Genomic DNA, 55,320 nt, shown 5'->3' with positions numbered 1-55,320 from the left:
CTGGTGGGGTCTCGGTTCCCGCGACACGATGGATGGCTGGAATTGTTCGTTCCGCGATCTTCGGGGCAGGTGGATACGTCCGGGATTCGGGAATCTCCGGACCGTACCGGACGTCTGTCCGGGTAGGTGGCACAGGTGGCACAGGTGGGATGGGTAGGCATGGCGGGACGGGCGACGGACGACGCCGGCCGCGGGTTGGGGAGTGAGCGGACCGTGAACGGATACGAGGACGAATACGGGGACGGATACCAGGACGGGGACGCGTCGGTGGGCGGCGGGGACACGCGTCCCGGGGGCCCGGCGGACGGCGTTTCGGCGGTGGGCATGCGGCGCGGGCTGTGGGTGGAGGAGCCCGCCCGGCGGCGGCGGATGCCGGATCCGGTGCGGGCGTCCGCGGTGCGGGCGGTGCTGATCGTGGCGGTGACGCTGACCCTGGCCACGATCTCCTTCTACCTGACGCTGGCCGGCTCCTGGCTGGCCCTCCCGATGGCGCTCTGCGCGGTCGCGGGGACGATCGTGGCCACGTGGGGCGTGCTGGACGTGTTGATCACCCGGCAGGCGTGGATCCAGCGCCACGGGGTCCTGTCGGTACCGAGCAGCACGGCGCGGCGCACGTGGCGGGGTGGCGGGGACGCGGTCCCGGGCGCGCATGCCGGCGCCCGGGGCCGGACACCCCGCGAGGACGGCCCCCTGGCGGCGCCCGCGCGACGGTAGCGCCCCGGGACCGCGGGCGCGGGGGCCGCGGGGCGGGCCGGATGCGGGGCGTGGCAGGTGCGGGGCCGTGGCGCGGGCGCGGGGCGCGGGCGCGGGCACAGGGCGCGGATGCAGGTGCAGGCCCGGGCTCAGGGTGCGGATGCGGAACGCGGATGCTCAAGCGCGGACGCAGGGTGCGGATGCGGGGCGCGGATGCAAGGCCCGGATACAGAGCCCGGGCGCGGGGCGCGGGTGCGGGCGCGGGTGCGGGCCCGGGTGCGGGCCCGGGTGCGGGCCCGGGTGCGGGCCCGGGTGCGGGCCCGGGTGCGGGCCCGGGTGCGGGCCCGGGTGCGGGCGCAAGGCGCCGGCGCAAGGCGCGGGTGCAGGGCCCAGGCGTGGGGCCGCGGGTGCACGGGGCGAGTGCGGTGCAGGCCCAGGGCCACGGCGCAGAACACGGATGCGGGCCCCGGGCGCAGAACGCGGACGCAGGGCGCTGCCCGGGGCCCGGGCGCGGGGCGCGGTCCAGGGCCCGGGGGTGGGCGCGGGTGTGCAGGGGTGGGTGCAGGGCGGGGCGGGGGGTTCCTGGGCTTCGCCCCGTCCCTGCGGCGTGGCCGGGAGACCGGGGACGCGGTCCTGCGGCCTCGGCCGGTGTCACGACGGCGAGCGGCGGAACATCCTGGTCGCCGTGATCTCGCCGTGGATCGGCTCCGGCTCCGGGGACTGCTGGGGCAGGCCCGGGCGCAGGTGTTCCTCCACGCTGATGTACTTCAGGCCCGCCCTCAGGTCGGCGTCGTTGCGCAGCCGGATGACGAGGGGGAACTCCGCGAGGGCCGTGGTGTCGAACAGGCCCGTGGTGTAGAGGAGCTGGACGCCGAGGGCGTCGGAGACCGCCCGCTGGAGCTCCAGCAGGTACGTGGCGTTGGCGCGGCCGATCGGGTTGTCGAGGAACAGCGTGCCCGCGTGGCGGTGCTTGTCGCGGCCCCGGTCGTTGCTGCGCAGCGCCGCCATCGTGCAGTACAGGGCGATGGCGGCGGTGAGCAGCTGCCCGCCGGAGAAGACGTCGCCCATCTGGCCGACCGGGACGCGTTCGGCGCGCAGGACCGCGTCCGGCTTGAGGATCTCCACCGCGATGCCCTTGGGTTCGAGGGCGGCCTGGACGCCCCGCAGCAGCAGGGACATGCCGTCGCGGCGGCCTTCGCCGAAGGAGGCGGTGCTGTTCTTCTTCACCGCCGAGCGGGTCGCCTCGTCGATCACCTCGCCCAGGCGTTCCGTGAGGGTGGCCTGGTCCGGTTCCTCGAAGCGGATGCGGAGGAATTCCTGGCCCGACCACTCCCCGAGGCCCTCGGGGAGCTGGGACAGGCGCTGGGCGGAGCGGAGGGTGGCCAGGGCCGACTCCACCAGACCGCGCAGGCGGTCGACGATGCTGTCGCGGTTGCGTTCCAGCTGGGCGAGTTCGTCGGTGAGGACGCGCAGTCGCGGCGCGAAGGCCGCCGCCCAGGCCGCGGCGTGCTCCGGCAGCGCGGAGGCGGGCAGTTCGCGGATCTGCTGCCGCGCGGGGGTGCGTACCTGCTCGTAGCGGGTGGCGTTGGCGTGCCGTACGAGGATGTCGCTCGCCTCGCGCACCGCGGCCTCGGCGGCCGAGAGGTCGGCCGCGCAGCCCCGCAGGGAGCGGCGGGCCTCGGTGGCCGACTGGCGGGCCTCCTCCAGGGTGCCGGGGTACGGGGCCGGCTCCTGCTCGTCCTCCTGGTGTGCGTGGTCGCGCAGCAGGTCCCGCAGGAGGGCGGCGGTCTCGTCGAAGCCCCCGGCGCCGTCCTCGGCGGTGCGGTGGGCGCGCAGCAGGTCCGCGTGGGCGGCCCGGGCGGCCTCCACGGCCGCGCTGTGGGCGGCGTGCTGGGCGGTGGCCGTACGCAGCAGGGCGACGGCCTGTTCGACGTCCTCGGGGACGAGCTCGTCGGGGAGCTCGGTGTGCGCCTCTCCGTCGGCGGGGGCGTGCCGTTCGGCCTCGCCGCGCAGCCGGCCGAGCTGCTCGCTGGCGGCGGACGCCCGGGACTCCAGCATCTGTACGAGGGCCTCGGCGCGGGCCGCCGCCGCCTGCCGGGACGGGCCGTCGGCGCCGTCGGTGCCTTCGAGGAGCTGGGCGGCGCGGGTGCGGACCTTGTTGGTGAGGCGGTCGAGCTCGGCGAGGGCGGCGCTCTCGTCGCTCTCGGCGCGGGCCTGTTCGGCCCGCAGGTCGGCGCCGACGCCCACCTTCTCGTAGAGCTGCGAGGCGGCGCGGTAGGCCTCGCGGAGGTCGGGCAGGGGGGCCTTGCGGCTTCCGTCGTCCTCGGGGAGGGGGTCGGGGGCGCCGGCGATCTCGGCGCGTTCCGCCCGCAGGGCGCGGGCGGTGCGGCGGGCGTCGTCGGCGGCGCGCTGGGCGGCGCGGCGGTCCTCGTCGGCGGCGCGGGCGCGGTCCAGGCAGACCTCGGCGCGGGCCTCGGACTCGGCGGATTCGTCGGCGAGTTCGCGGAGCCGGCTCTGCCAGCCGGCGCGCTCGCGCAGACGGAACGCGAGGCCCGCGAGGGCGTCGGCGGCGCGCCGGGCGCGCTGGGCGGTGTCCTGGCGCTCGTCGCGGACGCGGGCGGCGTCGGCGGCGGCCTCGTCGGCCTCCGCTCGTACGGTACGGGCCTCCGCGAGCTCGGCGTCGGCCTCCTCGGCGAACGTCCGGGCGGCCTCGGCCTGCTGCGCGAGCTCGGCGAGCCGGCCGGGCGGGCAGCCGGTGCGCCAGGAGGCGAGGCGGGCGGCGAGTTCGCGGTCCCCGCCCAGGCGGGCGGCCAGGTCTCGGATCTCGGTGTCACGGGCGGTGGCGCGGGTGCGCAGCGCCTGGCGTTCCTCGTCGGCGGCGTTTTCGTCGTGCATGGCCGGGTTCGGCGGCACGAGGAAGACGGCCGTGTCGGTGTCCCCGGCCGGCGGGACGGGTGCCAGCAGCGCGGCGGCGGTGCCGACGGCGACGGTGGAGCGGGGCAGCAGGGCGGCGGCGGAGAGGACCTCGCGGGCGCGGCTGTGGGTGTCGGGATCGGTGATGACGACGCCGTCGACGAGCTCGGGGCGGGCCGCGAGGACGGCGGCGTGGTCGGCCGGGTCCACGGACTGGGCGAGGTAGCGCCAGCCGGGGAGCGCGGGGATGCCGTGCTCGCCGAGGTACTCGACGGTGGCGAGGACGTCGGGGCCGGGCGGCAGCAGGCCCCCGTCGCCGAGCGCGCCGAGGATGCGGGCGTCGTCCGCGGCGGCGGTGCGCAGCTCGAACAGGTGGCGTTCGGCGGAGGCGACCGCGTCGGTCAGGAGGCGGTGGAGGTCCTCGGCGTTGCGGTCGAGGTCCTCGGCGGTGAGCCGTCCGGCGGTGGCGGGACCGGTCCGGGCCGCGTCGTGGCCCTGGCCGTGGTCCGCGCCGTCGGCCGGGGCCGCCTGGCTTCCGGGCGCGGGGCTGCCGGGGGCCGGGTCGGCGGCTTCCGGGAGGCCGAGGAGCGCGGCCAGCCGGGGGGATTCGGCGAGGGAGGCCGCGGCGCGCCGTTCGGCGGCGTGGGCGGCCTCGGCAGCGTCGGCGGCGTCCGCCGCGCGGGCGGCGGTGAGTTCGGCGCGGGATTCGGCGGCGGCGGCCTCGCGGGCGGCTTCGCCGGCGGCCCGGGCGGCCTCGCGCGACTCGTCCCAGGCGGCCACGGCGGTCTTCTCGGCGTCGGCCGCGGCGAGGGCGGCGCGGGCCGGGTCGGCGTCGGGGGCGGAGTCGTCGAGCCAGCCGGCGCGGACGGCCTCGGCGGTCTCCTGCTCGACCTCGCCGAGCCGCGAGCGGAGGTGTTCGGCCTCGCTGCGGGCGCGCTGGGCCGCGGTGGCGGCGGCGGTGGCGTCCCGGTGGGCGGCCTCGCCGACGGCCTGGAGCTCGGCGGAACGCTCCTCCTCCTCGTTCGCGGCCTGTTCGCCCTGTTCGGCGGCGGTGTGCAGGGCCCGTACGAGCTCGGCGGCGGCGGTCGCCCGGGCGGCCAGCGCCGGAGCCGCGTCCCGCTCGGCCTCCAGGATCGCGGCGGCGACGCGGGCGGAGCGGTCGGCGGCGGCGCGGTGGCGGAGCACGCTCTCGGCGGCCTGCCACGCGGAGTGCAGCGTACGGGCTTCGAGGAGTTCGCGGCGCTGTGCGGCGGCGGCCTTGTCGGCGACGGTGAGGGCCAGCGAGGCGTGCCGGTAGGCGAGTTCGGCGGAGACGGCGGCGCTGCGGGCGCGGGCGGACTCGGCGGCGGTGACCTCGTGTGCGGCCCCGGTGACCCGCTGGGCGAGTTCGGCGGCGCGGCCGCGTTCCTCGGCGGCGCGGGCGGAGAGCCGCCGCGCGAGGGTGCGCGTACGGCGTTCGGCGCCGGCGTGGACGTCGCGCAGCCGGGTGCGGGTGGCGGCGGCCTCGACGATGCGGTTGAGGAGGTCCACCGAGCCCGCGGTGAAGTCCCGTTCGGCCATCAGCTCGGCGCGGCGGCCGAGCTTGTTGCCGAAGCCGTGGACGAGGTCGGCGAGGCCGTCGGTGTCGCGGGTGTCGGTGACGGCCCGCAGCAGCAGGTCGGTGAAGTCGGAGTCCTTCTTGACCGCGAAGAGGCCGGCTGCCTCGCCCTCGTCGGCGTTCATCTCGCGCTGGTAGCGGAAGAGTTCGGGGTCGAGGCCGAGCTCGGTGAGGTGCTCGTTCCAGCGGTCGTGGATCTCCTCCCAGGAGACCTCCAGGTGCGGGTACGCCTTGCCGGCCTCGGTGAGGGCGTCGCGGAAGCCCTTCATGGTGCGGCGGCGGCCCTGGGCGCCGGAGGCGCCTTCGACGGGCGGGCGTACGGCGGTGGCCTCGGCGACGGGCAGGTTGTCGAGGCTGAGGCCGGGTCCGGGGCGGAAGGAGTACCAGGCCTCGGCGAACTTGCGGGGGTCGTTGGAGACCTGACGGCCGCGCCATTCGCTGACCTTGCCGACGACGACGCATTCGCCGGTCTGGGTGTGCTGCCATTCCAGGGCGACGTGGCCGCAGTCATCGGCGAGCAGGAACTTGCGCAGCACGCCGGAGCTGGCGCCGCCGAGGGTGTTGCGGTGGCCGGGGAGCATCACCGAGAAGATCAGCTTGAGCAGGACCGACTTGCCGCCGCCGTTCTCCAGGAACAGCACGCCGGCGGGCGCGGGGCGGCGCGGCGGGCCGGTGGGCTCGTCCTCGAAGAACTCCGCCTGCGTCGGCGCCGGGTGGGGCACCGGCTCGCCGACTCCGCGCAGGTCGAGCACGGTGTCGGCGTAGCGCGCGCCGGCGGGCCCGATGGAGTAGAGGCGGATCCGGGACAGCTCGTACATGGCGGCGGACTCTCGTTGGTTCTCGGTGGGTCTCAGTACGTACGTACGGGGCGGGTGGCTCAGGCGTGGAACGGCAGGCCGGCGTCGGCCGCCAGGTCCAGGTCGTCGCCCTCGGGCGGCGGCAGGAGGGTGGCGGAGCCGTCGCTGACGGGGACCAGGCCGAGTTCCAGGAGCTCGGCCATGGCCGCGCTGCCCGCCATGTCGCGGACCTGGAGCTGGTAGCGGGGGGTGGTGCGGTAGGTGCCGCCCGCCTCGTCGCCGGTGCGCTGGAGGAAGCCGGAGTCGGTGAGGAAGGCGGCGGCCTTGCCGACGATGCCGGTGGTGGAGCCGGCGAGGCGGCGGGCGTCCTTGGTTGCGCCGGTCGCGCTGCGGCGGGCGTAGACGCGCCAGGCGGCCTCCAGGCCGGGGGCGTCGGAGGCCGGGTCGGTGTTCTCGCCGAGTTCCTCGGCGCGCTCTTCGAGGCGGCGGCAGGTCTGCCGGACGAAGGAGTCGACGCCGTTGACGGTGATGCGGCCGATGTAGGCGTCGTCGGCGAGGTCCTCGGGGCGCGGGAAGGCGAGGGCGGCGACGGCGAGGTGGGCGAGGCCGTGCAGGAAGCGGTCGGCGGAGTCGGCGGCGGTGCGGCGGGCGTAGTCGCCCATGCGGACGGCGAAGACGGAGTCCTCGCCGGCGGCGACCGCCATGCCGGCGCGGGTGGACACCTCCAGGACGACGAGGCCGAGGCCGGTGGCGACGGCGTCGGCGAGGCGGCCGAAGGCGGTGTCCTCGCGGTAGCGGCGCAGCAGTTCGGCGTACTCGGCGTCGCGGGCGGGCAGCAGCTTGGGCTGCAGCCCGAAGGCGACGAGGCGCGCCGCGTCGGCGGCGTCGGCCGGGGTCACCGTCCCGGTGGGGGCGGGCGTGGGCGCGACGGGAGCCGACGGCGCGTCGGGCTCGCTCCACGCGGTGTGTTCGGCGTGGTGGTCGCTCACTGGTACGTCTCCTCGGCGGTGCAGGTGGTGATGGCGGAGCGGGTGCTGTCGGCGGTGCGGGGGCCGGCCGTACGGGTCGCGCCCGCGGCGACGGACCGGGGTACGGGCACGGATCCGGAGGACGGTGCGGTACGGCTCTGCCGGGGCGGGGCGCCGCGGCGGGCGGGCGCCCCGCCGGCCCGCACCACGACCGGCCGTGCGGCGACCGGCCGTGCAGCCACCGGCCGTACAGCGACCCGCCGTGCAGCCACCGGCCCTGCGGCGACCGGCGCCGCACCGGTCCCCCGCGGCTTCGGGAGGTGTGGCCCCGCAGGGCCGGCGGTCACGCCGTACCCGACCGGGCCGGGATCCCGCGCCGCCCTCCGGGAGGTGGGCGTCACGCCGCCTCCGTGCGGTCGGCGGCCATGCCGGCGGCGTCCAGGAGGGCCGTGCCCACGATGAGGTCGGCACCGCCGAATTCCGGGTCGTCGAGCTGGGTGCCGTCGTCGACGGCGAAGAGCAGCCGCTCCTCGCCCTGGCGGTACGCCGTGCCGACGGCGGGGCTGGCCGCGTGGACGGCCAGCAGGGCCACCAGGTACGGCAGGTCCGGGTCGCTGCGGCGGGCCTCCGCCAGCAGGCCGGACAGCCGGCGCGGCGCGTCGTGCGGGAGGTCCAGGAGCCGCGTCGCGGCGGCGAGCTGCTCCTCGCTGAAGCGGCTGTCGTCCGGGGTGGCGATCAGGTCGGGTTCGGGCATCTCCACGCCGAGGTGCTCCCGCTCGACGGGCGGGGTCAGCAGGATGTCGACGAGGTCGGCGACCCGCACCGAGACGGGGGTGCGCAGGCCGGCCCCCGAGGCGAAGAAGGCGTCGGTGACCCGGCGGGCCCCGGCCACCGGCAGCGGCAGGATCGGGGCGACGAGCTGCCCGTACAGGTCGATGCCTGAGCGCGGCGCGGGCGCGGCGAAGGCCTGGCGGTCCTGCTCGGCGCGGAAGAGCGGGCCGGCGTCGAGCAGCCGGGACTGGAGCTGTGTGTGGCGGCGGATGCAGTCCTTGACGATGTCGACGAGCTCGGCGGCGCGCCGCTTGTTGTCGGGCTCCTCCGCCTCGTCGCGGGCCTTGCGGATGTTAGTGAGGATCGCGTTCTCGTGCCGGTAGCGGTCGGCGACGTGGTCGAGGGCCTCTTCGATCATGTCGGGCACGGACTGGAGCCAGTCCACGGCCCGCACGTTGCGCCGGGTCGCGTCCAGCGTGCGGCGCAGCGTCTCCGCGTACTGCACGGTCCGGTAGCGGGCCTGCTCGGCGGCGAGTTGGGCGTCGGCCAGCCGGCCGCGGCTGATCAGCACCTCCAGCTTCACCTCGGCGGCGATCTGCGCGCTGGTGACATCGGTGTCGAGGGCGCCGACGAGCACGTTGACCGCCTCGTCCGTCGTGCGCAGGTAGACGGCGCCGCCGTGGCCGGGGACCTCTTCGATCAGTTTGAAGTCGTAGTCGCGGCGCACGTAGACGCCGTCCGCGCCGAAGGTGCCGTAGATCGCGCGGAAACCGCGGTCGACGCTGCCGACGTTGATCAGGTTCTCCAGCACCCAGCGGGCCACCCGCTCGTGCTCGGCCGCCGGGCGCGCCGGGGCCTGGGCGGCGACGCGCGGCAGCAGGCGGGCCACTATCTGCTCGTGGTCGGCGCCCGTGTCGAAGTCCATGTTCAGCGTGACCAGGTCGATCGCGGAGAGCGCCACCTCGGCCATGGCGTAGACCCCGTACTCGCCGGCCAGATTGGCCTTGCGCACGTCGAGGTCGTGGAGCGGGGCGGTGCAGGCGAGGGCGCGCAGCCGCCGGGCCAGGCCCTCGTCGGCGGCCGGGCCCGGCGCCGGGGACGGAAGGGTCTTCGCCAGGGCGGGAAAAGTCACGGACAAAGACTAGGCGCTGACCCTGACAACATCCCAAACGCGGGGGTTCGGCCGGATCGTTCTGATCGTTCCGGTCGTTCCGGTCGTTCGGATCGCCCGGGGTCGCCCGCCGCGCCGCCTGTTCTACCCTCGGCGCATGGCTTCCATGATCGCACCCACTGCCGTGATCGACCTCAACGCCGATCTCGGCGAGGGTTTCGGGCGCTGGACGCTCACCGACGACGAGGCCCTGGTGTCCGTCGTGACGAGCGCCAACGTCGCCTGCGGCTTCCACGCCGGGGACCCGTCCATCATGCGCCGGGTCTGCGAGCTGGCCGCGGCCCGGGGCGTACGGATCGGCGCCCAGGTCTCCTACCGCGACCTGGCGGGCTTCGGCAGGCGCTCCATGGACGTGCCGCCCGGCGAGCTCGCCGACAAGGTGGCCTACCAGATCGGGGCGCTGGAGGTGTTCGCGCGGGCGGCCGGCTCCAGGGTGTCGTACGTGAAACCGCACGGTGCGCTCTACAACCGCACCGTGTACGACGCCGACCAGGCGGCCGCCGTCGTCGCCGGGGTCCGGATGGCGGCCGGAGCCGGCGCCACCGGGGGCCTGCCGGTGCTGGGGCTGCCCGGGTCGCTGCTGCTCGCCGCCGCCGAGGAGGCCGGGCTGGCGCCCGTGGCCGAGGCCTTCGCCGACCGCGCCTACACGCCCGCGGGGACGCTGGTGCCGCGCGGTGAGCCGGGAGCGGTGCTGCACGACCCGGACGCGGTCGTGGAGCGGGCCGTGGGGATGGCGGCCGAGGGGAGGGTACGGGCGGCCGACGGCTCCCCGCTGGCCGTGGCGGCGCGCTCGCTGTGCCTGCACGGGGACACCCCGGGGGCCGCGGGCCTGGCCCGCCGGGTCCGCGAGGCGCTGGGCGCGGCCGGGGTGCGGGTGGAGGCCTTCGCGTGAGGAGCCTGGTGGTGGGCGGCGGGGCACTGCTGATCGAGCTGGACTCGGCGGCGGAGGTCGCCGCGCTCCACGCCGAGCTGCTGCGCCGCAGGGAGGCGGGCGAGCTGGGGCCCGTACGGGACGTGGTGCCCGCCGCGCGGACCGTACTGCTGGACGGCGTACGGGACCCGGCCGCGCTCGGCGCCCGGATCGAGCGGTGGGAGGTGCCACCGCTCGCGCCCTCGCAGGGCCCGCTGGTCACCGTGGCGGTGCGGTACGACGGGCCCGACCTGGCGGAGCTGGCCGGGCTGTGGGGGGTGGCGCCCGGGGAGGTGCCGGGCATCGTCGGCGCCACCGAGTTCCGGGTGGCCTTCTGCGGGTTCGCCCCGGGCTTCGGCTATCTGACGGGCCTGCCGGAACGATTCCGCCTGCCCCGGCGCGCCACGCCCCGGCCGTCGGTGCCCGCGGGCTCGCTGGCGCTGGCCGGGGAGTACGCGGGGGTGTACCCGCGCTCCTCCCCCGGCGGCTGGCAGCTGATCGGCTCCACGGAGGCGGTGCTGTGGGATCCGGAGCGGGAGCCGGCGGCCCTGTTCACGCCGGGGGTGCGGGTGCGGTTCACGGAGGCGGACGCATGAGCGGGCTGCTGGTGGTCCGCCCGGGGGCGCTGACCACGGTCCAGGACCGGGGCCGCCCGGGCCACGCCCACCTGGGCGTCCCCCGGTCCGGCGCGCTGGACACGGCCGCGCACGCACTGGCCAACCGGCTGTTGGGCAACGCCCCGGACGCGGCCGCGCTGGAGACCACCCTGGACGGGGTCGTCCTGCGGGCGCTCTCCCCGGTGACGGTGGCGGTCACGGGGGCGCCCTGTTCCGTACGGGTCTCCGGACGCCCGGTCGCCTGGGGGGCGCCGGTGCGGCTGGAGCCGGGGGCGGAGCTGGAGGTGGGCCGGGCCGAATCCGGGCTGCGCAGTTACGTGGCGGTGCGGGGCGGGCTGGCCGTCGCACCGGTCCTCGGCAGCCGTTCGACGGACCTGCTGTCGGGTCTGGGCCCGCCCGTCCTGTCGGCGGGGGCCGTACTGCCGGTGGGCGCGACGGGCCCGTTGCCGGCGGCCGGCGCGGACGCCTGCGGGCTGCCGGGGGCCCCTTCGGAGCTGCTGCTGCCGCTGCGGCTCGGCCCGCGGGCCGACTGGTTCACCGAGGCCTCGGTCGCGGGGCTGTGGCGGGCGGTGTTCCGCGTGTCGGCGATGTCCAACCGCATCGGGCTGCGCACGGAGGCCGGCTCCCCCCTGGTCCGGGCGCGGGCCGGGGAGCAGGCTAGCGAGGGGATGGTGCTCGGTGCGGTGCAGGTCCCGCCGGACGGCCTGCCGGTGGTGTTCCTGGCCGACCACCCGGTGACGGGCGGCTACCCGGTGGTGGGGGTGGTCCCGCCGGGCCGCGCCCTGGACGCGGCGGCGCAGGCCCGGCCGGGATCGCCCGTCAGGTTCGTCCGGTCCCGGTGAAACGTTTGCGGGGGCTTCGGCCAAGTACTGGGTGAGGGGGCCGTCCGGGTCCCCGGCTCTGGGGAGGAAACCGGGTGCGCAGCCCACGACACGAGACCGGACCGCCGGATCTCACCACGCCCGAGGGGTTCGGGGCGTTCTACGAGGAACACGTCGACGCCGTCCTCGGCTTCGTCACCCGCCGGGTCTCCGACGCCCACCTGGCGGCCGACCTGACCGCGGACATCTTCCTTGCCGCGATGGGCTCGGCCCGCGGCTACCGGCAGCACCGGGGGGTGCCGGTGGCCTGGCTGTTCGGGATCGCGCGCAACGTCCTGGCGGGCCACGCCCGTGGGCGGGAGCGCGAGAGCGGGGCGCTGGCCCGGCTCAGCGGGCGGCGGCTGCTCGACGACGAGGACGTGGCCGCGCTGGAGGCGCGGATCGACGCCCAGCGGGCGTTCAGGGCCCTGGCCGAGCGTCACGCGGCCCTCTCCGAGCCGCTGCGCGCCGCGCTCGACCTGGTGGTGCTCGACGAGCTCACCCCGGCCGAGGCCGCCCAGGCGCTCGGCGTCACCCAGGCGACGGTCCGCGTCCGCCTGCACCGGGCGCGCCGGGCACTGCGCGCGCCGGCTCCCGTGAACGAGCCCGAGCTGGAGGCGGTCCGATGAGCAGGCCCCACGCGTTCGAGGAGCGCCTGAAGGCGGCGCTGCTGGCCCGGCTGCCGGAGGTCGTGCAGACCCCCGCCCCCAGCCGTGCCCGCGTCCACGCCCGCCGGTACGGCATCCCGCTGGCGGTGGGCGCCGCGACGGCGGCGGTCATCGCGGTCATGACCCTGCCGGGCAGCACCCGCAACGGCGGCCTGCCGGCCGGCGGTCCCACGGGTTCGCCGAGCCCGTCGGCCACCGGGGCGCCGGAGATCAGGAAGGACCCGGACGGCTCGCTGCGGTTCAGGCTGCCGGAGAACGGCCAGGTCCCGGCGCTCGTCGAGGCACTGAAGAAGCTGGGGGTCCCGGCGGTGCTGGTGCCGAAGCGGCCCCGGTCGCAGTGCTCCGACCTCGGTGGGGGTTACCGCGGACCGCAGGCCGACCCCGAGGCGGAGATCATGCAGCGCAGCGATGACGGCTTCACCATGAAGGTCAACGCGAAAACGGTGCCGCCGGGCTATTCGCTCACGTTCACCTGGGCGGAGTACTACCCGCTGGGCGAGCGGGGAATCGGCTTCGGCGTGATCGAAAGCTCCAAGACACCCTCCTGCTCGGTCGACCACTCCGAGGGTCTGGAGGAGCTGCTGAAGTCGGGCGCTCCAACGGGGGAGCCCGCCGGCACGATACGGATCCCCGTGCCCACGGCGCAGGAACTGCCCGACGTGGTGCGCCGCCTTCAGGCGCAGGGGGTCGCCGTCGCGGTCACGGAAAAGAAGCCCCGGACGCAGTGCCCGCATGTGGGTGGCGGGTACCGCGGTCCGCAGGCCGACCGCGAGGCCGAGTTGCTCGACCCGAAGGACAGGGGGACGTTGAAAATCAACGCGAGGACGGTCCCGCCGGGGTACACCCTCGTGTTCTCGAAGCCGGCGACGTCCGAGAACCGGGTCGGAGCCGGCGTGCAGGAGACCGCCAAGGTCACGCCCTGCCAGATCGATTTCTCGCTGGAAGCCCCCCTGCCCCCGCCGCCGGAGGGTACTTCGCCCCGCTAGCCCGGCCTCCCCGCCCCGGCCCCTCAGGGCCGGGGCGGACGCGTGTCCGCAGGGTTCGGCCCGGGTGCTACACGGCGGACTCGGGGGTGATGCGGCTGCGGACGGCGTCCTGTACCTCCGCCTCCTCCGCCGGGTCCGCCGCCAGGCGGCGCAGGCGGGGGGCGACCCGGGCGTCGGCCGTCTCGGCGTGGAGGGCGGCCACCTCGCGGGTGGTCTCCTCGCAGTCCCACAGGCATTCGACGGCGAAGCCCGCTGCGAAGGTGGGGTCCGTGCTGGCCAGGGCCTGGGCGGCGCGGCCCCGCAGGTGGGAGGAGGCCGTCTCGCGGTAGATGTGGCGCAGTACGGGGGCCGCGCAGCCGATCCTCAGCCGGCCGGCGCCGTCCACCAGGGCGAAGAGCCGCTGGGTGTCGGGGCCCGAGCCCCGGACGGTGGAGCGCAGCGCGCCCAGGACGAGTCCGGCGTCCTCGGCGTCGCCACGGGCGGCCAGGACGGCCCCCGCAGCCGCTCCGAGGGCGTCGGGGCGGTGGACCCAGCGCCGGGCCCGTTCGACGGCCGCGGGGCCGCACATGCGCTCGTAGGCGGCCACGGCCGGCTCGTCCGCGGCGGCTTCGATGAGGTCCAGTACGGCCGGGTTCTCCGGCTCGGCGAGGACCAGGTGGTGCAGGGCGGTGGCGCGGGCGGCCTCGCCCTGGTGGCCGGCGGCGGCCGCGAAGACGGCGGGCCGGTCCTCGGGCTGGGCCACGGCGGCCAGGCAGCGGGCTGCCGGCACGTGCAGCGGCGTGCCGCGGCGCAGGCCGTCGGCGGCCCAGTCGAAGACCGCCTGGACACCCCAGCCGGGCCGGGGGCCGCTGGGGGTCATCTGGCGCTGCCAGCGGTCGAAGGAGCCCTGCTGGCGCGCGGCGCGCAAGCGGTCCCCGTACAGCGGCGACTCCTCCCACAGGCACCAGGGCCGGGGCTCGTAGGCGTCGCGGACGGCGGCGGCCAGCCGCGCCTCGCCCTCCGCCGTGGCGGGGAAGCGGGCGAGGACGGACGCCCCGAGGGAGCGCAGTCCTTCGTCGTCGTCGCGCAGGGCGAGCTCGTCGAGGGCCCAGGCCCAGTTCGCCCCGGAGGCGGCGTAGCGGCGCAGCAGCATGAGCGCGTCGTCACGGCCGTACGAGGCCAGGTGCCCGAGCACGGACAGGGCGAGGCCCGTCCTGTGGTCCTCGTCGTCGACGAGGTCGTCGGCGCTGAAGAGGTGGCCCTCGATCTCGGCGAGGGGGCCGTCGAGATCCAGGTAGAGCCTGGCGTAGTACAGGGAGCGGTTCTCGACCTGCCAGTCCTGTCGCGGATCGCGGAGCACGCATTGGTTGAGGGCCGCGAGGGCCTCGGCCCTGGGGGCCGCGAGTGCGTGCAGCGTGCCGTCGCCGCGGCCGCGCTGGAGGAGCCCGAGCAGGGTACCGCTCGGCGCTATGACTGGTTCGAACATGGGAATGGCCTCAAATCAAGCTGGGGACGCAACCGGGAATCGTGATTCACAGAGCCGCGTAACAGCATGTGAGGGCGTTCGCCGTCTTGTTCCGCTCGATGTAGACCATTGCCTTCTCACTCTCGTAGGTGCTTCGTGACCGTGGCGGCCGGACTCGGCCGGGACACCCTTCGCGTCATGCCGTCCTGCCCGTCCCCCGTGCTCGCGAATCGAATCCGACGCCATGATGACCCAGCCGGTTTGTGCGCCGCGACCACATTTACGGCTGCCGTGATCAACCTGTGAGGTCTTCACCGGCCGGCGGGCGGCAAAAAGCGGACTACTCGGCTCCGAAGAGTTCCAGCAGGTCGGCCTTGGCGAACATGCGCGCCGTGTCCACGGCGGAGGGGGTTCCGGCGTTCGGGTCGGCCCCGCCGGCGAGCAGGGCGCGGATGACCGGCTCCTCGCCCTTGAAGACGGCGCCGGCGAGCGGGGTCTGGCCGCGGTCGTTGGCCCGGTCCGCCTCGGCTCCGCGGGCCAGCAGGGCCGTGACGGTCCCGGCGTGGCCGTGGTAGGCGGCGAGCATGACGAGGGTGTCTCCGCGGTCGTTGGTGAGGTTCGCGGGGACCCCCGCTTCGAGGTAGGCGGTGAGCTGCGCGGTCTCGCCCTGGCGGGCGAGGTCGAAGATCTTGGTGGCCAGTTCGATGACGTCCTCGTCGGGGGCGTCGGGGGAGGTGCCTCCGGTGTGCTCGCTCATCGTGCGTACCGCCTTCCACTCGCTGCTGGCATGAAGCATCCCCGGGCCGTGCGGGCAGGGGTGCGCACGGCACTGCGTCCGTACGGGTGAATCGTCAGGGTAGCGCCCGGACCTGCACATGTACGGCTCGGGCCGAGGCAATGATCACCCTCGGCCCCTTTCGTCCCGGGCACGCCAGCCGGGATGAGCCGGTCAAGTGAAAAAGCGGTTGATTCACCCGTATGCACCTTTTGTCGCATTGATACTTCCTGTGAGCCTGGGACAACTGATGGTGACTGTCCCCACCCACCAGGAGAACCTCTCATGGTCTTGTCCATCTCGGGCGTCGTCCTGCTAGGCATCATCGCGTTCCTGTTCTTCAAGAAGGACGGGCTGAAGCTGACGCACGCGTTCGTCTGCTCCCTCTTCGGCTTCTTCCTCGCCGGTTCCGCCATCGCTCCGAGCATCACGGCGTCCACGGCGAGCCTCGCGAGCCTGCTCGGCGGGATCAAGCTCTAGCCCGGCCACCGCACCGCGACACCAGCAGCACCCGAAACACACGTCACATCACAACTCCAGGAGACGCCCGTGGCCCGGCGCCCACTTCCCCGCATCCTCAAGGGCGGCACCGCGTCGCTGGCCCGGGGCCGCGACTTCGCTCGCACGGCCGCGGACAGCGCCACGGACGTCCTCCATCCGCTCCTCACCATCGGACGCGGCCTGCGCGTCCTGGCCTCGGCCGGGCGGCGCAAATGGTCCGAGACCCCCAAGGACAAGCGTGGTCCCGCGCTGTTCCTGGGAGCCGCCTGCGTCCTCGTGGTCGCGCTCGTCCCCTACGGCCCGCTCCTCGCCCTGGTCACACTCATGGCGGCCGCGGCCTGGCAGGGACGCGACCGCAATCCGGTGAAGACCGGGCCCAGCGAGGCCGAGACCGAACGGCTCGGCTCCCTCTACGAAGCCCTCGTGCCGTACTTCTCCATCCCGGAGGACCCCAGTCCGCTCTTCGCCCACGGCGGGGAGTGGGACAAGGCCTTCAGCGGCTACGAGTTCGACGAGGCGGGCCGCGTCACCCGGCTCCACATCCGCTACCCGGCCTACTTCACCGATGGCGAGGCCGCGTCGCGGGCCCGGATCGAGGCACTGCTGCACGCCAAGTCCGGGCGCGGACGGGAGTATCTCTTCGACTGGGACGAGGAGGGCAACCAGCTCGACCTGCGTGTGCTGGCGGCGCTGCCGACGGGCATCGCCGCCCAGCCCTTCGTCACCTCCCCCGGGGAGACCGTGCTCGGCTTCACCGACCCCGGCAGTGTCCAGCGCACCCTGCCCGTCCTGGAGGGGGACGAGCCGAGGGACGTACCGCCGGTGATCTGGCGGACCGGCCCCCGCTCCACCGAGCCCCACCTGCTGGCCGTCGGCCAGCCCGGCAGCGGCACCACCACGCTGCTGCGCTCCGTCGCCCTGCAGGCCCTGCGGCACGGCGGCGACGTACTGGTCATCGACGGCGGCGGCAGCGGCGAGTACGCCTGCCTCTCCGGCCGCGACGGCGTCCTCGCCGTGGAGTCCGGGCCCACCGGGGCGCTGGCCACCCTGGAGTGGGCCGCCCAGGAGACCGAGCGGCGGCTGGTGGCCACCCACCGGGCCCGCGAGGCCGGCCGCCCCGCGCCCGAGGACACCCGGCGCCCCCTGTGGATCCTGCTCGACCAGCCCAGCGTGCCGGCCCACCTCGCCACTGCCGAAGGGCTCCCCGACCCGCTCGCCCGGCTCCAGGTGCCGCTGCGGCACGGCCGGGCCGCGCACGTCACGGTGGCGGTGGCCGAGCAGTTCGACCACCTGGAGCTGCTGAACGACGCCGTCTGGCAGCACACCCGGGCCCGGATCGTGCTCGGTCCCGCCGCGATCCAGCAGATCGCCGACGTGCTGGGCCTGCCGCCGCACACCACGCCGCCCGCACAGGTGCCGCCGGGCCGCGGGTACGCCCGGCTCGGCACCGGCCCCGTCCACCGGCTCCAGGTGCCCTCCACCCCGGACCCGTACGACGACGCCACGCACCCCGCGTACAGCCAGGCGGTGCTGGCGCTCCTGCCCGAACGCCGCCCGGAGCCGGGCCCCGACCGGGCCCGGATCACGCTGACGAAGCCGGTCCAGGCGGCACAGCCGCCCGCGCAGGGCTCGGCCGTCGACACCGCGGAGCTCCCGGAAGTGGCGGCCGAGGCACCCTGACGCCCCGCGGCACCGGCCGGGCTACGCCACGAACGTGCGCGGCGGTTCCGCACTGCCGCCGGCCGCGCCCGTACCGACCAGGCGGGCCGCCGCGGCCAGCCGCCCGGCGGCCTCCTCGGCCACCGGCCCGCCGACCGTGAACGGCAGCCGTACGTAGCCCTCGAAAGCCCCGTCCACACCGAACCGGGGGCCCGAGGGGACCCGTACGCCGACCCGCTCCCCCACCTCGGCCAGCCGGGAGCCGGACAGCCCGCCCGCGCGGGCCCACAGGGTCAGCCCGCCCCTCGGGATCTCGAACTCCCAGTCCGGCAGCTCCCGGCGGACCGCCGCCACCAGGGCGTCACGGTTCTCGCGGGCCTGCTCGCGGCGGATGCCGACGGCCTCCTGCCAGCCGCCGGTCCGCATCAGCCAGTTCACCGCGAGCTGTTCCAGCACCGGAGTGCCCAGGTCGGCGTAGGCGCGGGCGGCGACCAGGCTGCGGATGACGTCGGGGGCCGCGCGGACCCAGCCGATCCGCATGCCCGCCCAGAAGGCCTTGCTCGCCGAACCCACCGTGACCACCGTGGAGCCGGCCGGGTCGAAGGAGCAGACCGGGCGGGGCATCTCCAGGCCCCGCTCCAGCTTGAGCTCCACCATCGTCTCGTCCGCGACCAGGACGGTGCCGGCCGCCCGGGCCGCCTCCACCATGGCCCGGCGCTGCTCCTCGGAGGCCAGGGCGCCGGTCGGATTGTGGAAGTCGGCGACGACGTACGCGAGGCGGGGGGCCGAGTCGCGCAGCACCTGGCGCCAGACGTCCATGTCCCAGCCGGACAGCCCCTCGGCCATGGCCACGGGCACGAGGCGGGCCCCGGCGGCGCGCATCAGCTGGAGGATGTTCGCGTAGGAAGGGGACTCGACGGCGATCCGCTCGCCGCGCCCGGCGAAGAGGCTGCAGATGGCGTCGATGGCGCCCATCGCGCCGGTGGTGACCATGATCTGCTCGGGCATGGTGGGGATGCCCTGCTCGCTGTAGCGGTCGGCGAGCATCCTGCGCAGCGCGGGCAGGCCCGCCGGGTAGTCCCCGTGCGTGTGCGCGTACGGGGGGAGTTCCTCCAGGGCGCCCTGCACGGCCCTGGTGAGCCACGGCTCCGGGGCCGGGAGGGCAGCGCAGCCGAGGTCGATCATGGAGCCGAGGGACTCGGGCGGCAGCGGCTCCAGCCCGCGGGCGGGCAGCGGGTTCCCGGCGGGGACGGAGGTCCAGCTGCCGGCGCCGCGGCGGGACTCCAGGAACCCCTCCCCGCGCAGGGCCTCGTACGCGGCGGCGACGGTGGTGCGGCTGAGCGAGAGGGAGCCGGCCAGCTCCCGCTCGGCGGGCAGCCGGGCGGCGACCGGAACGCGGCCCTCCAGGACGAGCAGGCGGATCCCGTCGGCGAGGGTGCGGTACGCGGGCAGTCTGCGGGCGCCCGGTACGGCGGGCCGCTCCTGCTGCGAGGTGATGAGGCGCGCGAGCTGTGCGGCGCCGACCGCCGAGGTCCATTCGGCCATGCGTCCGGTCCACCTTCGTCGGATTGGCCCCGGCAGGGTCCAGCTGTGGCCGGGATTGGATTGGGAACTGCGGACCCAGCCTGCCACGTACCAGTCCACCCGCACCAGGGGAGGGTACGCCGCAAGCCGGTCTTCGGCCGCCCGGCCGCTTCCGGTCGCCGCGGCGCGGCCCGCGCGGGGGATACTGCGCGCGTGACGCACGTACGCCTTCGCCATCCGTATCTGGACCACCCGGCTCCGATCCCCTTCGCCCACCGGGGAGGTGCCGCGGACGGGCTGGAGAACACCACCGCCGCCTTCCGCCGGGCCGCCGACGCGGGCTACCGGTACTTCGAGACCGATGTGCACGCCAGCGCCGACGGGAAACTCGTCGCCTTCCACGACTCCACGCTGGACCGGGTCACCGACGGGACGGGCCGGATCGCCGAGCTGTCCTGGAAGCGGATCAGCGAGGCCCGGGTGGGCGGCACCGAGCCCCTCGTCCTCTTCGAGGACCTGCTGGAGGAGTTCCCGGACGCCCGCTGGAACATCGACATCAAGGCCGAGTCGGCCCTGCACCCGCTGGTCAACCTGATCGCGCGGAGGGGCGTCTGGGACCGGGTGTGCGTGGGCTCCTTCTCCGAGAGCCGGGTGGCCCGGGCCCAGAAGATCGCGGGACCCCGGCTGGCGACCTCCTACGGCGTGCGCGGGGTGCTCGGCCTGCGGCTGCGCTCGTTCGCGATCCCGGCGGCGCTGCGGGTGGGAGCGGTGGCGGCGCAGGTTCCGGAGACCCAGGCGGGCATCCGCGTGGTCGACCGGAGGTTCGTACGCACCGCGCACGAACGCGGACTCCAGGTGCACGTGTGGACCGTGAACGAACCGGAACGCATGGAGGCTCTCCTGGACCTGGGAGTCGATGGCATCATGACCGACCGGATCGACATCTTGCGCACGGTGCTGGACGGGCGCGGGGCCTGGGCCTGACACGGCCGGGACGCCCCCGCGCACTCCGGCGGACCGTGCGGCACGGGGACCAGCGAGGGGGCACCGAATGAGTGCGCAGACCGAGGACGCAGCGGAATCCGGGGCCGAGGACGGCAGATCGGGTGCCCCGGCGACGGCGGAAGCGGCCGCCGCGGCCGGAGCGGCGGCGCGCAAGCGCGAGCAGCGCGGCTGGTACTTCTACGACTTCGCCGTGTCGGTGTACTCGGCGAGCGTCCTCACGGTGTTCCTCGGGCCCTACCTGACCTCGATCGCCCGGGCCGCGGCCGACGCCGAGGGCTTCGTCCACCCGCTGGGCGTCCCGGTGCGGGCCGGCTCCTTCTTCGCGTACGCGGTCTCGGCCTCGGTGATCCTGGCCGTGCTGCTCATGCCGCTGGTGGGCGCGGTCGCCGACCGGAGCGGGCGCAAGAAGCCGATGCTGGCGGTGGCGGCCTACACGGGCGCCGCGGCGACGACCGGGATGTTCTTCCTGGGCGGCGACCGCTATCTGCTCGGGGGGCTGCTGCTGGTCGTGGCGAACGCCGCGCTGTCCATCTCGATGGTGCTGTACAACGCCTATCTGCCGCAGATCTCGACGCCGGACGAGCGCGACACCGTCTCCTCGCGCGGCTGGGCCTTCGGCTACACCGCGGGCTCCTTGATGCTCGTGGTGAATCTCGTGCTCTACATGGGCCACGACTCCTTCGGCCTGACCGAGGGCACGGCGGTGCGGATCTGCCTGGCCTCGGCGGGGCTGTGGTGGGGGGCGTTCGCGCTGATCCCGCTGCGCCGGCTGCGGGACCGCAAGGTGGTCCGCGAGCCCGGCGAGGGCCCGGCGGTCAGCGGCTGGAAGCAGCTCGTCGCCACCCTGAAGGACATGCGGCGCTATCCGCTGACCCTGTCCTTCCTGCTCGCGTACCTGATCTACAACGACGGCGTGCAGACGGTGATCTCCCAGGCCTCGATCTACGGCTCGGAGGAGCTGGAGCTGGAGCAGTCCACCCTGATCGGGGCGGTGCTGCTGGTGCAGATCCTCGCGGTGGCCGGTGCGCTGGCGATGGGCCGGCTGGCGGTCACGTACGGCGCGAAGCGGACGATCCTGGGCTCGCTCGCCGCGTGGGCGCTGACGCTGGCGGCCGGCTACTTCCTCCCGGCCCGGACCCCGGTGTGGTTCTTCGCGCTCGCCGCGATGATCGGGCTGGTGCTCGGCGGCAGCCAGGCGCTGTCGCGTTCGCTCTTCTCGCACCTGGTGCCGGCGGGCAAGGAGGCCGAGTACTTCTCCGCGTACGAGATGAGCGACCGTGGGCTGAGCTGGGTCGGTCCCCTCGTCTTCGGCCTGACGTACCAGGTCACGGGCAGCTACCGGGACGCGATCATCTCGCTGGTGGTCTTCTTCGCACTGGGTTTCGTGCTGCTCGCGCGGGTGCCGGTGCGGCGCGCGGTGGAGGCGGCAGGCAATCCTGTACCGGAGCGGATCTGAGAGGGGTCCGCGAGCGCGCCCGGCCCGTATCCACGAACGAATTCCGAACGAATTTAGACGTTGAAGCAAAGGGCCGGTAGTGTACGCCTTTGGCCTGCCAGGCGGACCGTTACTGCGCGCTCGATAAGCGTGGACGTTGGGTGACATCTGCTGCCAGATGTGACAAAACGGGCATTGGTGGGTACAACAAGGGGCGGCACGACGGGCGACGCATGACCCGGATCGGGAATCAATACCGCCGACCGGACGTTGACCGGATGACGACGACAGCGACACCTGTCCTGTGGGCGACAAGCCCGGGAGGCACGATTCATGAGTGAGCGAGCTCTCCGCGGTACGCGCCTCGTGGTTACCAGCTACGAGACGGACCGCGGCATCGATCTGGCCCCGCGCCAGGCGGTGGAGTACGCATGCCAGAACGGACATCGATTTGAGATGCCGTTCTCGGTTGAGGCAGAAATTCCGCCGGAGTGGGAGTGCAAGGCGTGCGGCGCCATGGCACTCCTGGTGGACGGGGACGGGCCCGAAGAGAAGAAGGGCAAGCCTGCGCGAACGCACTGGGACATGCTCATGGAGCGGCGCACCCGCGAGGAGCTGGAGGAAGTGCTGGCCGAGAGGCTTGCGGTCCTTCGTTCCGGCGCCATGAACATCGCCGTGCATCCGCGGGACAGCCGTAAGTCCGCGTAGTCTGCGGGCGCTGCACCAAGGAAACGCCGAGGGGCCCGCCACACATCGTGTGGCGGGCCCCTCGGCGTTTTCCTACGGGGCGATCGGCGGGCGGTAGGTGGTGTCCGGCCCCTGCTCCCGGTCGCCGGGCCGGTCCTCGCGGATGACCTCGCCCTGGACGATCTTGCCGTCGGGGTAGTGGATGCGGGCCTGCTGGAAGGCATCGCCGAAGCCGCCGGCCGGGGCCGAGGCCATCTTCCGCTCCAGGGAGCCGGCGGCCCTGCGGGCGACGAAGGAGCGGACGGGCGGCAGCAGCAGTAGCAGCCCCGCCGCGTCCGATATCAGGCCGGGCATCATCAGGAGCAGCCCCGCCGCCATGGTGAGGGCGTTGCCCTGGCCGGGCTGCTGGGGCGTGGGCCGCTGCCCCTGCTGGGCCTGCTGGAAGGTGCCGGCCAGGTTCTTGAAGGCGCGCCGCCCGGCCCGCTTGATGACCACCGCGCCGAGGACCACCCCGGCCGCGAGCAGCGCGGCCACGGCCAGCGCGCCGCCGGCCTGCGCGACCAGGCTGAGCAGCCAGATCTCCAGGATCAGCCAGGCGGCCACCGCGAGGGGGAGGAAGGTACGGGCGGCCGAGCGCCGCCGGGGGGACGTCGAAGTGCCCGTCCGCAGGGATCCAGTGCCGGTCGTCATACCGTCCAGTGTGCCTGGGCGGGCGTAAAAGTGTCCTCAGCCGCAGGTACCGGGGCGTCCGGCCCGGTCAGCGCGGGTGCGGGGCGGTCAGGGCGTGCGCCGGCCCCTGCCGAGGAACTTGGCCGCCTGGGCCCTGACGCCCCACTGCGTGACCCGCCACAAGGCCTCCACCACGATGTCCTTGCTCATCTTGCTGTCGCCGAACTCGCGCTCGACGAAGGTGATGGGCACCTCCACCACGCGGAAGCCCTTCTGCACGGCCCTGCGGGCCAGGTCGACCTGGAAGCAGTAGCCCGCGGAGGCCACCTCGTCCAGGCCCAGGCCCTCCAGGGTCTCGCGGCGGAAGGCCCGGTAGCCGCCCGTCACGTCGCGGATCGGGACGTCCAGCATGAGGCGGGAGTACGTGGAACCGCCGCGCGAGAGGAACTCGCGACTCCTGGGCCAGTTCACGACGCGGCCGCCCGGCACCCAGCGGGAGCCCAGGACCAGGTCGGCGCCGTTCAGCGCGGTGAGCAGGCGCGGGAGCTCCTCCGGCTGGTGGGAGCCGTCCGCGTCCATCTCCACGATGACGCCGTAGCCCTCTTCCAGGCCCCAGGCGAAGCCCGCGAGGTAGGCGGCGCCGAGCCCTTCCTTGCCCTTGCGGTGGAGCACGTGCACGTGGTCGTCGCCGGCCGCCAGCTCGTCCGCGAGCTTGCCGGTGCCGTCGGGGCTGTTGTCGTCCGCGACCAGGATGTGGGCCTCGGGCACCGCCGCGCGCACGCGGCCGACGATCAGCCCGATGTTCTCCGCCTCGTTGTAGGTCGGAATGATCACCAAGGCCGTACCGAGCGGTCCGTAGGTCCGCTGTCCGCCGTCGCTCACTGGGTCCCCTTTTGTGCTCGCGCACGTCCTGTACATCTGGTCGCAGGAAACGACTCTAGAACAGTGATCGGGGCACGCGGTCCTTCGGGCCGGTCAGACTCCCGCCGGCTGCGGGCGGCCGTGACCGTTGTCTACTGGACCGCGCGGCCCCGAACCGGGACCACGCTCCCCCGAGCTCCTGCGGAGCGGGTGGGACCCCCGACCGGCGAAACCTTCCCTCGCTCCCGAGGCGCGGGCGCGCTGAGCAGACGGATCCGTCCGGCAGGACGTCCTCGTGGTGGACCCGGCCGAACCTATCCGGGTCCGAGCGCCGGTACCGAACCGAGGCCCGCCGCATCACCCCTGTGGGCGTACGAATACTTCCCGCCCGCCGACGACCGTGGCCAGGCAGACGGGCAGTTCCGCTCCGGGGGTCAGGTCCGGGAGCCCCGGGGTCCCGGAGCGGGGGTCGGTGGACCAGCGGGCGACCCGGTCGTCGGGCGCCTGCACGACCAGTTCGGCGGTCTGCCAGACGGCGTAGTCGGCCGGGGCGCCGGGGACCAGCACCCCCGCGTCGTCCCGGCCCAGCGCACGCCAGCCGCCCCGGGTGTGGGCGGTGAAGGCGGCCCGTACGGAGATCCGGTGCTCGGGCGTGCGGTGGAAGGCGGCCGCGCGCACGGTGCCCCACGGGTCGAGCGGCGTCACCGGCGCGTCCGAACCGAAGGCCAGCGGCACGCCCGCCTTGAGCATCGCCGCGTACGGGTTCAGGGTGCGGGCGCGCTCGGCCCCGAGGCGGTCGGCGTACATGCCGTCCTCGCCGCCCCAGGCCGCGTCGAAGGCGGGCTGCACGGAAGCGGTCAGACCGAGCTCGGCGAAGGCGGCGATGGTGGCGGGGGTCATCATCTCGGCGTGCTCGACCCGGTGCCGGGCGGCGCGGACGCGGGCCAGGCCGATCTTGTCCGCGGCCGCCCTGACGCCCTCCACCACCGCGGTGATCGCGGCGTCGCCGATGGCGTGGAAACCGGCCTGGAGGCCCGCTTCGGTGCAGGCGGCGACGTGCTCGGCGACCTCGCCGGCGTCCAGGTAGCCGGTGCCGGTGTGCGGGGCGTCGGCATAAGCGGCGTGCAGGCAGGCGGTGTGCGAGCCGAGGGCACCGTCCACGAAGAGGTCACCGGCGGCCCCGACCGCCCCGAGCTCCCGGGCCAGATCCAGGTCCCGGTCGGCCCAGTACCCGAAGACGCGCGGGCCGGGCCGCTCGGCGGCCAGGGCGAGCAGGGCGCTGAAGTCCTCGGCGGAGGAGATGTCGGGCCCCCCGCACTCGTGCAGGGAGCCGATGCCGAGCGACGCGGCCCGGTCGAGCGCGGCGGCCTGGGCCTCGGCCCGCTGCGCCGGGGTGACCGCGGCAAGGGCTGCCCGCCGTACGGCGTGGTGGTCGTCGCGGGTCAGCGGCTCGTCGCCGGCGGGGCGGACCCCGGGGACGAGGTCGAGCAGGGCGGTGGTCACCACGGCCGAGTGGACGTCGATGCGGCTGAGGTAGAGGGGACGGCCCCCGGCGGCCTCGTCGAGCTCGGCCCGGCGCGGCGCCCGCCGCTCGGGCCAGCGGGCGGCGTCCCAGCCGTGCCCGAGGAGCACCCGGTCGGCGGGGCGGCTCGCCGCGTACGCCCGTACGAGGTCCAGCGCGGCCGCCAGCGACCGGGCGCCTGTCAGGTCCAGTCCGGTGAGGGCGAGGCCCGCGGAGGTGGCGTGGACGTGCGCGTCGGTGAAGGCGGGCGTGACGAGCGCGCCGCCGAGGTCGACGACCTCGTCCACGCCCTGGGCGAAGGCGTCGGCCGCGCCCTCGGAGCCGACCCAGGCCACACGGCCCTGCTCGACGACCATCGCGGTGGCGAAGGGATCGGCGGGGCTGTGGACCTCGCCCCCGCGCAGGAGGACGGTACGGGGGGATGCTCCGGCGGCGTCGGCGGAGTTGGCGGTGCGGTCAGTCATGGGGAACAGTCTCGCCCCTCCGCCGGCCCCGGCCGGACGCGGGTGCGGGCAGGGAGTGCCCGCGGAGGCGCTCCCCCGCCCGCCCCCGAGGACGGTGCCGCGCCCGGCGGGGCGCACCGGGACGCGGCACGAGGGCCCGGGGCCCCGTCCTAGACGCGGGGCGGGCGCGCCTCGTACGGGGTGGAGAGGACGACGGTCGTGCGGGTCGAGACGTGGGCGAGGGCCCGCAGGCGGCCCAGCAGGTCCTCCAGCTCCAGGGGCGTCGCCACCCGGACCTTGAGGATGTAGTTCTCGTCGCCCGCGACGCTGTGGCAGGCCTCGATCTCGGGGACGCCGGACAGCCGGTCCGCGATGTCGTCCGGGGCGCTCGGGTCGAACGGCTTGACCGAGATGAAGGCCGTCAACGGCAGGCCGACGGCCTCGGGGTCGACGACCGCCGCGTAGCCGCGGATCACCCCGCGCTGTTCCAGCCGGCGTACTCGCTGATGGACCGCCGACGTGGACAGTCCGGTGGCCTTGCCCAGATCCGTGTAACTCATCCGCCCGTCCCGCACGAGCAGATCAACGATCTGGCGGTCCAGCTCCTCCATTGCGCTCATAGCCGCTCAACCTAAGGCCCAAGGGCGCTCCTGGCCCAGTGCTGTCCACCCACTGGAGGCATCTGCGCCGGGCATGTGACCAAGGCCACAAGATCGCGGGGGCGTAGCGGGGCGTGTCGTGGTTACTCGTGCCGCGCGGCGGGAAGTGCTTGGTGTGGCCGAGGCCGTAGAACCTGCCCGCCCGGCCCACCCAAGGGGGAGTACATCCATGCTGAACACCAAGCGCGCCGGTCGCACCGAGCCGGAGCCCCTCGAACAGGCCGAGACCGAGGAGGGCGTCTACTCCGAAGATGCCGAATACCTCGAAGACGGCGAGGGGTTCGAGATCCGCCACGCGATCTGCCCCGACTGCGGCCAGTCGATCGCCCTCGTCGCGGACGAGGAGTACCTGCCGCAGCACGCGCTCTGCCTGACCCCGTGGAACCCCTTCGGGCTCACGGTGTGCGCGGGCACCGGACGGCCCGCCGCCGAAGCGCTGTCCAGCGTGGGCGCGTTCCAGTCCCTGGAGGTGCAGGAGCTCGAGGCCGTCGCGCTCCTGGCCCTGCCGCAGGGGCTGGACTGGCGTACGCAGCCCTTCTCGCACGTCGGCGGTCCGGGCTCGCGTCCCGTCCGGCTGGTGCGGTCCGTGCCGCCGCAGACCCAGCAGCAGCACGCTCAGGCGGCCTGAGGCCCCCTGAGCGCTCACCGCGGTGCGGGGGCGGGTGCGGGTGTCGGTGTCGGTGTCGGTGTCGCTTTCGGTGGCGGTGTCTACCAGTACGTTCCCTGCACCATGGCGGCCAGACTGGCATGGTGCAGGATCAGGCTGTCCGGGTTCTCCGGGACCTCGACCTCGCCGAAGTGCGCCTGCCGGTAGGCGATGCGGAGCATGACGATGCCGTGCCGCAGGGCCGCGTAGAGGGTGTGGAACTCCATGTCGCGCGGGGTGTGCCCGGTGAGTTCGGCGTACCGGCGCTCCAGGTCCTCACGGCGCAGGAAGTCCGGCAGGCCGGGCTGGCCGAAGCCGACGGTGAGGTCCTGGAAGAACCGGTGCAGGTAGACCGTCCAGCCGAGGTCCACCTCGCGCGGGGCGCAGGCCGCCATCTCCCAGTCCAGGACGGCCGCCGGCGTGAACCCGTCGTAGACGACGTTGCCGATGCGGGCGTCGCCCCAGTTCAGCACCGCCGGACCCTCGTCCTGCGGCCACAGCTCCTCCAGGCGGGCGAACGCCCGCTCGATGAGCGGTGAGGGGGCCAGCCCCTCCACCACCCAGGAGTAGTAGGCGCGTTGGGCATCGACGTGCCGGCGCAGCGGGCTGCCCTCGCCCTCGGGGAGCAGGAACTCCGCCTCCTCGGCGGGGAACTGGTCGTGCAGGCGGGCCAGCAGCGAGATGCTCGCCTCCTGGAGCACGGCGCGCTCGGCGTCGGTCGCGGCGTGCAGCCAGTTGCCCTCGTAGGTGTACGGCATGACGTCGGGCGGGACCCGGCCCTCGGCCCGGGCCATCACGAAGAACGGCGCCCCGAGCGGCTCCGGGTCCTCCTCCAGCCACTGCACGGACGGCACCGGCAGGTCCGTGTACCGGGCGACCAGACTCATCACGCGGTGCTGGCGCGGCATGTCGTACGCCGGGAAGACGGTGTAGGCGGCGGGGTCGGCGGCGAGGCGCAGCGCGCAGGCGCGCAGCGGGGTGTCGGGGTGCTCTATGTCGAAGAGCAGCGTCTCACTGGACATGCCGTTGGAGCCGGGGACGGAGACGTTGGTGACCTTCGCCCCGGGGAGCCGGGTGTCCAGCCAGGCGGCGAGGCGGCGGCCGAGCTCTTCGGGCTCTCGGGTGGAGGTGCGCGGACGTGGAGCGGTTGCCATGGCGGTGGGCCCCTTCGCTGATCCTGGTGCTGGTCCTGATGCTGGTCCCGGTGCTGGTCCGGGTCCTGGTGCTGGTCCCGGTGCTGGTCCTGGTCCCGGTGCTGGCTCTGTGTCTCTGTCCTCGTCCCTACGGGGCGACGGACGAGTAGTCGGCGAAGCCGCTGGGGTCGTGACGCCCGAAGCTGCCGTGCTCGAAGATGCCGTGGCCGATCTGCCCGTCGAGGACGAAGCGCGCCGAGTGGTCGGTGACCCCGAAGGCGGCCATGGGGTGCGCGCTCGGGTCGGAGAGGTCGTAGACGCGCCGGTCGGTCCAGCCGCGGCCCTGCCAGCTGCCGTGCTGCCAGTCCGCTGCGGGCGGGTAGCCCGCACCGACGGCGAGCGGGGAGGAATTCATGATCTCCACGCCGAGTTCGAGCGGCTTACGGGCCTGATCGGTGAGGTGGACCACCGCGCTCTCGGGGTGCCGGCTGCCGGGCCGGTAACGGATCTCGGTCTGGGGCCAGCCGAGTTGGACGTCGTGACGGCCGCTGTCCTCGGGGAAGACGAGCACGGCCTCGTTGAGCGCCCGGTAGCCGTCGGCGTCCTCCTGGGCGATGACCATGACGAATCGGTCCTCGAAGCGGACGGGGATCCAGAGCCAGTGGAAGCCTTCGGGCCGGTACTCCTCGGCGGCGCGGCCGCCCTCCTCTCCGGGTATCGGGCGCACACCCCAACTCCGGTCCCGCGTACCGGTCCACTCCCCCGGGGTGACGGTGAACTCCTCACCCTTGGCGCGGATGGTGCCGGTGACGTTGCCGGCCTGGACGAACCGGCGGCCTTCGAGGATCAGCCGGTCGCCGCGCCGCTGCGTGTGGTGTGGCTCCCAGACGGCAGGGAACTCGGCGGTCCAGGTGAGGTCGTACGAGAGCCCCTCCGGGTCGTCCGGATCGGCGGCGCAGCGCAGCGTGAGCTGCTTGAGCGGGACGTCGACGGTGATGGAGAGGGGGCCGACGCCGAGGTTCATCCGGTCGTCGGTGAGCGCGTCGGAGGCCCGGACGGCGAGCAGCTCGTCGCCGATGCGGAGGGTGGCGTAGGCGTCGATGACGCCGGTGTTGGGGTACACCCCGAGGCCGAGGATCAGGACGGCGCGGCCGGCGTGGTCGAAGACGTGGAAGATGCAGCGGTCGTAGGCGTTCCGGTCGCCGCTGACGACGTGCTTCATCGACAGCGGGGCTTGGTGGATCGGGTACTCGTCCAGTCCGATGGGCCGGTCGGCGGGCATGACGAACCTCCTGGGCGGGGTGGGGCGTGCGGGTGCGGGGCGGGGGTGTGGGTGTGTGTGCGTCGGTGGACTGCGGCCAGCTCAAGCGGATATGACGGTACGTCAGAAAGTGCGATGGGGGCCAGAGTTCTGGCACGCTCTGACAAGTCGGCATTGCACGCCGCAGGGCGGGGGAAGGACCGGAGCGCGGTGGCGGGCCAGCACGAAACCTGGCCGGGGGGTGGGGGTGGTCGGTGCCCCGGCCGGTCGGCAGCGAGGAAGGGTTGGGGATTTCCCGTCAGTCCCACTGTCCTTCCCCGTCGGGCCGCCCTGTCAAGGGCGCTCCTCCTTCGTCGTCGCGTCGCTGCGCGATCGCCTTCGGCGACCCTTGACAGGCCGACCCGCCACGGAAAGACAAGGACTGCCGGGAAACCCCCAAAAGAACGGGCCGGGCGGAACAACAGATAGACGGGCCGGCCAGAGATGCGCGAGGCGGTGGGGGCGGGCCGAGCCTCTCCCCGGCCCGCCACCTCGCCCTGCGGGCCGGGCAGGCGGCCGAGACCCCTCCCCACCTCGGCCACAAGAGCCTGACCGGCAGGAAGGGCGCCCCAAATCGCTACGCGCTCCTCACGTCTCGGCGCCTGACCCCCGTCCGGGGCCGATCTCGCCCCAGATCGCTACGCGCTTCTCGACGACGGCGTCCGCAGGCCGTCCGGGGCTGGACACAGGCCGCCCACGATCACGACGCGCTTCTCAACGACGGCGTCCGCAGGCCGTCCGAGGCTGGACACAGGCCGCCCACGATCACAACACGCCCCCCGACGACGGCGACCACAGGTCGTCCGGGGCTGATGGGGACGATGAGAGCGAAAGAAGGCTCGGAAGGGGCCCGAGAAGGGGTCGGAAGGGCGGAACCTCGGCCTGGCCGAGCTGTATCCCCCACAGAGCGCAAGCCCCACCAACCACTCATGGCCATATAGCCGCAATTAGGACACTTCGACAGGTCTTTTCGAGGGCTCTGCCATCTGACCCGAGTACAGCTCGACATGGCCGCTGTTAGGGGCGTTTTCCGCCCAAACGGGCCGCGGACGCCGTCATCGAGGGGCCCGAAGGGGCCTTTGGCGGTCTATGTCCAGCCCAAGACGGCCAGCGGACGCCGTCGTCGGGGAGCGCGTCGTGATCGTGGGCGGCCTATGGCCAGCCCAAGGCGACCGTGGACGCCGTCAGGGCGAAGCGCGTAGCGATCTGGGGCGAGATCAGCCCCGGACGGGTCGCAGACGCCGTCGGTGAGGAGCGCGTAGCGATTTGACGCGCCCTTCCTGCCGGTCAGGCTCTTGTGGCCGAGGTTTCGGGGGGTGTCGGCCGCCTGCCCGGCTCTGAGGGCGAGATGGAGCGGCCCGAGGGCGAGCGCGCCCCACCTCGACCACCTCGCGCATCTCTGGCCGCCCCGTTTATGGGCTGTTCCGCCCGGCCCGTTCTTTTGGGGGTTTCCCGGCAGTCCTTGTCTTTCCGTGGCGGGTCGGCCTGTCAAGGGTGGAGCGCAGCGACATCGCGCAGCGACGCGACGAAGGAGCGCCCTTGACAGGGCGGCCCGACGCGGAAGGACTATGGGACTGACGGGAAACCCCCAACCCTTCCTCGCTCCCGACCGGCCGGGGCACCGCCAAACCCGCGCCCCCACCCCCGCCCCACCCCTCCGACAAGCCCCGCGTCACCGCCGCCGCCCCCTCCCACGGCTCGACAGACAGAAGTCCCGCCCCGCGCAGGCCCCCAACGCAGGCCCCCCAACGCAGGCCCCCCCCCAACACGGGCCCCCACGCAGCCCCACGCAGCCCCCAAGCAGCAGCCCCCCGACTCCACACCCCGGGGACCCCTCGAACGGATACCCGGGGTGTGGAGGGGATTACCCGTGGGCGCGGTGTCGCGTTGCCCCGGCATGACGACGGTTGAGACTTCCATGCCCCGGGCGGGACGCCGTCGGCGGCCGACGCCGCCCGGTTACGAAGAATCGGTTCGGCCGGGGCCCCGCCAGCGGTACCCCGACCCGCCCATCTACAGCGCCATGATCGCCCGCTGGAGCGCGGACGGCCGGACCGTGCCCGGGCGGCGGGATCCCGAGTGGTCTCGTGTCGCGTCCGCGCCGATCTGGCCGAACGGCCCCCTCTTCGGCGGCTGAGGCTCAGAGCGCGAGCAGCCCCGCCGCCGTGGGGCGGAAGCCGCACTGCTCGTAGAAGGGCTCCAGGTGCGGCTCGTAGTCCACGTGCAGCCACTGCGCCCCGCGCTCCCGCGCCGCCCCGGCCGCGGCCCGTACGAGCCGCACCCCGAGTCCGCGGCGCCGTTCGTCCGGATGGACGGTGGTGTCCAGGACGAACGCGTGCGCGCCGCCGTCCCAGGCCACGTTGACGTAGCCCACCAGAAGGCCCTCGCGGCGGGCGGTGACCCAGGCCAGGCTGCGCTCCAGGACCGGGGCGAAGGAGACGTCCCGGTGCCCCGGCCACGCCGCGGCGAACAGGGCGTTCAGCTCGGCGTCGGCGAGGGGCCGCCCCACCGAGATCTCGGGCACCGCGGAGTCCCCCACGCGCGCCTACCGCGTTTCCGGGCCCGCCAGGTGGCGGGCGATGACCATGCGCTGGATCTGGTTCGTGCCCTCCACGATCTGGAGCACCTTCGCCTCGCGCATCAGCCGCTCGACGGGGAAGTCCGCCGTGTAGCCGTAGCCGCCGAGGATCTGGACCGCGTCCGTGGTGACGGCCATCGCGGCGTCGGTGCAGAACAGCTTGGCCATCGCCGCCTGCCGGGAGAACGGCTTGCCGGCGTCCCGCAGGCGGGCCGCCGCGAGGTAGAGGGCCCGGCCCGCCTCGATCTTGGTGGCCATGTCGGCCAGCATGAAGCGCAGCCCCTGGAAGTCCGCGATCGGGTGCCCGAACTGCTTGCGGTCGAGGGCGTAGGTCAGGGCCTCGTCGAGCGCCGCCTGCGCGACGCCTATGGCGCAGGCCGCGATGCCGAGTCGTCCGGCGTCCAGGGCGGCGAGAGCGATGGAGAAGCCCTGCCCCTCCTCGCCGATGCGGCGCGCGTCGGGCACGCGTACGCCGTCGAAGTGGAGCTGGGCGGTGGGCGAGCCCTTCATGCCCATCTTCTTCTCGGGGACGGCCGCGGTCAGGCCCTCCGCGTCGCCCGGCACCAGGAAGGCGGTGATGCCCTTGGGGCCCTCCACTCCGGTGCGGGCGAGGACGGTGTAGAAGTCGGCGACGCCGCCGTGGGTGATCCAGGCCTTGGTGCCGGTGATGATCCAGTGGTCGCCGTCGCGGACCGCCTTGGTGGTCAGCGAGGCGGCGTCGGAGCCCGCGGCGGGCTCGGAGAGGCAGTAGGCGCCGAGCAGGCCGCCGCCGAGCATCTCGGGCAGGTGCGCGCCCTGCTGCTCCTTGGTGCCGTAGCCGGCGAGGCCGTGGCAGGCCAGGGAGTGCACGCTGACGCCGAGGCCGACGGTCAGGCGGGCCGCGGCCAGCTCCTCCAGGACCTGGAGGTAGACCTCGTACGGCTGCTCGCCGCCGCCGTACTCGCCGGCGTACGGGAGGCCGAGCAGGCCGGCGTCGGACAGGAGGGTGAAGACCTCCCGGGGGAACCGCCCGGAGTCCTCCTCCTCGGCGGCCTTGGGACGGATCTCCCGCTGCGCGATCTCTCGTACGAGCGCGAGGAGGTCCCGGGACTCCTCGGTGGGCAGCTGACGGTCCACCGGCTGCGGGGCGCGGTCGTTCATGGCGGCGCTCTCCTCCCTCGTCGGGCACGGCGGCGACGCGCAAGGTGTGGTGCGCGCCACCGGGTCTCGGTGCTCTCACAGCCGATGCTGCCCCTCCCGGATCACGGAATGGGCTGTTCAGCGGCTGCGGCGGCTTGAGTATGCCCGATCAGGGGCTTCCCGTCACCGGGGCAAGATCATCGGGCTGCGCTTACGGCACTTCGGGGGCGGGAGGTGCCGGACACTCCGGGACGAACTCCTCGATCACCGTCAGCGTCGCGCGCAGCTGGCGCGCCAGCAGTGCCCCGAGCTCGTCCCTGCCGGGCCGCGCCGGGGCGCCGGCCGTCACGCCACCGCCGCGCGGGCCGCCGATCCATTCCAGGGTGGTGCCCTCGACGCCTGAGAGCCAGCCGACGAGGGCGAGCCGGGCGATCGGCGGGAGGGCGCGGCGCCCGTAGGCGCCTTCGGCGATGGCGGCGACGAGCTCCTCGCGGACGGCGTCGCGGATGGCGAGGACCTCGGCGTCGGAGCCGACGCCGCCCGTGACGATCGTGCGGTAGGCGGCGTGGTGGTGTTCGGCGTAGTTCAGGTAGCCGTCGATGGTGCGGCGGACGCGTTCGGGAGCGGGGAGGTCGGTCTCGCCGCTCGCGCGGGCGACCAGTTCGGCGACGCTGTCCTCGACGATGGCCAGGTAGTAGCCGCGCTTGCTCTTGAAGTAGTAGTAGATCAGCCCTTTGGCGACGCCCGCGTGCTTGGCGATGTCGTCCATGGACAGCGCGTCGTACGAGGTGTCGGCGAACAACTTCCGCCCGATCGCTATGAGTTCGGCCCTGCGTACCTGCGAACGCCCGGTGGCGCCGCGCTGTTGACTATTATTCAAATTCAGCCCTAGCCTCGAACTGCCACAAGACGCCTGAAGTATGGCAGCACTTCCCCTGCGCACCGGACGACGTACGGGAGGAACGATCATGAGCAAGGGCAGCAAGGGCGCGGGCGCGGGACCGCTCCGCGAGGGCCGGGTCCACTGGAAGAAGGCGGCGGTCGCCGCCGTGCCCGCGGTCGTGGCCGTGGGCGCGATGGGCGTGATCATGGCGCAGGGCGCGCTCGCCGCCTCCTTCGCCGTCTCGGGGACGGGTTTCCAGGTCGCCTCGTCGAAACTCAGCAGCAAGGGCCTGGCCTCGTACGTGCAGACCGACCGCTCCGTCGACGGCAAGGGCCATCCGGTCGCGCTGCTCGGCATCGGCGAGGCCACGCTCTCCGACATCTGCCAGTCCGCCGAGGTGGACACCCCCGTCGGCAAGGTGGTCTTCAAGCTGACGGCGGGCGGCCCGGCCGGGGAGGTCACGGCCAGCAGCCTGGTGATCGACGGCGAGGACCTGAACGGCGACGCCACCTTCGGTACGGCGCAGATCGGCCGGGACGCCTCGACCCTCGACCAGGTGGACGGGGTCCGGGGGCAGGCGGGGAAGTTCGGCCTGCAGGCCGGGAACATCGAGGTCGTGGGGGTGAAGTCGCACGCCTGGTCGGCGACCGGCGGGAACTTCAGACTCAGGGGCCTGAGCCTGAGCGTCGGGCTGGACGGCAAGAAGTGCTTCTGAGCCGGCACCGCGGGTGGCTGGACCGGCGGCTGCCGCTGCCCGGGCAGCGGCGGCGGCTGCGCACCTGGCGCCGTACCCGGCCGTTCTGGGGCGGACTGCTGGTGCTGCTGGGCGGGGCCGAGCTGCTGCTGGTCCCGCTCTCCCCGCTGACGGTGCTGGTCAGCCTGGGACCGGGCGGGATCGCGGCCATCGGAATCGGGGTGGCGCTGGTCCTGGCGGCGCTGTTCCTGTGGTTCCTGCCGGGGGCCCGGGCGTACGTCTCGCTGCACGCCCTGTTGCTGTCGGTGCTGTCCTTCGTCGCCACCAACCTGGGCGGGTTCCTGGCCGGGATGCTGCTCGGCATCGCAGGGAGCGCGCTGGCGTTCGGCTGGACCCCGCTGCCGGAGGACGAGGCGGAGGACGAGGCGGAAAGGGAGGCCGGCACGGAGGCGGGCGAGGTGCGCCGGTACGTCCCCGGCCCGGACGGCACCGGGTCGCGGGCGCTGGCCGCCGCCCTGCCCGTGGTGCTGCTGGCGGGGCTGGCCGCGGGCACCCCGCGGGCGCAGGCCGCACCGGCGGGAGGAGCTCCGAGGGCCGCGCGGACTCCCCCGACGGTGACGACCTCGCGGTTCTCGCCACAGGGCTTCACGCTGGCGGGCATCGCCGAGGTGCCGACGGTGGACGGACCGCTCAAGGTGCTCGTGCTGCGGATGCGTGCGGCGTCACTGCGGGACTACCGGCTGCGCACCCGTGACGGCGGGCAGGAGTACGGGCTGGCGGCGGACTCCCTCGACCTGCGCGGCGACGTGACCCTGTATCTCACGAGGTTCAGCGGCTGCATCCAGGGACTGCTGTGCGTCACCTTCAGCCCCCAGGGGCTGCCGGCGCCGCCGGTGATCCCGCCGTTCGTCTTCATGACCCAGGTGACGGCGGAGCAGGCCCTGGTCACCTCGGACGTGATCGTCACCGACGGGCTCCGGCTGGAGGCGTCGTGACCCCGGTGCGGGCGGTCAGAGCCAGCCGACCTGGGTGACGAACATGGCGACGACGACCACGAGGGTCCAGCCGAGGACGTGCTCCAGCCAGGCGGGGCCGTCCTTGGGGCCTCCGGTGCGGGCGAGGCTGCGGGCGGGGGCGGCGAGGGGGGCGGCTTCAGTGGTCATGCCGTCCAATGTGCCAGCGTTCGCGGCTTTCGCGGTAGAGACGAGGGTCACTGGAGGCGCAGGTCACACGGGTCCCCGGCCAGCCGGTGGACGTGCCACCGGGCCCCGGCCTGTCCGGTCGGGGCCCGGCGCGTCCTTCGGTCCGGTGAGGGTCGCCCTCCTCCGGTGGCGCGGTCAGCCGCGGGTGCGGGTCTCGTTGCGGCCGGCCATGCCGGCCATCGCGAGGCCGAGGCACAGGGCGACGCCGCCGGTGATCACGTTGTTGACGATGGTGCGGGTGAAGTCCATCGGACCGGCGACGGCCCACGGGGCGATGATCGTCCACGCTCCGATGGCGACCGCCGTCCACGCCATGGCGTGGGTGCGTTCGTACGCGGAGCCGAGTCCGCTCATGCACAGGCAGAAGGCCAGGCCGGCGATCAGGTTGTTGACGGCCAGCGGGGTCAGGATGCTGAACCCGGCGATCCACGGCGACGCGGCCAAGTACAGGCCCGTGATGAGGGCGAGCGCCTCGACGGCCTGAGCCGCGGGGGTGCTGGTCACCCGTTCGAACCGAGAGCGCATCTCGGCGAGGTCGGGGTGGTGTTCGATGCTGGAATGGGTGGTCATGGCCGGCCGCCTCCTACCGCGAAGCCTTTATGTGCCATTTACTCCATTATGTTCCGCTTATGCGCCCTGCTCAAACGGGGGTTCTCACAGCACTCCGACCGCTTGCAGGGCCTTCAGCTGCGCCGCGTCCGGAGCTGCCGGGGCGTAGACGTAGCAGACGCCCCCGCTGCCCGAGGCGACCTTGCCCGTGGCGCCCAGCCGCTTGGTGCGCAGCCAGATGTTCTCCCACTGGCGGCGCTTGTAGACGCGGCGGACGGAGGCGTTGTCGCGCGAGTTGGGGTCGTTGGCGATCACGTCCCCGGCGGCGGTGAAGCCGATGACGGTCATCAGGTGCCCCGCGGTGCCGTAGCCGGCGCCGCTGAGCTCGTCCGCGGTGAAGGACTGGGAGGTGATGACCGGGATGCCCGCCCTGACGAGCGTTTCCAGCTCGGTCAGGGAGGTCAGGCGGGTGACGACCCCGGCGAGTCCGCGGTAGGTGGCCGCGTAGGCGGCGTTGAAGGGCCAGTTCCCGCAGCCCTTGTAGGCGGCGTCGTAGGTGGAGCGGGCGGCGTGGCAGACCTGCGGGTCGGCGTACTTCGGGTTGACCCAGGTCAGGGCGGTGGCGCTGGCCTTGCGCCCCCAGTACTCGATGATCATCTGGGAGGAGGTGGGGCTGCACCAGGCCTCGCCTCCGTTGTCGTACTCGGGGTACTGGCCGGTGTGGATCTCCTGCGAATAGCGCGGGACCTTCAGCTCGTGGCCCTTCCCGGACGGGGTGGAGGCGGGGACGGTGAAGCGGTCCGGGACGGCGGAGAGCATCGCTCCGGCCAGCCACACCGTCGGGCCCCGGTCGGCGCCGGGCTTGCGGTACAGGGTCAGGCGCAGCCGCCACTCCGTGATGCGCAGGCCGCTCGCGGGGGCGTCCACGGCCAGGGTGTCGGTCCAGACGGTGGAGCGGCCGTCGGTCTGGCCGTCGACGGAGGTGCGGCGGATGTCGCGGTCCCCGGAGGCCCAGCGGCCCATCACGTACCAGGGGGTGGTCCTGCCGTCGCTGTAGGTGCCCCGCAGCTCGGCCTGGATCCAGGTGCCCGCGGGGGTGCGGGCGTTCCAGGAGGCGACGGCCTCGGTCGCGGGCACGGTGGAGCGGTGCACGGGGGAGGTCCAGGCCGCGTACTCCCAGGTGCTCTTCCTCCCGGTGTGCGGGTCGGCGTACTCGGTGCGGCCGACCGGGGTGCCGATCTCCAGTCCGGGCCGGGCGCCGCCGACCGCGGTGGTGCCCTGGTGGGTCCCGGCCAGCCAGTGCGCGTAGGAGTACCAGAAGCGGTTGTCCACGGTGCGCCCCGAGGCCCGCGGGCCGGGCGGGGCCGACGGCGCCGCCACGGCCTCGGCGCTGCCGCCGGGGACGGTGGCGGCGGTGGCCGCGGTGGCGACCGCGAGTGCGGCGACGAGTACGGCCCTGCGCGGTGTGGGTGCGGTCATCGCGGGCTCCCCCAGGGGTGGGTCGGTGCGTGGGTGGGTTCACCCTTCCAGTTCCCGGCGGCCGCGGGCCGAAGCCGCGGGCCGTGTCGGCGGTCCCGGTGGGCCGCCTAGGCTGGTCGGGTGGAGTCGCACCGGTCGCAGCAGTCACAGCAGTCGCATCAGTCTCTCGAACCGCTGGCGCGGGAGCTCGCCGCGCTGCCGCCCTCCCTCGGCCCGGTGCGGCTGGTCGGGGTCGACGGCCACGCCGGATCCGGCAAGAGCACCTTCGCCGGGCTCCTCGCGGAGGCGTTGGGGGCTCCCGTCCTGCACCTGGACGACATCGCCACGCACGAGGAACTCTTCGGCTGGCAGGAGCGGCTGCGGGCCCAGGTGCTGGAGCCGCTGGCCGTCGGCCGGGCCGCGCACTGGGCCCCGTACGACTGGGTGGAGCGCCGCTTCGGGACGCAGCGGGTGCTGGAGCCCGCTCCGGTGCTCCTCATGGAGGGGGTCGGGGCCGGGCGGCGGGCGCTGCGCCCGTATCTGGCGAGGCTGCTGTGGATGGAGACCCCGCGTGCGACGTCCTGGGGGCGCGGGCGGGACAGGGACGGGCGTGAACTGTCCGGTTTCTGGGACGGATGGGAGCGCGCCGAGCTCGCGCACTTCTCGGACGACCCTTCGCGCCCCTTCGCCGACACCCTGGTGCGCCAGAGCGGTACGGGATACGAGTGGTCTTCCGGGGCCTGTGCGACCCCACCCGCGGCCGCTTTCGTCACCGAAGGTGACGGACTCCCCCGGGCCTGAGCCGCCCTCGAAATCCGCTCCGGCGGGCCTCTTCCGACCTGCTTGACCTGGGGCCCGCAGCGGCCTTACGTTCTCAATGCGAGGCCTTCACCGGCCGACGCGGACACGAAGCCCCCGATCGTTCCCCCGTGATCGGGGGCTTCGTTCTGCCCCCGGCCGGGACGCATCGGCGCCGCTCCTTCACCCTGAGTCACCGTGCGTACCGGGGGCGCCCCCACGACCCGGGCCCGTCGCACCCTACGTAAGGTGCGAAACCGCAGGTACGATGCAGCCCTGATTTCAGCGACGCCAGTCGGGGCACCGGCACAACTCGCGCGCTCGAAGCGGGGGTTGCCGCGCACCACGAGGGCAGGCTTGTGGGGGACGTGATGGATTTCGGCACGCCGGGCAGCGCGCACGCCCCGGCCGAACTCGCCTGGCTGCGCGGGGTCGACGCCTGCACGATGGGCGCCTATCCGCAGGCCGAGGAGGAGTTCCGGACGGCCGTACGGCTCGATCCCACGATGGCCGACGCCTGGCTGGGACTGCACGCGCTGCGGGTGGACACCACCAACGCGTTATTGCGGATGTACGCGCACCGGGACCGCTTCGGCGAGCAGCGGGCGCGGCACCGGCGAACGCTGAACTCCTGGTACTGGCTGGGCTGGTGGGTGCAGCCGGTGCTGGAGAGCCGGCGGGACCTGCTGCTGGCCCACGCCTCGCACTGGCTGGACGGCCGCCACGTGCCGGAACTCGACCAGGCACTGGCCGCCCTGCCCCCGGTGGACACCGATCCGCAGGTGCGTTTCCTGCACGCGTGCCGGGCGTACCTGGTCAAGGACTGGGAGCTGCTCGTACGCAACACCGAGCCGCTGGTGGACGATCCGCTGCTCGGCATCGAGGCGGGGCTGTTCGGCGGGATGGCGCGGGTCCGGCTGGAGATGTACGGGCAGGCCGAGCCGCTGCTGTCGGCGGCGCTGATGCGGTGCCGCAGCGAGCAGCCGCAGCGCAAGGAGCTGCGGTACTGGCTGGCGCGGGCGCACGAGGGCACCGGGCGCAGCGCGGCCGCGCTGCCGCTATACCGGGCCGTGCACCGGGTGGACCCCGCCTTCATGGACACCGCGGCCAGGCTGACGGCGATCGAGGACGGCGACGACACCGACGGCATGGCCGATCTGGCGGGCACGGCCGGGTACGCGGCGTACGGCGGCTCCGGCGGACACGGGCCGTCCCCGGCGGGCGGGGGCTTCACGAAGGTGGCGCTGGGCGGCGGCCCCGTGCAGGACGTCGCCCCGGACGGGCAGGCCGCCGACCCCGACCCACTGGCTCCGCCGGTGCCGCCCGGTGGCCGGGGGGAGGGCGCCCGGCGCAAGGTCCCCTTGCCCGCACAGGGCGCGCCCGAGGGGCTTCCGGCCGGGCCGGCCGACCCGGAGGCGCTCGCGCAGGCGCTGGCGGAGCTGGAGCGAATGGTCGGCCTGGAGCCGGTGAAGCGGCAGGTGAAGGCGCTCTCCGCGCAGCTGCACATGGCCCGGCTGCGGGCGGGCCAGGGGCTTCCGGTGCAGCCGCCGAAGCGGCACTTCGTCTTCTCCGGCCCCTCGGGCACGGGCAAGACGACGGTCGCGCGCATCCTGGGCCGGGTCTTCTACGCGCTGGGGCTGCTGGGGGGCGACCATCTGGTGGAGGCACAACGGGCGGACCTGGTGGGCGAGTTCCTGGGGCAGACGGCCGTGAAGGCGAACGAGCTGATCGATTCGGCGATCGGCGGGGTGCTGTTCGTGGACGAGGCGTACTCGCTGTCGAACTCGGGCTACAGCAAGGGCGACGCGTACGGCGACGAGGCACTCCAGGTGCTGCTGAAGCGGGCCGAGGACAACCGGGACCACCTGGTGGTGATCCTGGCGGGCTATCCGGCCGGGATGGACCGGCTGCTGGCGGCCAATCCGGGGCTGTCCTCGCGGTTCACGACGCGGGTGGACTTCCCGAGCTACCGGCCGCTGGAGCTGACCGCGATCGGCGGGGTCCTGGCGGAGGCGAACGGGGACCGCTGGGACGAGGAGGCGCTGGAGGAGCTGCGCAGCATCAGCGGGCACGTGGTGGAGCAGGGGTGGATCGACGAGCTCGGCAACGGGCGGTTCCTGCGGACGCTGTACGAGAAGAGCTGCGCGTACCGCGACCTGCGGCTGGCGGGCTTCGCGGGGGAACCGTCACGGGACGACCTGGCGACGCTGCGACTGCCGGACCTGATGCAGGCCTACGGTGAGGTGCTGTCGGGGCGGGGGCCGCAGGACCGGCCGGAGCCGCCGCTGTAGGGGGCGGCCGGGTGCCGCTGCGGGGGCCTCTGGGGATCTGCCCCAGGAGCCCGCGCCTCGAACGCCCGCGAGGCTGGATCCGGCTGATGCCGTCCGCCGGGCGCGGCTGCCGCTACGGCAGGTCCACCGGTTCCCCGGAGAACGCCGCTATGGCGCTGATCACCAGCCAGAGGACGGCCAAGGGGATCACGAACCAGAAGACGGAGACCGGGCGCCCGCTGCTGCCGCCGGCCCACGCCTCGTCCGCCTGGCTGCCGAGGTCGCCCCGCAGCAGGGCGCCGGCCTCCGCCGCGAACTCCGGATCCGCCTCGGTCAGGTTGAGGAGCGCCGCCGTGAGCCGGTCGGCCGCTTCCGGCTCGAAGGGGTCGCGCTCGAAGTCGGACAGGAAGGCGAGGCCCTGTTCCGTCAGCCGGTCGCGCAGCAGTGCGCGGAGCCGGCGCGCCACCGGGGAGGCCACGGCCGGGTCCTCGCTCAGCAGGGCCACCATCCCGGCAGCCGCCTCACCGTGCTCTCCGGACATCCGGCCACCCCCTCCCGCGTACGGTCAGTATTGCCGCGGCCCCCGGGTCCGAACCCGCCGCGGGGCGGCGGGTTCGGCGGAGGGTCAGCCGGTGAGTGCCCCCTCCGGGCGGAGCCCCGGACGGCCCGCCGGGACGCGGTGGGCCGGGTCCCGGACTTCGCCCACCAGCATTTCCAGGACGTCCTCCAGGGCCACCAGGCCCAGGACCCGTCCGGCCGGGTCGGCGACCTGGGCCAGGTGGGTGGCGTCGCGGCGCATGACGCTCAGCGCGTCGTCCAGCGGGAGCGTCGAGCACAGGGTGGTCATCCGGCGCCAGACCCGCTGCGGCACGGCCCGCTCCCGGTCCTCCAGGTCCAGTACGTCCTTGACGTGCAGGTAGCCCATGAAGGCGCCGCTGTCCGCGCGGACGGGGAACCGGGAGTAGCCGGTGCGCACCGTCAGCTGTTCGATCTGGCGCGGGGTGGCCGAGGGGCCGACCGTGACCAGCCTGCCCGGGGGCAGGAGGACGTCGGTGACCTGACGGCTGCCCAGTTCGAGGGCGTCCTCCAGGCGTTCCTGCTCGCCCGGTTCGAGGAGCCCGGCCTGCCGGGAGTCCTCGACGAGCCGGCCGAGCTGGGCGCTGGTGTAGACGGCCTCGACCTCGTCCTTCGGCTCGACGCCGAAGAGCCGCAGGACGAGCGCGGCGCAGGCCCCCAGCGCGGTCGTGACTGGGCCGCACAGCCGCGCGAAGGCGACCAGACCCGGGCTGAACCAGAGCGCGGTCTTCTCCGGGGCGGCCATCGCCAGGTTCTTCGGCACCATCTCGCCGATGACCAGGTGCAGGAAGACCACCGCGGCGAGCGCGAACGCGTAGCCGAGGGGGTGGATGAGGCCCTGCGGGACGTGGGCGGCGTGGAAGACGGGCTCCAGCAGCCGGGCCACGGTGGGTTCGGCGACCGCGCCGAGGGTGAGGGAGCACACCGTGATGCCGAACTGCGCGGCGGCCATCATGCGGGGCAGGTTCTCCAGACCGTGGAGGACCTGCCGGGCCCGCTTGGAGCCGGCCGCGAGGGGCTCGATCTGGCTGCGCCGTACGGAGACGAGTGCGAACTCGGCGCCGACGAAGAAGCCGTTGGCGAGGACGAGGAGCAGCGCGAAGACGAGCTGGAGCGCGTTCACCGGGCGACCGCCTCGGCCTCGGCGGCCCGGCCGGGCGCATGCGCGGCATCGTGGGAGCCGCCGTGTCCGGCCGCGCGCCCGTACGCGCCGGCCAGGTCCGGCCGCTCGGGCACGGACTCCGCAGCCCGGTCGGCCCCGGATGCCGGTCCGGCTCCGGCCTGGTGGGTCCGCCCCGCCGGGGTCGGCACCGTACGGACCATCCGCACGCGTTCGGCGCGGTTGCGGCCGACCTGACGGACGGACAGCTTCCAGCCGGGGAGCTCGGCACGGTCCCCGGGCGCGGGGATCCGGCCCAGGAGGTCGGCGACGAGCCCGGCGACGGTCTCGTACGGGCCCTCGGGCACCTCCAGGCCTATGCGGCGCAGGGTCTGCACCCGGCAGCTGCCGTCGGCCTCCCAGGAGGGGCGGCCGTCCTCGGCGGGCACGGCGGCCAGTTCGGGGCTGTCGTCCTCGGCGAAGTCGTGCTCGTCGCGGACCTCTCCGACGAGTTCCTCCACGATGTCCTCCAGGGTGACCACACCGGCCGTGCCGCCGTACTCGTCGACGACCACGGCCATGGGCTGCTCGCTGCGCAGCCTTTCCAGCAGCGGCTGCACGGGCAGCGAGCCCGGCACCAGGAGCGGGGCGACGCAGATCCGGGCGACGACGGTGCGGGCGCGGTCGGCCTCGGGCACCGCGAGGGCGTCCTTGAGGTGGACCACGCCGGTGATCTCGTCGATGCGCTCGCGGTAGACCGGGAAGCGCGACAGGCCCGTGGCGCGGGTCAGGTTGAGCACGTCGGCCGCGGTCGCGGTGTTCTGGAGGGCGCTGACCTTCACCCGGGGCGTCATGACGTGCTGGGCCGTGAGCTCGCCCAGCGACAGGGTCCGTACGAAGAGGTCGGCGGTGTCCTGTTCGAGGGCGCCGGCCTGGGCCGAATGGCGGACGAGGGAGACCAGTTCGCCCGGGGTGCGGGCGGAGGCCATCTCCTCGGCGGGCTCCACTCCCAGCGCCCGTACGAGCCGGTTGGCGACGGCGTTGAGGCCGGCGATGACCGGCCGGAAGGCGCGGGAGAAGGTGTTCTGGGGTCCGGCGACGAAGCGTGCGACCTGGAGCGGCCGCGAGACCGCCCAGTTCTTCGGGACGAGCTCGCCGACGACCATCTGGACGGCGGAGGCGAGCAGCATGCCGATGACGACGGCGGCGCCGGGGACGGCTCCCCTGGGCAGGCCGGTCGCTTCGAGCGGCCCCGACAGCAGTGCGGCGAGGGCGGGCTCGGCGAGCATGCCGACCACGAGGGAGGTGATGGTGATGCCGAGCTGGGTGCCGGAGAGCTGGAAGGACAGCTCCCTGAGGGACTCGACCACCGTGCGGGCACGGCGGTCGCCTTCGGCCGCGGCGCGTTCGGCCTCGGGCTTCTCGACGGTGACGAGGCCGAACTCGGCCGCCACGAAGAAACCGTTGGCGAGGATCAGGGCGAAGGCCGCCACGAGCAGGAGTAGCGGGATGGTCATGCCGCCGCCTCCGCGGGGAGGGCGGCGCGGGTACTACCGGACGATCCGTCCATTGCTGGAGGGAGTCACTCCTCAAGTCGCAGGTGACCGGCGGGCCCGGGGTCCCGGGGCCGGCGTCGGGGCGCACGGCTGCGCCCCGCCACCAGGGTAGTCATTGAGATCCTGGCCGCAATGGGACGCAGCGACGAGCTGTCATGGGCTCAGTGGTCGTTTGTACCGGTTCCGTGCGTCTCGGCGAGGGCGCGCAGGGCGCGCGCGTCGCCGATGGCCTTGGCCCTGGCCACTCCGGGCTGGATGCCGAGGGCCGGGAGGCTGGTGCCGTCGCTGAGGTCGAGGAACACCCACGGGTCGCCGGGGCGGAGGTTGACGCGCAGGATCTGCGCCCACTCCAGGCGGCGCTTGGTCGTCAGGTTGACGACGGTGACGCCGGTCTCGTCCGCGACCACCTTGGGGCGGCTGAGCAGCAGGAGTACGGAGCTCAGCAGCACGGCGGTGAAGACGAAGCTGATCCGCTCCCCCGGGCTGAGCTTCTCCAGCAGCACGGCGATGGCCGTGATGGTGGCGAACATGGCGAACCCGACGCTCAGCAGCACCGCCCGGGTGCGGTTGGGCCGAAAGGTGACCGGCAGGGCGGGCGGTACGGGCTGGGCGGCGGGCTCGCTCATGTGTGCTTCAGTGCCTTCTGGAAATGACGGGGTCGCGGTGCGGTGCGGTCAGAGCCGGCAGGCGTGGATCGAGGTGGTGAGGATCGCGCGCGCGCCGAGCTCGTAGAGGTCGTCCATGATCCGCTGGGCTTCCTTGGCGGGCACCATGGCACGGACCGCGACCCAGCCCTCGTTGTGCAGCGGGGAGACGGTCGGCGACTCCAGACCCGGGGTGAGGGCGACCGCGCGCTCCAGGTGCTCGGCGCGGCAGTCGTAGTCCATCATCACGTAGCTGCGGGCCACCAGGACGCCCTGGAGTCGGCGCAGGAACTGCTGGGCCTGCGGGTTCTCCGGGTCGGTGCCGTTGCCGCGGATCACGACGGCCTCGGAGGTCATGATCGGCTCGCCGATGACCTCCAGGCCGGCGTTGCGCAGGCTGGTGCCGGTCTCGACGACGTCCGCGATGATCTGGGCGACGCCGAGCTGGATGGCGGTCTCGACCGCGCCGTCGAGGTGGACGACGGAGGCGTCGATGCCCTTCTCGGCGAGGTGCTTGGCGACGATTCCCTCGTACGAGGTCGCGATCGTCATCCCGTGGAAGTCCTCGGGGCCCTTCGCGGTGCCGGGCTTGGTGGCGTAGCGGAAGGTGGACCGGCCGAAGTTCAGCGGCAGGATCTCCTCGGCGCTGGCGCCGGAGTCGAGCAGCAGGTCACGGCCGGTGATGCCGATGTCGAGCTTGCCCGAGGAGACGTAGATCGCGATGTCCTTGGGGCGGAGGTAGAAGAACTCCACGCCGTTGTCGGGGTCGACGACGACGAGCTCCTTGGACTCCTTGCGCTGGCGGTAGCCGGCCTCATGGAGCATCGCCGACGCCGGTCCGGAGAGTGAACCCTTGTTGGGGACGGCGATGCGCAGCATGGGGCTTCCTTTGGTGCGTGGGATACGTGGGTGCGGGCGGGGTGCGGGTGCCTGGCTCAGAGGTGGGCGTAGACGTCGTCGAGGGAGATCCCGCGCGCCACCATCATCACCTGGACGTGGTAGAGCAGCTGGGAGATCTCCTCGGCGGCGGCGTCCTTGCTCTCGTACTCGGCGGCCATCCAGACCTCGGCGGCCTCTTCGACGACCTTCTTGCCGATGGCATGGACGCCCTTGCCGACGAGCTCGGCGGTACGGGAGGTGCTGGGGTCGCCGTCGGCGGCCTTGAGCTGGAGCTCGGTGAAGAGCTCTTCGAAGCTCTTGAGGGGTTTGTTCGCCATGATGCCCTTAGAGTACGGGTTCACCCGGCGCCCCCGGCGCCAGGGTTCACTCCGTGGACTACCGCCAGGGCTCGCTGACGGTCCGCAGGGTCATCGCGGTGGAGACGGCGGCGGTGACCGCTTCGTGCCCCTTGTCCTCGTTCGATCCCTCGAGCCCGGCGCGGTCCAGCGCCTGCTCGTCGTTGTCGCAGGTCAGTACGCCGAAGCCGACGGGGACTCCGGTGTCGATCGACACCTGCACCAGGCCCTGGGTGACGCCCTGGCAGACGTAGTCGAAGTGCGGGGTGCCGCCGCGGATGACCACGCCGAGGGCGACGATGGCATCGTAGCCGCGGCCCGCGAGCACCTTGGCCACGACCGGGAGCTCGAAGCTGCCGGGGACGCGGAGCAGGGTGGGCTCGTCGATGCCCAGCTCGTGCAGGGCCCGCAGGGCGCCGTCGACCAGTCCGTCCATGACCTTCTCGTGCCACTGGGCCGCGATCACGGCGACTCGGAGGTCTCCGCAGTTCTTCACGCTCAGTTCGGGTGCGCCCTTGCCGCTCACAGCTCTGCTCCTCGGTGGTTCGTGGATGTACGTACGGGTAGTGGTGCGTGGTGGTGCGGTCCTACTGGTTGCCGCAGGTGGTCGCGGGCACGGCCGTGTCCAGCCAGGGCAGGTCGTGGCCCATCCGGTCCCGCTTGGTGCGCAGGTACCGCAGGTTGTGCTCGCCGGCCTCCACGGGCATGGACTCCCGGTCGGTGACCGTGATGCCGTGCCGGACGAGGGCGTCGGCCTTGTCGGGGTTGTTGGTCAGCAGCCGGACGCTGCGCACGCCCAGGTCGGCGAGGATCTGCGCGCCGGAGCCGTAGTCGCGGGCGTCGGCGGGCAGGCCCAGCTCCAGGTTGGCGTCCAGGGTGTCGCGGCCGCGCTCCTGGAGCTCGTACGCGCGCAGCTTGGACAGCAGTCCGATGCCACGGCCCTCGTGGCCGCGCAGGTAGACGACGATCCCGCGGCCCTCGGCCTGGATCCGCTCCATGGAGGCGTGCAGCTGGGGGCCGCAGTCGCAGCGCTGGGAGGAGAAGATGTCGCCGGTCAGGCATTCGGAGTGCATGCGGACCAGGACGTCCTCGCCGTCGCCGATCCCGCCGTGGACGAGGGCGACGTGCTCCACCCCGTCGACGGTGGAGCGGTAGCCGTAGGCGGTGAACTCGCCGAAGGAGGTCGGCAGGCTGACCTCGGCCTCGCGGCGCACGGTCGGCTCGGCGGAGCGGCGGTAGGCGATCAGGTCCTCGATGGAGATGATCGTCAGGCCGTGCTTGCGGGCGAAGGGGATGAGTTCGGGCAGGCGCAGCATGACGCCGTCCTCGCCGGCGATCTCCACGATGGCGCCGGCCGGGCGCAGGCCCGCGAGGCGGGCGAGGTCGACGGCGGCCTCGGTGTGGCCGTTGCGGACCAGGACGCCGCCGGGCTTGGCGCGCAGCGGGAAGATGTGGCCGGGGCGGACGAAGTCGCCGGGGCCGGAGACCCCGTCGGCGAGGAGCCGCAGGGTGGTGGCGCGGTCGGCGGCCGAGATCCCGGTGGTGACGCCGTGGGCGGCGCTCGCGTCGACGGAGACGGTGAAGGCGGTCTTCATCGACTCGGTGTTGTGCTGGACCATCTGCGGGAGTTCGAGGCGCTCCAGCTCGTCGCCCTCCATGGGGGCGCAGATCAGGCCGCGGCACTCGCTCATCATGAAGGCGATGATCTCGGGGGTGGCCTTCTCGGCGGCGATGACGAGGTCGCCCTCGTTCTCCCGGTCCTCGTCGTCGACGACGACCACCGGGCGGCCCGCCGCGATGTCGCGGACGGCCTGCTCGACGGGGTCGAGGCGGAAGGTCTCTTCGGGGATGTCGGGCACGGGCTTGAGGCTGGTCATGCCGTTGCTCCTTCCAGGGCCGGGGCGGGGGCGGTGCGAGAGCGGAGCCACCAGTCGCGCATGCCCCACAGGACGAGCGCGCCGTAGATGACGTAGACGAAGCCGGAGAACGCGTATCCGTTGGCGAAGTTCAGGGGCACGCCGACCAGGTCGACGAGGAGCCAGGCGAACCAGAACTCGACCATGCCGCGCGACTGGGCGTACATCGCGACGACCGTGCCGACGAAGATGTACGCGTCGGGCCAGGGGTCCCAGGACAGGGCCGGGTAGGCGGTGAAGAGCAGGGCGACGGCGACGGTGCCGAGGGCCGCGGCACCGACGAGGACGCCGCGCTCGCGCCAGCTGGCGAAGCGGACCGCGATCGTGCCGTCCTGCGCCTGCTGGCGGCCGCGGCTCCACTGCGTCCAGCCCCAGGCGGCGACGAGCATGACGACGACCTGCTTGCCGGCGCTGCCGGACAGGTGGCCCGCGGCGAAGGCGACGAAGAGGATGACGCCGGAGAGGAACTGGGCGGGCCAGGTCCATATGGAGCGCCGCCAGCCGAGGGCGAGGGCGATCAGACCGATCGTGTTGCCGATCATGTCGGACCACTTGATGTGCTGGCCGAAGGCGGTGAAGGCCTCGGAGTTCAACCAGTCGACGGCGCTCATCGGCCGGCCTCCTGGTCCTTGTCCTTGTCCTTGTCCTTGCCGAGCAGCCGCTCCACGTACTTCGCCAGGACGTCGACCTCGAGGTTGACCGGCTCGCCGGCCTGCTTGATGCCCAGGGTGGTCAGGGCGAGGGTGGTGGGGATGAGGCTGATGGTGAACCAGTCGGCGGCGGCCTCGACCACGGTGAGGCTGACGCCGTCGACGGTGATGGAGCCCTTCTCGACGACGTAGCGCGAGAGGTTCGCCGGGAGGGCGACCTTGACGATCTCCCAGTGCTCCGAGGGCGTCCGGGAGAGGATCTCGCCGGTGCCGTCCACGTGTCCCTGGACCAGGTGGCCGCCGAGCCGTCCGCCGAGGGCCATCGGGCGCTCCAGGTTGACCCGGGAGCCCTTGCTCAGGGCGCCGAGGCTGGAGCGGTTGAGGGTCTCCTGCATGACGTCGGCGGTGAACTCGCCGTCGCCGGTCTCCACGACCGTCAGGCAGACGCCGTTGACGGCGATGGAGTCGCCGTGCTTGGCATCCTCGGTGACGACGGGGCCGCGCAGGCGGAAGCGGGAGGCTTCCTCGAGCTCCTCGACGGCGACGACTTCGCCCAGTTCTTCGACGATTCCGGTGAACACTTCAGTGCTCCTTGAGGGCAGTGGGGGCGGCGGGGACTGAGGGAACTGCGGGGTCTGCCGTGGGGACGGCGGTGACGCGGATGTCCGTGCCGATGCGGACGGTCTCGGTGATCCGGAGCCGCAGCGCGTCGGTGAGGGTGCCGATCCCGGCGTCGCCGAGGGCGGCGGGACCCGCTCCGAGGAGGACGGGGGCGAGGTAGCCGACGACCTTGTCGACCGCCCCGGCGGCGACGAAGGCGCCGGCCAGGGTCGGGCCGCCTTCGAGGAGGACCGAGCGGACGCCGCGCCCGTACAGCTCGCCCAGCAGAGCGTCGACGGAGATCCCGTGCTCGTCGTACGGGAGCCGGGCCAGCTCCACCCCGGTGAGGTGGCCGGCGTCGGCGTCCTCGGCCACGGCGACGAGGGTGGGGCCGGCCCCGTCCAGGACGCGGGCGGTGGGCCGGATGGTCGCGCGGGTGTCGAGGACGACGCGCAGGGGCTGTACGGCCCCCTCGACGCCCCGGACGGCGAGGTGCGGGTCGTCGGCGCGCAGGGTGCCGGAGCCGACGACCACGGCGTCGGCCTCGGCGCGCAGCCGGTGGACGTCGGCGCGGGACTCGGCCGAGCTGATCCACCGGCTGGTGCCGTCGGCGGCGGCGACGCGGCCGTCGAGCGTGGCGGCGTACTTCCACAGGACGTACGGGCGGCCCAGGCGTACGGAGGTCAGCCAGGCGGCGTTGCCCTCCTCGGCCTCGTCCGCGAGCAGCCCGGCCTCCGTGGCGACGCCGGCGGCGCGCAGGGTGGCCCCGCCGCCGCTGGCCTGCGGGTTCGGGTCGGAGACGGCGTAGACGACGCGGGCGATCCCGGCGTCGGCGAGAGCCTGGGCGCAGGGGCCGGTGCGGCCGGTGTGGTTGCAGGGTTCGAGGGTGACGTAGGCGGTGCCGCCGCGGGCGGCCTCTCCCGCGGCGCGCAGGGCGTGGACCTCGGCGTGCGGGCCGCCGGCCCGCTCGTGCCAGCCTTCGCCCACGATCGTGCCCGCGGCGTCGGTGATGACGCAGCCGACGACCGGGTTGGGGCTGGTGGAGCCGAGTCCGCGGGACGCGAGCGCGACGGCTCGGCGCATGGCACGGGTGCCCGTGTCGGGTGCTTCGTGCGCGGCGTGTGTCGCCACCGGGTCCTCCTGCCACATCGGGCACGGACTCCGGGGCCTGTCGGGATACGACAGATGAAGCGGAACAGCTCACACGGGAACGCCGAGGCCGGAAGAACGGTCCCCTCGGACACATCCACAGGGATGTGCCGACGAACCGCCGACGGCGGCGTACCGGTCACTGGCCCGCCGCGCACTGCCTCCCATCCGGACTTTAACCGTCGGTCCAGGAATCTCACCTGGTCAACCGGCCGCTGGCTGCGGACGGGTCGCGGACTATAACCGCCGGTTCGGAATTACACCGACCCCGGAGTGCGCTGCTTACTGGTACTGCAGCCCAGTCTGCCACGGGTGATCGGCGGCCATGCGGGTGATGCGGTGTGGCCTGGGTCACACGCAGAGTGATCTGGATCTCACTCCGAGCCTACCTCCCGCGCACCCCGAGCCGCCGCCCATCGCGACTCCGCCTCCGCCCCTCCGCCACTCCACCTCCGGCGCGACTCCGGCGCGGCCCGGACCCGGCTCCGGCGCGGCTCGGGACCGGCTCCGGCCCGGCGGAGCGACCGGATCCGAGGTTGGTCCAGACCTATTGACGGTTTGGTCTAGTCCTCTTAACGTTCCCCTCGTCTTCACCCGGGAACAGCCCGTCAGATGTGCGCACGTCACGGGCCAACACGCACTACCCGCATGCCTGTTGTGTCCTGCCATCCTCCCCTCCCCAGGAGGCACCATGCTGTCCCCCACACGTACGAGAGCGATGCTCCTGGCATCCGGCGCCGCAATCGCCGGACTGCTGGTCGCGGGGCTCTCGACGGGCGTCTCGCACGCCGCAGACAACGAGAGCTGTCGCCCCGACGGGCTGTACAAGACGGCCGGGGTCGACGTCCCCTACTGCTCGGTCTACGACTCCGAAGGCCGCGAGAAGATGGGCGCCGACCACCAGCGCCGGGTCATCGGATACTTCACCGGCTGGCGCACCGGCAAGGACGGCACCCCCGCCTACCTCGCCAACAACATCCCGTGGTCCAAGGTCACCCACCTGAACTACGCCTTCGCCCACGTCGGCGCGGACAACAGGATCTCGGTCGGCGCGGACAACGCGAACAACGCCGCCACCGGCATGACCTGGCCGGGCGTCGCGGGCGCCGAGATGGACCCGGCACTTCCCTACAAGGGCCACTTCAACCAGCTCACGAAGTTCAAGAAGCAGTACCCGAACGTCAAGACGCTGATCTCGGTCGGCGGCTGGGCGGAGACCGGCGGCTACTTCGGCGACGACGGCAACCGGGTCCCCTCCGGCGGCTTCTACTCGATGGCCACCAACGCCGACGGATCGGTCAACCAGGCCGGCATCGACACCTTCGCGGACTCCTCCGTCGAGTTCATCCGCAAGTACGGGTTCAACGGCGTCGACATCGACTACGAGTACCCGACCACGATGAAGGACTCCGGCAACCCGCTGGACTGGCAGATCTCCAACGCCCGCCGCGCGGGCCTGGTCCAGGGCTACGCCGCCCTGATGAAGTCGCTGCGCGAGAAGCTCGACCGCGCGGGCGCCGCGGACGGCAAGCACTACCTGCTCTCCGTCGCCGCCCCCTCCTCCGGCTACCTGCTGCGGGGCATGGAGACGTTCCAGATGCAGAAGTACCTGGACTACGTCAACATCATGTCCTACGACCTGCACGGCGCCTGGAACGAGTTCGTCGGCCCCAACGCCTCGCTCTTCGACGACGGCAAGGACGGTGAACTCGCCGCGGCGAGCGTCTACTCCACCTCCCAGTACGGCGGCGTCGGCTACCTCAACACCGACTGGGCGTACCACTACTTCCGCGGCTCGATGCCGGGGGGCCGCATCAACATCGGCCTGCCCTACTACACCCGCGGCTTCAAGAACGTGCAGGGCGGCACGGACGGGCTGTGGGGCAAGGCCCCCGCGACCACCTGCCCGGCCGGCGCCGGCCTCACCAAGTGCGGTGACGGCGCGGTCGGCATCGACAACCTGTGGCACGACAAGGACACCAACGGGGTCGAGTCCCCGGCGGGCTCCAACCCGATGTGGCACGCCAAGAACCTGGAGAAGGGCGTCGTCGGCGACTACGTCACCAAGTACGGCTTCCCCGCCGGCACCACGCTGACCGGCACCTACGCCCGCAAGTACGACTCCACCCTGGTGGCGCCGTGGCTGTGGAACAGCCAGAAGAAGGTGTTCCTCTCCACCGAGGACGAGCAGTCGGTGGCGGCCAAGGCCGACTACGTGGTGAACAAGGGCATCGGCGGCACGATGGTCTGGGAGCTGGCGGGCGACTACGCCTACAACTCGGCCAAGGGCCAGTACGAGATGGGGGACACGCTCACCTCCCTGATGTACGACAAGTTCAAGGCCGCCTCCCCCTACGGGGCGAAGAAGGCCGGCGCCGCGCTGCCCGCCCAGGCCGTGGACATCAAGACGGAGTTCACCGAGTTCAAGCTGGGCGACTCCAACTACCCGATCACCCCGAAGCTCAAGATCACCAACAACACGAACACCCCGCTGCCCGGCGGCACCGAGTTCCAGTTCGACTACGGCACCTCGGCCCCGAACAACGCCTCGGACCAGTCCGGCTTCGGCACGACGGTGATCAGCAGCGGCCACACCGGCAGCAACGTCGGCGGCCTCAAGGGCGACTTCCAGCGGGTCTCCCTGAAGCTCCCGGCCTGGCAGACGCTGACCCCGGGCGCCTCGGTCGACCTGGCGTTCAACTACTACCTGCCGGTGTCCACGCCCTCCAACTGGACCGTGAACATCTCCGGCACCACCTACTCCCTCGCCGGCGACCTGGCCCGCGGCACGACGGTGGTCCAGCCGGGCGGCGGCTCCACGCCCCCGACCACTCCGCCGACGACGCCCACCACCCCGCCGCCGACGACGCCGCCGACGGGCGGTACGTGCACCAGCCCGGCGTACGTCGCGGGCACCGTCTACAACAGCGGCAACGTCGTCTCCCACAAGGGCCACAACTGGAAGGCCCAGTGGTGGACGCAGAACGAGGAGCCCGGTACCACCGGCGAATGGGGCGTCTGGAAGGACCAGGGCGCCTGCTGACACCCGTGAACGACAACAGAACCTAGATCGTGGGGACCCGGTGGCCCGGCGGCCACCGGGGCCTCGCTCGTTACGCTGGCCGGATGCCCACCCATGTCACCGCGTCGGTCGCGGACTTCGAGGAACACCGCCCCCGGATGTTCGGCATCGCCTACCGCATGCTCGGCTCCGCCACCGAGGCCGAGGACATCGTGCAGGACGCCTACCTGCGCTGGACCTCGGCGGACCGCGGGGACGTCGAGCGGCCGGGGGCCTGGCTCGCCAAGGCCGTCACGAACCTGTGCCTCAACGCCCTCACCTCGGCGCGCGCCCGGCGCGAGGAGTATGTCGGCCCCTGGCTCCCGGAGCCGGTGCTCACCGGGGGCGGGGCGCTCGGCCCCCTGGAGTCGGCGGAGCAGCGGGACAGCGTGTCCATGGCCCTGCTGGTGCTGCTGGAGCAGCTCACACCGGTGGAGCGGGCCGTGTACGTCCTGCGGGAGGCCTTCGCGTACTCCCACCGGGACATCGCCGGGCTGCTGGACCTCTCCGAGGCCAACTGCCGCCAGCTCTACCGCCGGGCGGCGGCCCGGGTCGCCGCACCGAAGCCGCGCTTCGAGCCGGACCCCGAGCGGTGGCGGAGCCTGGTGGAGACCTTCCTGGAGGCCGCGCGCGGCGGGGACGTCGCCCGGCTGGAGACCCTGCTGACCGCGGACGCGAAGTACGTCGGCGACGGCGGCGGAGTGGTCAGCGCGGCGCTGCGGCCGATCCTGGGCCGCAACAAGGTGGCCCGCTTCGCGGTGGGCATCATGGCCAAGTACGGGGACGACCTCACGATCCGCTTCGCGGAGGTCAACGGATCGCCCACGCTGCTCTTCGGCGACCTGGGAATCTTCCAGGTCGAGATCGAGGACGGGCTGGTCAGCGGCCTGCGCACGGTGACGAACCCGGAGAAACTCGCCTTCCTCCACCGGCAGCTGTCACATTCCTGAGCCCTGTGCGGTCCAAGCCGGCAAAGGAAGCTCCAGCGAAGGGCAGCCCCATGGGCAACACGAACCCCAGGAACACCATCCTCGTCACCGGAGGCACCGGAACACTCGGCAAGCCGCTCGTCGCCCGGCTCCAGGACGCGGGCCACGAGGTCCGCGTCCTGAGCCGGAGCTCGGCCCGCTTCCCGGTCGACCTGCGCAGCGGCGACGGCCTCGACGCGGCCGTGGCGGGCGTGGAGGTCGTCGTGCACTGCGCGAGCTCGCCGCGCGGCGGTGACGACGTGGCCGCGGGCCACCTGATCGAGGCCGCGCGCCGGGCGGGGACCGTCCGCAACCTGGTCTACATCTCGATCGTCGGCGTGGACGTGGTCCCCCTGGGCTACTACAGGACGAAGCTGCGGGTGGAGCGGATGCTGGAGGCGTCCGGGCTGGGCGTGACGATCCTGCGCACGACCCAGTTCCACGACCTGGTGGCGCAGGTCGTGGACACCGCGGCGAAGCTGCCGCTCGTCCCGGTCCCGGTGCCGAGCGGCGTACGGGTCCAGCCGATCGCGGTCGAGGAGGTCGCGGCCCGCCTGGCGGACCTGGCGGTCCCGGCCCCCGCCGGCCGGGTCCCGGACATGGGCGGTCCGGAGATCCACACCCTGCCCGACCTGGCCCGCACGTACCTCGCGGCGACGCACCGCCGACGCCGGGTCCTCCCGCTGCCGCTGGCGGGGAAGACGTACGCGGCCTTCAAGCGCGGCGGCAACCTGACCCCGTCCCACGCGTCGGGCCGCACCACGTTCGCCACCTTCGCGGCGGGGCGGGGGGCTTAGGGGAGGGGATACGGCCTCACGCGCACTCGGGACTTCTCCCCCCTCGCGCCGCCACCCGACCCGGCCGCTGCCCACCCGCCCCCGGGCGCGGGCCGGTTGGCGGGCGGAGGGGCGGAGGGGCGGAGGTCCGCCGGGCGGAGGCTGTCCTGTGCGGCGGGGGTGGACGATATCGGTGCCCCGGCCGGTCGGGAGCGAGGAAGGGTTGGGGGTTTCCCGTCAGTCCCACTGTCCTTCCGCGTCGGGCCGCCCTGTCAAGGGCGCTCCCTGCGGTCGCGTCGCTGCGCGATCGCCTGCGGCGACCCTT

50 protein-coding genes and 1 riboswitch are annotated in these 55,320 nt (G+C 73.5%); of the genes, 20 read left to right on the top strand and 30 right to left on the bottom strand.

What is annotated here, in order from left to right; genetic code table 11:
• The first annotated feature begins 213 nt into the window (after positions 1-213).
• Entirely contained in the window at positions 214-714 is a 501-nt protein-coding gene (locus tag ACZ6Y1_RS34730; protein WP_469639586.1) for a hypothetical protein, read from the top strand.
• Positions 715-1,344: 630 nt separating this feature from the next.
• Here the strand turns inward: ACZ6Y1_RS34730 and ACZ6Y1_RS34725 are convergent.
• The 4 genes from ACZ6Y1_RS34725 to ACZ6Y1_RS34710 all read right to left on the bottom strand — a co-directional run bounded on the left by ACZ6Y1_RS34725 (position 1,345) and on the right by ACZ6Y1_RS34710 (position 8,871).
• Positions 1,345-6,021 (bottom strand): hypothetical protein, encoded by a 4,677-nt coding sequence (locus tag ACZ6Y1_RS34725; protein ID WP_469639584.1) that lies wholly within the window; start codon positions 6,019-6,021, stop codon positions 1,345-1,347.
• A gap of 59 nt (positions 6,022-6,080) precedes the next feature.
• The gene (locus ACZ6Y1_RS34720; RefSeq protein WP_469639583.1) at positions 6,081-6,989 is read right to left on the bottom strand and encodes a hypothetical protein; all 909 of its coding nucleotides are present in this window, start codon (positions 6,987-6,989) and stop codon (positions 6,081-6,083) included.
• On the bottom strand, positions 6,986-7,210 hold the full coding sequence (locus ACZ6Y1_RS34715; protein ID WP_469639582.1) for a hypothetical protein: 225 nt from the start codon (positions 7,208-7,210) through the stop codon (positions 6,986-6,988). Before ACZ6Y1_RS34715 ends, ACZ6Y1_RS34720 begins: the two co-directional genes overlap by 4 nt.
• Before the next feature lie 155 nt (positions 7,211-7,365).
• Entirely contained in the window at positions 7,366-8,871 is a 1,506-nt protein-coding gene (locus tag ACZ6Y1_RS34710; protein ID WP_469639580.1) for a hypothetical protein, read from the bottom strand.
• Positions 8,872-9,007: 136 nt separating this feature from the next.
• On the opposite strand from ACZ6Y1_RS34710, the gene ACZ6Y1_RS34705 reads away from it, so the two are divergent.
• The 5 genes from ACZ6Y1_RS34705 (at position 9,008) to ACZ6Y1_RS34685 (ending at position 12,951) form a co-directional block, all read left to right on the top strand.
• The gene (locus tag ACZ6Y1_RS34705; RefSeq protein ID WP_469639578.1) at positions 9,008-9,802 is read left to right on the top strand and encodes a LamB/YcsF family protein; all 795 of its coding nucleotides are present in this window, start codon (positions 9,008-9,010) and stop codon (positions 9,800-9,802) included.
• Complete coding sequence (locus ACZ6Y1_RS34700; protein ID WP_469639575.1) at positions 9,799-10,416, top strand: 5-oxoprolinase subunit B family protein; 618 nt, start codon at positions 9,799-9,801, stop codon at positions 10,414-10,416. Before ACZ6Y1_RS34705 ends, ACZ6Y1_RS34700 begins: the two co-directional genes overlap by 4 nt.
• Positions 10,413-11,279: a 5-oxoprolinase subunit C family protein gene (locus ACZ6Y1_RS34695; RefSeq protein WP_469639572.1), complete on the top strand. Its 867-nt coding sequence runs from the start codon at positions 10,413-10,415 to the stop codon at positions 11,277-11,279. Before ACZ6Y1_RS34700 ends, ACZ6Y1_RS34695 begins: the two co-directional genes overlap by 4 nt.
• Before the next feature lie 74 nt (positions 11,280-11,353).
• Entirely contained in the window at positions 11,354-11,926 is a 573-nt protein-coding gene (locus ACZ6Y1_RS34690; RefSeq protein WP_469639569.1) for an RNA polymerase sigma factor, read from the top strand.
• Positions 11,923-12,951, top strand: coding sequence for a hypothetical protein (locus tag ACZ6Y1_RS34685; protein WP_469639566.1), 1,029 nt, complete (start codon positions 11,923-11,925; stop codon positions 12,949-12,951). The genes ACZ6Y1_RS34690 and ACZ6Y1_RS34685 overlap by 4 nt, the downstream gene beginning before the upstream one ends.
• Positions 12,952-13,018: 67 nt before the next feature.
• On the opposite strand, the gene ACZ6Y1_RS34680 is transcribed toward ACZ6Y1_RS34685, so the two are convergent.
• Complete coding sequence (locus ACZ6Y1_RS34680; protein ID WP_469639563.1) at positions 13,019-14,416, bottom strand: HEAT repeat domain-containing protein; 1,398 nt, start codon at positions 14,414-14,416, stop codon at positions 13,019-13,021.
• Between the two features lie 319 nt (positions 14,417-14,735).
• On the bottom strand, positions 14,736-15,152 hold the full coding sequence (locus ACZ6Y1_RS34675) for an ankyrin repeat domain-containing protein (RefSeq protein WP_469639559.1): 417 nt from the start codon (positions 15,150-15,152) through the stop codon (positions 14,736-14,738).
• A 303-nt stretch (positions 15,153-15,455) separates the two neighbouring features.
• On the opposite strand from ACZ6Y1_RS34675, the gene ACZ6Y1_RS34670 reads away from it, so the two are divergent.
• Complete coding sequence (locus ACZ6Y1_RS34670) at positions 15,456-15,650, top strand: hypothetical protein (RefSeq protein WP_469639556.1); 195 nt, start codon at positions 15,456-15,458, stop codon at positions 15,648-15,650.
• 69 nt (positions 15,651-15,719) lie between these two features.
• On the top strand, positions 15,720-17,351 hold the full coding sequence (locus ACZ6Y1_RS34665) for a P-loop NTPase family protein (RefSeq protein ID WP_469639553.1): 1,632 nt from the start codon (positions 15,720-15,722) through the stop codon (positions 17,349-17,351).
• Between the two features lie 21 nt (positions 17,352-17,372).
• Here the strand turns inward: ACZ6Y1_RS34665 and ACZ6Y1_RS34660 are convergent, their stop codons facing one another.
• Positions 17,373-18,875 (bottom strand): SCO1417 family PLP biosynthesis transcription factor, encoded by a 1,503-nt coding sequence (locus ACZ6Y1_RS34660; RefSeq protein WP_469639550.1) that lies wholly within the window; start codon positions 18,873-18,875, stop codon positions 17,373-17,375.
• 192 nt (positions 18,876-19,067) lie between these two features.
• On the opposite strand from ACZ6Y1_RS34660, the gene ACZ6Y1_RS34655 reads away from it, so the two are divergent.
• From ACZ6Y1_RS34655 to ACZ6Y1_RS34645, 3 genes are all read left to right on the top strand, one after another.
• On the top strand, positions 19,068-19,838 hold the full coding sequence (locus ACZ6Y1_RS34655; protein ID WP_469639547.1) for a glycerophosphodiester phosphodiesterase: 771 nt from the start codon (positions 19,068-19,070) through the stop codon (positions 19,836-19,838).
• 67 nt (positions 19,839-19,905) lie between these two features.
• Positions 19,906-21,315: an MFS transporter gene (locus ACZ6Y1_RS34650; protein WP_469639544.1), complete on the top strand. Its 1,410-nt coding sequence runs from the start codon at positions 19,906-19,908 to the stop codon at positions 21,313-21,315.
• Between the two features lie 312 nt (positions 21,316-21,627).
• Positions 21,628-22,002 (top strand): RNA polymerase-binding protein RbpA, encoded by a 375-nt coding sequence (locus ACZ6Y1_RS34645; RefSeq protein ID WP_007262928.1) that lies wholly within the window; start codon positions 21,628-21,630, stop codon positions 22,000-22,002.
• Positions 22,003-22,074: 72 nt separating this feature from the next.
• On the opposite strand, the gene fxsA is transcribed toward ACZ6Y1_RS34645, so the two are convergent.
• The 4 genes from fxsA to ACZ6Y1_RS34625 form a co-directional block, all read right to left on the bottom strand.
• Positions 22,075-22,671 (bottom strand): FxsA family membrane protein, encoded by a 597-nt coding sequence (fxsA, locus tag ACZ6Y1_RS34640; protein WP_469639541.1) that lies wholly within the window; start codon positions 22,669-22,671, stop codon positions 22,075-22,077.
• Positions 22,672-22,758: 87 nt separating this feature from the next.
• Positions 22,759-23,568, bottom strand: coding sequence for a polyprenol monophosphomannose synthase (locus ACZ6Y1_RS34635; RefSeq protein ID WP_469639537.1), 810 nt, complete (start codon positions 23,566-23,568; stop codon positions 22,759-22,761).
• Between the two features lie 300 nt (positions 23,569-23,868).
• A complete protein-coding gene (locus ACZ6Y1_RS34630; protein WP_469639534.1) occupies positions 23,869-25,497 on the bottom strand; it encodes an amidohydrolase in 1,629 nt (542 codons plus the stop codon).
• A 149-nt stretch (positions 25,498-25,646) separates the two neighbouring features.
• Positions 25,647-26,087: an Lrp/AsnC family transcriptional regulator gene (locus ACZ6Y1_RS34625; protein WP_326593949.1), complete on the bottom strand. Its 441-nt coding sequence runs from the start codon at positions 26,085-26,087 to the stop codon at positions 25,647-25,649.
• A gap of 217 nt (positions 26,088-26,304) precedes the next feature.
• On the opposite strand from ACZ6Y1_RS34625, the gene ACZ6Y1_RS34620 reads away from it, so the two are divergent.
• Positions 26,305-26,763, top strand: coding sequence for a hypothetical protein (locus tag ACZ6Y1_RS34620; protein WP_469639531.1), 459 nt, complete (start codon positions 26,305-26,307; stop codon positions 26,761-26,763).
• Between the two features lie 80 nt (positions 26,764-26,843).
• On the opposite strand, the gene ACZ6Y1_RS34615 is transcribed toward ACZ6Y1_RS34620, so the two are convergent.
• Positions 26,844-27,935 carry a phosphotransferase family protein gene (locus tag ACZ6Y1_RS34615; RefSeq protein ID WP_469639528.1) on the bottom strand — a complete coding sequence of 364 codons (1,092 nt, stop codon included), beginning with the start codon at positions 27,933-27,935 and terminating at the stop codon, positions 26,844-26,846.
• Between ACZ6Y1_RS34615 and ACZ6Y1_RS34610 the strand changes: the two genes are divergently transcribed.
• Positions 27,920-28,084, top strand: a complete 165-nt coding sequence (locus ACZ6Y1_RS34610; protein WP_469639525.1) for a hypothetical protein — start codon at positions 27,920-27,922, stop codon at positions 28,082-28,084. The genes ACZ6Y1_RS34615 and ACZ6Y1_RS34610 overlap by 16 nt on opposite strands.
• On the opposite strand, the gene ACZ6Y1_RS34605 is transcribed toward ACZ6Y1_RS34610, so the two are convergent.
• From ACZ6Y1_RS34605 to ACZ6Y1_RS34590, 4 genes are all read right to left on the bottom strand, one after another.
• Positions 28,063-29,196 (bottom strand): Rv3169 family protein, encoded by a 1,134-nt coding sequence (locus ACZ6Y1_RS34605; RefSeq protein ID WP_469639522.1) that lies wholly within the window; start codon positions 29,194-29,196, stop codon positions 28,063-28,065. The two genes, ACZ6Y1_RS34610 and ACZ6Y1_RS34605, sit on opposite strands and share 22 nt — an antisense overlap.
• A 2,158-nt stretch (positions 29,197-31,354) precedes the next feature.
• Complete coding sequence (locus ACZ6Y1_RS34600; RefSeq protein ID WP_469639517.1) at positions 31,355-31,738, bottom strand: GNAT family N-acetyltransferase; 384 nt, start codon at positions 31,736-31,738, stop codon at positions 31,355-31,357.
• Between the two features lie 21 nt (positions 31,739-31,759).
• Positions 31,760-32,932 carry an acyl-CoA dehydrogenase family protein gene (locus ACZ6Y1_RS34595; protein ID WP_469639514.1) on the bottom strand — a complete coding sequence of 391 codons (1,173 nt, stop codon included), beginning with the start codon at positions 32,930-32,932 and terminating at the stop codon, positions 31,760-31,762.
• 190 nt (positions 32,933-33,122) lie between these two features.
• Positions 33,123-33,791, bottom strand: coding sequence for a TetR/AcrR family transcriptional regulator (locus tag ACZ6Y1_RS34590; RefSeq protein ID WP_469639511.1), 669 nt, complete (start codon positions 33,789-33,791; stop codon positions 33,123-33,125).
• An 88-nt stretch (positions 33,792-33,879) separates the two neighbouring features.
• On the opposite strand from ACZ6Y1_RS34590, the gene ACZ6Y1_RS34585 reads away from it, so the two are divergent.
• Positions 33,880-34,509 carry a DUF6230 family protein gene (locus ACZ6Y1_RS34585; RefSeq protein ID WP_469639508.1) on the top strand — a complete coding sequence of 210 codons (630 nt, stop codon included), beginning with the start codon at positions 33,880-33,882 and terminating at the stop codon, positions 34,507-34,509.
• Positions 34,500-35,483, top strand: coding sequence for a DUF6114 domain-containing protein (locus tag ACZ6Y1_RS34580; RefSeq protein ID WP_469639506.1), 984 nt, complete (start codon positions 34,500-34,502; stop codon positions 35,481-35,483). The genes ACZ6Y1_RS34585 and ACZ6Y1_RS34580 overlap by 10 nt, the downstream gene beginning before the upstream one ends.
• A gap of 15 nt (positions 35,484-35,498) precedes the next feature.
• Here the strand turns inward: ACZ6Y1_RS34580 and ACZ6Y1_RS34575 are convergent, their stop codons facing one another.
• The 3 genes from ACZ6Y1_RS34575 to ACZ6Y1_RS34565 form a co-directional block, all read right to left on the bottom strand.
• Entirely contained in the window at positions 35,499-35,651 is a 153-nt protein-coding gene (locus ACZ6Y1_RS34575) for an SCO1431 family membrane protein (RefSeq protein ID WP_469639503.1), read from the bottom strand.
• A 174-nt stretch (positions 35,652-35,825) separates the two neighbouring features.
• On the bottom strand, positions 35,826-36,260 hold the full coding sequence (locus tag ACZ6Y1_RS34570; protein WP_469639497.1) for an SPW repeat protein: 435 nt from the start codon (positions 36,258-36,260) through the stop codon (positions 35,826-35,828).
• A gap of 84 nt (positions 36,261-36,344) precedes the next feature.
• Positions 36,345-37,718 carry a peptidase C39 family protein gene (locus ACZ6Y1_RS34565; RefSeq protein ID WP_469639494.1) on the bottom strand — a complete coding sequence of 458 codons (1,374 nt, stop codon included), beginning with the start codon at positions 37,716-37,718 and terminating at the stop codon, positions 36,345-36,347.
• 120 nt (positions 37,719-37,838) lie between these two features.
• On the opposite strand from ACZ6Y1_RS34565, the gene ACZ6Y1_RS34560 reads away from it, so the two are divergent.
• Complete coding sequence (locus ACZ6Y1_RS34560; protein WP_469639491.1) at positions 37,839-38,498, top strand: uridine kinase family protein; 660 nt, start codon at positions 37,839-37,841, stop codon at positions 38,496-38,498.
• Positions 38,499-38,866: 368 nt separating this feature from the next.
• Positions 38,867-40,786, top strand: a complete 1,920-nt coding sequence (locus ACZ6Y1_RS34555; RefSeq protein ID WP_469639487.1) for an AAA family ATPase — start codon at positions 38,867-38,869, stop codon at positions 40,784-40,786.
• A gap of 112 nt (positions 40,787-40,898) precedes the next feature.
• Here ACZ6Y1_RS34555 and ACZ6Y1_RS34550 read toward each other — a convergent pair whose 3' ends face one another.
• From ACZ6Y1_RS34550 to ribD, 11 genes are all read right to left on the bottom strand, one after another.
• Positions 40,899-41,306 carry a hypothetical protein gene (locus ACZ6Y1_RS34550; protein ID WP_469639484.1) on the bottom strand — a complete coding sequence of 136 codons (408 nt, stop codon included), beginning with the start codon at positions 41,304-41,306 and terminating at the stop codon, positions 40,899-40,901.
• An 84-nt stretch (positions 41,307-41,390) separates the two neighbouring features.
• Positions 41,391-42,464 (bottom strand): hemolysin family protein, encoded by a 1,074-nt coding sequence (locus ACZ6Y1_RS34545; RefSeq protein ID WP_469639481.1) that lies wholly within the window; start codon positions 42,462-42,464, stop codon positions 41,391-41,393.
• A complete protein-coding gene (locus ACZ6Y1_RS34540; protein ID WP_469639478.1) occupies positions 42,461-43,957 on the bottom strand; it encodes a hemolysin family protein in 1,497 nt (498 codons plus the stop codon). Before ACZ6Y1_RS34540 ends, ACZ6Y1_RS34545 begins: the two co-directional genes overlap by 4 nt.
• Before the next feature lie 200 nt (positions 43,958-44,157).
• Positions 44,158-44,622: a PH domain-containing protein gene (locus ACZ6Y1_RS34535; RefSeq protein WP_469639475.1), complete on the bottom strand. Its 465-nt coding sequence runs from the start codon at positions 44,620-44,622 to the stop codon at positions 44,158-44,160.
• Positions 44,623-44,670: 48 nt separating this feature from the next.
• On the bottom strand, positions 44,671-45,519 hold the full coding sequence (gene hisG / locus ACZ6Y1_RS34530) for an ATP phosphoribosyltransferase (RefSeq protein WP_469639472.1): 849 nt from the start codon (positions 45,517-45,519) through the stop codon (positions 44,671-44,673).
• Positions 45,520-45,575: 56 nt separating this feature from the next.
• Positions 45,576-45,857 carry a phosphoribosyl-ATP diphosphatase gene (locus ACZ6Y1_RS34525; protein ID WP_469639470.1) on the bottom strand — a complete coding sequence of 94 codons (282 nt, stop codon included), beginning with the start codon at positions 45,855-45,857 and terminating at the stop codon, positions 45,576-45,578.
• 58 nt (positions 45,858-45,915) lie between these two features.
• Positions 45,916-46,401, bottom strand: a complete 486-nt coding sequence (ribH, locus tag ACZ6Y1_RS34520; RefSeq protein ID WP_007262951.1) for a 6,7-dimethyl-8-ribityllumazine synthase — start codon at positions 46,399-46,401, stop codon at positions 45,916-45,918.
• A gap of 61 nt (positions 46,402-46,462) precedes the next feature.
• Positions 46,463-47,752 (bottom strand): bifunctional 3,4-dihydroxy-2-butanone-4-phosphate synthase/GTP cyclohydrolase II, encoded by a 1,290-nt coding sequence (locus ACZ6Y1_RS34515; RefSeq protein WP_469639467.1) that lies wholly within the window; start codon positions 47,750-47,752, stop codon positions 46,463-46,465.
• Positions 47,749-48,402, bottom strand: coding sequence for a nicotinamide mononucleotide transporter family protein (locus ACZ6Y1_RS34510; protein ID WP_469639463.1), 654 nt, complete (start codon positions 48,400-48,402; stop codon positions 47,749-47,751). Before ACZ6Y1_RS34510 ends, ACZ6Y1_RS34515 begins: the two co-directional genes overlap by 4 nt.
• Complete coding sequence (locus ACZ6Y1_RS34505; RefSeq protein ID WP_469639460.1) at positions 48,399-49,022, bottom strand: riboflavin synthase; 624 nt, start codon at positions 49,020-49,022, stop codon at positions 48,399-48,401. The genes ACZ6Y1_RS34510 and ACZ6Y1_RS34505 overlap by 4 nt, the downstream gene beginning before the upstream one ends.
• Before the next feature lies 1 nt (position 49,023).
• Positions 49,024-50,124 (bottom strand): bifunctional diaminohydroxyphosphoribosylaminopyrimidine deaminase/5-amino-6-(5-phosphoribosylamino)uracil reductase RibD, encoded by a 1,101-nt coding sequence (gene ribD, locus ACZ6Y1_RS34500; protein WP_469639615.1) that lies wholly within the window; start codon positions 50,122-50,124, stop codon positions 49,024-49,026.
• A gap of 216 nt (positions 50,125-50,340) precedes the next feature.
• Positions 50,341-50,471, bottom strand: a riboswitch (FMN riboswitch).
• A 410-nt stretch (positions 50,472-50,881) separates the two neighbouring features.
• Between ribD and ACZ6Y1_RS34495 the strand changes: the two genes are divergently transcribed.
• From ACZ6Y1_RS34495 to ACZ6Y1_RS34485, 3 genes are all read left to right on the top strand, one after another.
• A complete protein-coding gene (locus tag ACZ6Y1_RS34495; RefSeq protein WP_469639457.1) occupies positions 50,882-53,233 on the top strand; it encodes a chitinase C-terminal domain-containing protein in 2,352 nt (783 codons plus the stop codon).
• Between the two features lie 83 nt (positions 53,234-53,316).
• Positions 53,317-54,201, top strand: a complete 885-nt coding sequence (locus ACZ6Y1_RS34490; RefSeq protein ID WP_469639454.1) for an RNA polymerase sigma-70 factor — start codon at positions 53,317-53,319, stop codon at positions 54,199-54,201.
• 50 nt (positions 54,202-54,251) lie between these two features.
• Positions 54,252-55,016: an SDR family oxidoreductase gene (locus tag ACZ6Y1_RS34485; RefSeq protein ID WP_469639451.1), complete on the top strand. Its 765-nt coding sequence runs from the start codon at positions 54,252-54,254 to the stop codon at positions 55,014-55,016.
• Positions 55,017-55,320: the final 304 nt, after the last annotated feature.

This window comes from Streptomyces sp. NPDC053432, from assembly GCF_055585365.1.
Note: the sequence above shows the minus strand (reverse complement) of the source record. Positions and strands in the feature narration are given on the sequence as shown.

What these genes read in the sequence shown, in the direction of transcription:
- ACZ6Y1_RS34725 (WP_469639584.1), bottom strand. Translation starts at nt 6,021, where the DNA reads ATGTACGAGCTGTCCCGGATCCGCCTCTACTCCATCGGGCCCGCCGGC.
- ACZ6Y1_RS34705 (WP_469639578.1), top strand. Translation starts at nt 9,008, where the DNA reads ATGGCTTCCATGATCGCACCCACTGCCGTGATCGACCTCAACGCCGAT.
- ACZ6Y1_RS34695 (WP_469639572.1), top strand. Translation starts at nt 10,413, where the DNA reads ATGAGCGGGCTGCTGGTGGTCCGCCCGGGGGCGCTGACCACGGTCCAG.
- ACZ6Y1_RS34685 (WP_469639566.1), top strand. Translation starts at nt 11,923, where the DNA reads ATGAGCAGGCCCCACGCGTTCGAGGAGCGCCTGAAGGCGGCGCTGCTG.
- ACZ6Y1_RS34680 (WP_469639563.1), bottom strand. Translation starts at nt 14,416, where the DNA reads ATGTTCGAACCAGTCATAGCGCCGAGCGGTACCCTGCTCGGGCTCCTC.
- ACZ6Y1_RS34675 (WP_469639559.1), bottom strand. Translation starts at nt 15,152, where the DNA reads ATGAGCGAGCACACCGGAGGCACCTCCCCCGACGCCCCCGACGAGGAC.
- ACZ6Y1_RS34670 (WP_469639556.1), top strand. Translation starts at nt 15,456, where the DNA reads ATGGTCTTGTCCATCTCGGGCGTCGTCCTGCTAGGCATCATCGCGTTC.
- ACZ6Y1_RS34660 (WP_469639550.1), bottom strand. Translation starts at nt 18,875, where the DNA reads ATGGCCGAATGGACCTCGGCGGTCGGCGCCGCACAGCTCGCGCGCCTC.
- ACZ6Y1_RS34650 (WP_469639544.1), top strand. Translation starts at nt 19,906, where the DNA reads ATGAGTGCGCAGACCGAGGACGCAGCGGAATCCGGGGCCGAGGACGGC.
- ACZ6Y1_RS34645 (WP_007262928.1), top strand. Translation starts at nt 21,628, where the DNA reads ATGAGTGAGCGAGCTCTCCGCGGTACGCGCCTCGTGGTTACCAGCTAC.
- fxsA (WP_469639541.1), bottom strand. Translation starts at nt 22,671, where the DNA reads ATGACGACCGGCACTGGATCCCTGCGGACGGGCACTTCGACGTCCCCC.
- ACZ6Y1_RS34635 (WP_469639537.1), bottom strand. Translation starts at nt 23,568, where the DNA reads ATGTACAGGACGTGCGCGAGCACAAAAGGGGACCCAGTGAGCGACGGC.
- ACZ6Y1_RS34630 (WP_469639534.1), bottom strand. Translation starts at nt 25,497, where the DNA reads ATGACTGACCGCACCGCCAACTCCGCCGACGCCGCCGGAGCATCCCCC.
- ACZ6Y1_RS34625 (WP_326593949.1), bottom strand. Translation starts at nt 26,087, where the DNA reads ATGGAGGAGCTGGACCGCCAGATCGTTGATCTGCTCGTGCGGGACGGG.
- ACZ6Y1_RS34620 (WP_469639531.1), top strand. Translation starts at nt 26,305, where the DNA reads ATGCTGAACACCAAGCGCGCCGGTCGCACCGAGCCGGAGCCCCTCGAA.
- ACZ6Y1_RS34615 (WP_469639528.1), bottom strand. Translation starts at nt 27,935, where the DNA reads ATGGCAACCGCTCCACGTCCGCGCACCTCCACCCGAGAGCCCGAAGAG.
- ACZ6Y1_RS34605 (WP_469639522.1), bottom strand. Translation starts at nt 29,196, where the DNA reads ATGCCCGCCGACCGGCCCATCGGACTGGACGAGTACCCGATCCACCAA.
- ACZ6Y1_RS34595 (WP_469639514.1), bottom strand. Translation starts at nt 32,932, where the DNA reads ATGAACGACCGCGCCCCGCAGCCGGTGGACCGTCAGCTGCCCACCGAG.
- ACZ6Y1_RS34585 (WP_469639508.1), top strand. Translation starts at nt 33,880, where the DNA reads ATGAGCAAGGGCAGCAAGGGCGCGGGCGCGGGACCGCTCCGCGAGGGC.
- ACZ6Y1_RS34575 (WP_469639503.1), bottom strand. Translation starts at nt 35,651, where the DNA reads ATGACCACTGAAGCCGCCCCCCTCGCCGCCCCCGCCCGCAGCCTCGCC.
- ACZ6Y1_RS34570 (WP_469639497.1), bottom strand. Translation starts at nt 36,260, where the DNA reads ATGACCACCCATTCCAGCATCGAACACCACCCCGACCTCGCCGAGATG.
- ACZ6Y1_RS34565 (WP_469639494.1), bottom strand. Translation starts at nt 37,718, where the DNA reads ATGACCGCACCCACACCGCGCAGGGCCGTACTCGTCGCCGCACTCGCG.
- ACZ6Y1_RS34555 (WP_469639487.1), top strand. Translation starts at nt 38,867, where the DNA reads ATGGATTTCGGCACGCCGGGCAGCGCGCACGCCCCGGCCGAACTCGCC.
- ACZ6Y1_RS34550 (WP_469639484.1), bottom strand. Translation starts at nt 41,306, where the DNA reads ATGTCCGGAGAGCACGGTGAGGCGGCTGCCGGGATGGTGGCCCTGCTG.
- ACZ6Y1_RS34540 (WP_469639478.1), bottom strand. Translation starts at nt 43,957, where the DNA reads ATGACCATCCCGCTACTCCTGCTCGTGGCGGCCTTCGCCCTGATCCTC.
- ACZ6Y1_RS34535 (WP_469639475.1), bottom strand. Translation starts at nt 44,622, where the DNA reads ATGAGCGAGCCCGCCGCCCAGCCCGTACCGCCCGCCCTGCCGGTCACC.
- hisG (WP_469639472.1), bottom strand. Translation starts at nt 45,519, where the DNA reads ATGCTGCGCATCGCCGTCCCCAACAAGGGTTCACTCTCCGGACCGGCG.
- ACZ6Y1_RS34525 (WP_469639470.1), bottom strand. Translation starts at nt 45,857, where the DNA reads ATGGCGAACAAACCCCTCAAGAGCTTCGAAGAGCTCTTCACCGAGCTC.
- ACZ6Y1_RS34515 (WP_469639467.1), bottom strand. Translation starts at nt 47,752, where the DNA reads ATGACCAGCCTCAAGCCCGTGCCCGACATCCCCGAAGAGACCTTCCGC.
- ACZ6Y1_RS34510 (WP_469639463.1), bottom strand. Translation starts at nt 48,402, where the DNA reads ATGAGCGCCGTCGACTGGTTGAACTCCGAGGCCTTCACCGCCTTCGGC.
- ribD (WP_469639615.1), bottom strand. Translation starts at nt 50,124, where the DNA reads ATGCGCCGAGCCGTCGCGCTCGCGTCCCGCGGACTCGGCTCCACCAGC.
- ACZ6Y1_RS34495 (WP_469639457.1), top strand. Translation starts at nt 50,882, where the DNA reads ATGCTGTCCCCCACACGTACGAGAGCGATGCTCCTGGCATCCGGCGCC.
- ACZ6Y1_RS34490 (WP_469639454.1), top strand. Translation starts at nt 53,317, where the DNA reads ATGCCCACCCATGTCACCGCGTCGGTCGCGGACTTCGAGGAACACCGC.
- ACZ6Y1_RS34485 (WP_469639451.1), top strand. Translation starts at nt 54,252, where the DNA reads ATGGGCAACACGAACCCCAGGAACACCATCCTCGTCACCGGAGGCACC.